Genomic DNA, 44788 nt, shown 5'->3' with positions numbered 1-44788 from the left:
CACCATCCTCAACGCCATCATCCGAACCGGAAAGCCATGGGACGCAAAACCCGCTTGACGACCAACACAGTCGCTCAATCGCCGGGCGCCGGCTCCGCCGGCTTGGCTTCGCGGCACTGGCCGAGGGCCGCGTTCGCGGCCTCGGCCGGCTGAACGCCGGCCGCAGGTCGCGCTCCCCGACAGCGCGCTCACTCCCCGATGCTCAGCAGCGCCCCCCTTTCCCGCGCCGCCTGGAACTGCCGCAGGAACAGCGCGACGGCGCCCGCCAGCCAGACCAGGTTCAGCCCGAAAGCCGCGGCCAGGTGGCCCCAGGCGATGGTGCCCTCCAGCAGCACGCCGCGCATGCCCTCGAACACATGCGCCGCCGGCACCATCAGCGCGATGGGCTGCAGCCAGCCCGGCAGGACGGAAACGGGGTAGAACACCGCCGCGAAGGGCGTCAGGCCGAACAGCACGGACCAGGCCAGCGGCTCCGCCCCCGCGCCATGCCGCAGGATCAGCGCCGTGACGCCGAGTGCCACGGCCCAGCCCATCATCATCAGCCCCGCGAAGAACAGCACGATGACCGGCCCCAGCGTCCACAGCCCGAAGCCGTAGAGCACCCAGGCCAGCCCGACCGCCGGCAGCACCCCCGCCAGCATCCGCAGCATGCTCATCGCCACCAGCCCCGCCACCAGTTCCATCGGCCGCAAGGGGCTGACGAAGACATGGCCGAGGTTGCGGGACCACACCTCCTCCAGGAAGGAGATGGCGAAGCCCATCTGGCTGCGGATCGCGACCTCCCACAGCAGCACGCCGCCCAGCAGCACGCCCGCCGCGACGCTCGCCACGTTGTTCTGCACGCCCGCGAGGTAGGCGGTGACGAAGCCCCACACCACCATCTGCAGGACGGGCCAATAGGCCAGTTCCAGCAGCCGCGGCCAGGACCGGCGATAGAGGGCCAGGTGCCGGTACATCAGCCCCCAGATGCGGCGCGCCGACGATGCCCCGCTCATGCCGCGCGCTCCGCCGCGTTTCCGCGGTCACGGGCGATGTCCAGGAACACCTCCTCCAGATCGTCCCGCCCGTAGCGGTGCAGAAGGTCGGCCGGGCTGCCGCGATCCACCACGCGGCCTGCGCGCAGCATCAGCACCTCCGCGCAGAGCCGCTCCACCTCCGCCATGTTGTGGCTGGCCAGCAGGATCGCGCAGCCGCTCTCCGCCCGGTAGCGCTCCAGCCAGGACCGCACCCAGTCGCCGGTATCGGGGTCGAGGCTCGCGGTCGGCTCTTCCAGCAGCAGCAGATCCGGCCGGTTCACCAGCGACTTCGCGAGTGCCACCCGCGTCTTCTGCCCGGCCGACAGCTCCCCGGCCGGGCGCTTCAGCAGCTCCGTCAGCTGCAGCTGCTCCGCCAGCTCCTCGATCCGCGCGCGCGGCTTCGGCACGCCGTAGAGATGCGCATAGACCATCAGGTTCTCGGCCACCGACAGCCGGTGCGGCAGCGCGACATAGGGGGAGGAGAAGTTCATCCGCGCCAGCGCCGCGAAGCGGTCCGTCGCCATGTCGTGCCCCAGCGCCAGGATGCGGCCCTCGCTCGGCACCAGCAGGCCGAGCAGCATGGCGATGGTGGTGGTCTTGCCCGCGCCATTGCCGCCCAGCAGCCCCCAGGTGGCGCCGCGCGGCAGGGTGAAGGAGAGGTCCTGGACGGCCGCCTGGCCATCCGGCCGGTAGCGTTTGGTCAGCCCCTGCACCAGCAGGGCCGCATTCTGATCGGGAGGCATCCCACGGATATGCGCGGCCCGCCGCCGAGGGCAAGCGAACCCGCGATCACAGCCCGCGCCGGCGCTTCTCCACCAGCGGTCCCTGGAAGCGGCGGATGCCCACTTCCCATCCCCAGGCGATGGCGGCCGGGCGATCGACGCCCACCAGCACCACGCGCTCCGGCCCCTCCCCTTCCGCCAGCACGCTGGCCAGGGCGGGCGGCACCGTCATCGGCAATTCGGGTGACCAGCGCAGCCGCAGCAGGTCCAGCCCCAGCCGCGCCAGCGGCAGCACCGCCAGCAGCCCCGCCGTCGCGTCATCCAGCGCCGTCACATAGCCGCGCGCCCGCGCCAGGTCCCGCGCCGCCACGAACCCCGCCGGATCGGCCAGGATGTCGGCGGCGCGGAACCCCAGCGTGATCTCCTTCCGCCGCCCGGCCGGCAGGCCGGCATCGAAGCGGTCGAAGGCGGGGGTCGAGAGCGTCCCGGGCGTGACGGGCAGGCCGACCGGCTTCCAGGCCAGCTGCGCCGCGGGGCGGCCGATCTCGGCCAGCATCCGCGCTTCCGCCAGCCGCGCCAGGCGCCGCTTCAGCGCGGCGGAAGCCCCGCTATCCGCGCCGCCCAGCGCCAGGTCGGACAGGGCCGGCCAGGCGATGCGGCGGTCCTCCCACAGCGGCTCCGCCAGCGCGCCGTCGGGGTCCATGCGGCACACCGTCTGGCAGAAGGTCACGGGCTCCAGATCCGCCCGCGCCAAGGCGCGCTCCGCCGCCGCCACCTGGGCGGAGGTGACGGGCGGCCGCGCCGGGCCCGGATCGGGCTCCTCCGGCGCGGGATCCAACCCGAGGCTCTCCGCCGCCGTCGCCAGCAGCTGCGCCGCCGCCTCCGGCAGCCGCATGCTCCGCACCGCATCCTGCGCCGCGGCTTCCAGCGTCCTCGCCAGGGCGAGCCGCGTCGTCTCCAGGGCGAGGGCCGGCGGCGGAGCCACCGCCACCACATCGCCATTCGGCAGGTCAAAGACCCGGGTGCGGGCGCCGGAGAGCGCCGGCCCCAGCGCATCCCGCAGCAGCCGCTGGTGGTGCGGCCGCCGCATGGCCGGCGACAACCCGGCCATGCGGAGGTGCAGCACGTCCCGCGACGCATTCGCCGCCACCGTCTCCCGCACGAAGGCCGCGAGGTCCGCCGCCGCGCGGATGGTGGAGGGCCGGCGGTCGGTGTCGATCCCGCTCACGCCGGCAGCCTCAGGGCCGCGGCCAGGGCCGGCGTCGGCTCGATCCGCGTCACGCCGAGGCTGCGCGCCCAGGCCAGCGCATCGGCATCCCGGACCCCCGCCAGGGTCAGCCGTGCCGGATCGACCCGCCGCAGCGCCGCGTAGCAGGACGGCGCCAGCACGGCCTCGCTCCACTGCAGGCGCAGCCAGTCGGCCGGCAGGGCATCGGGCGCCATCAGGCCCAGCATCTCCGCCGTCAGCCCGTCCAGTTCCATCGACCAGCCCAGGCCGGCCAGCACCTCCCGCCGCGCGGCCAGGGCCCTGGGGTCCGCGGCCTCCTCCGCCGCCACGGCGGCGACCAGCATGGACCCGCCCCGCGCGCCGCCATCCCGCCCGGTCAGCGCGGCCGGGGGCACGGGCAGGTGCAGCGGGCCGGGCAGCCGGTCCCCGATCAGCGTGCCGCGCTGGGCGGGATCGCCCACGGCGCGCAGCAGCCGCCCGGCGATGGCGCGGGAAGCATACTCCACCAGGTCCCGGTCCTGCCCCAGCACGCCCATCCGGCGCGCCAGCGCATCCCGCGCGACGTCGAGTCGCAGGAAGGCGGGCTTCGCGCCACCCGGCTCCAGCCGGTAGCCAAGGTGGCGGGAGACCAGCCCCTCCAGCGGCACGCGCGGCAGCCAGTCGTCCAGCCCCGCCAGATCCGGCCCGGCACCGGCGGCGATCGGCTCCGCCAGGGTGTCGCGCCCTGCGGCATAGTCCAGCAGGGCCGGTGCATCCCGTTCCAGGGACCAGATGCCGGTGGCCGGCGCGCCCAGCAGCCGGTCCAGCAGCGCCCGCAGCCGTTCCGCCCGCGCCGCCTCCGCCCCCACCAGCAGCAGATCGTCCCCCGGCCCGTCCAGCACCGTGCCGCCGGCCGCCAGCGCGCCTTCCTGCAGCAGGGCGCGGGCCACCCGGCGGCGATGCGCCGGCAGGTCCCTCACCCGCAGCACCACGCGTCCCGCCGCCGCCCGCAGCGCGTCGCGCATCACCACCGCCAGGGGCGGCGCCGAGGGCGACACGAGGGCCGTGACCTGCGGCACGCCCCCCGCCAGCGCCACCACGGGGGGTGCCGCCGTCACCGGATCGCGGAACGTTGAGGCTTCGGGCATGATTGATGGCACCGCCGGGGGCCAGAGGGGGAGCCGGAGGGCGACGCGCGCCCGCCTTCGCGCTAGGTTCCTCCCGGCATGCTTACGGAATTCTTAGCGCCCGCCCGGCTCCCCCCCGGGCAGCGCATCTACGCGATCGGCGACGCGCATGGCTGCGTGGCGCGGCTGGAGACGCTGCACGACCGGATCGTGGACCATCTGCTGGACCATCCGGCCGAACAGGCGACGCTCATCCACCTCGGCGACTATGTCGATCGCGGCCCGGACAGCGCGGCGGTGATCGACCTGCTGCTGGGCCCGCCGCCGCTGCACGGGCTGCGCGTGGTGAACCTGATGGGCAACCACGAACAGATGATGCTGGCCGCCCTCTCCCCCACCGCGCCGGACCAGGTCGTCTCCTTCTGGCTCGACAATGGCGGCGGCGCGACGCTGGAAAGCTATGGCCTGCACCCGGAGGATGGCCCGACCTTCGAGTCCATCCCGGACGAGCATTTGGCCTTCCTGCGGGGCTGCCGGACCAGCCATGCCGCCGGCGGCTACTTCTTCGCCCATGCCGGAATCCGGCCGGACGTGCCGCTCGATGCCCAGGACATCATGGACCTGACCTGGATCCGGGAGCCCTTCCTGTCCTGGCGCGGCCCCATCCCCGCGGTGGTGGTCCATGGCCACACCCCCTCCAAGACGCCGGAGGTGCGGGCGCATCGCATCGGCATCGATACCGGCGCCGTCTTCGGCGGCGACCTGACCTGCGCGGTGCTGGAGGATGACCGGATCGGCTTCCTGATGGCGTGAAAGCGGGCAGGAACCGCCCCCTTTATTGCCCACCCGCGCGGGCGTGCCTTGCGCCCGGTGGCGCGATTGGAGTAGGGCCCATGTATGCAAGGCCCCGCGCCCGCCGACCTGCCAACCCCCGAGATCCCCGTCGGTGACCTGACCGAGGCGGTGCGCCAGCTCAAGCGCGCCTCCGTCCTCGTCGTCGGCGACGCCATGCTCGACCGCTATGTCTACGGCCAGGTCCAGCGCGTCAGCCCCGAGGCGCCGGTCGCGGTGCTGGCAGTGGAGCGGGAGCTCGCCATGCCCGGCGGTGCCGGCAACGTGGTCCGCAACCTCACGGCGCTGGGCGCCGCCGTCGCCTTCGTCTCCGTCGTCGGCGACGACCAGGCGGGCAGCGACCTCACGGGGCTCATCGGCGGCCAGCCCAATGTGGAGCCCTGGCTGCTGGTCCAGGGCGGCCGCGCCACCACCACCAAGACCCGCTTCATCGCCGCCGGCCAGCAGCTGCTGCGCGCGGACCATGAGATGGCCGGGCCGATCAACGAAAGGCTGGCGGACCGCATGGTGCGGATCGCCGCCGATGCGGTGGCCGCCACCACCGTCATGGTGCTGTCCGACTACCAGAAGGGCGTGCTGGCGGGCGATGTCGCGCAGCGCCTGATCACCGCCGCCCGCGCCGCCGGCCGCCGCGTGGTCGTGGACCCCAAGGGCCGCGACTATGCGCGCTATGCCGGTGCGGACATGGTCACGCCCAACCGCGCCGAACTGGCGCTGGCCACCGGCATGAAGGTGGACACGGAGGAGGCGATCGTCGCCGCCGCCCAGGCGCTGCGCGCCGCCCACGGCTTCGGCGCCGTGCTGGTGACGCGGAGCGAGGACGGCATGACGCTGGTGGATGGCCAGGGCGTCCGCCACTTCCCGGCCGAGGCGCCGGAAGTGCATGACGTCTCCGGCGCCGGCGACACCGTCGTCGCAGTGGTGGCCGCGGGCCTCGCCGCCGGCCTCGCCGCCCCCGTCGCGGCGCGGCTCGCCAACATCGCGGCCGGCATCGTGGTCGGCAAGGTCGGCACCGCCGTGGCGCGCGAAAGCGACCTGGCGGAGGCGCTGACGCCGGAACGCGGCGCGCTGCGCAAGGTGGTCTCCCGCGCCCAGGCGATCGAGCAGGTGGAACGCTGGCGCCGCCGCGGCTGGCGCATCGGCTTCACCAATGGCTGCTTCGACCTGCTGCATCCCGGCCATGTCCACCTGCTGGAACAGGCGCGGTCCTGGTGCGACCGGCTGGTCGTCGGCCTCAACGCCGATTCCAGCGTGAAGCGCCTGAAGGGCGAGACGCGGCCGATCCAGGGGGAGGCCGCGCGCGCGGCTGTCCTCGCTTCCGTCGCCTCGGTGGATCTGGTCAGCGTGTTCGAGGAGGACACGCCGATCGACCTGATCAAGCTGCTGCGACCGGACGTGCTGGTGAAGGGCGCGGACTACACGGTGGAGACTGTGGTGGGCGGCGACTTCGTGGCCGAATGGGGCGGCGTCGTCCGCCTGGCGCAGCTGCTGCCCGGCCAGAGCACCACGGCCACGGTCGCCCGCATCCGGGGCTGAGGCGCCGGTTTCGCTGGCCTTTCGGGCGATGTTCCGGTTATGATCCGGCCGCCACGGGGCCTTGCCTTGCCTTCCGGCGTTGCCGCAAGCCGCCGACGAGCACCGCGAAAACGCGACTAAAGGTGCATAAATCGGCTAATCGGCTTAAAGGCATTAGTGACTAAAAAGCCACATTTCCTGGCCCTCAATCGCCGATCCATCGCAACGGCCTCCCTCACTCCACCAGCAGCGCCGCCCGCAGCTCCGCCAGCCCCGCCGGGTCCTGCAACGCCGCCAGCCGCCCCGCCGCCGTCACGGCATAGCGCTGCAGCAGGGCGCGGCGGCGCGCCGGGGCCAGGGGATGGGCCGGCGCCTCCCGCACCAGCGCGGCCTCTCGCCCCTCCACCACCAGCAGGCCGACATCCTCCGGCAGCAGCTCCACCGGGAAGTCGAGGTCCACGGCGAAGTAGAGCAGGTCGCAATACGCCCGGTATTCCGGCCACTTGTTGTCACTGAGGAAATCCCGCGCGCAGGACTTCACCTCCACCACCGCGAAGCGCCCATCCGGCAGCAGCGCCAGGATGTCGGCGCGCCGCCCGTTCGGCAGCGGCATCTCCCGCACCGGCGCCCAGCCCCGCAGGCCGCAGAACAGGCTCGCGGCGCGGCACACTGAAACGGTTCGCTCGGGGACGGTCAGGACGATGGCCATGCCCTACGTTCGTCCTTCGTTCACGCAACAGTCAATCCGCTGGAAAAGAAAGGAACTGAAAAGGCTGCGGCGCGTGTTGCAAACCATGGTCGCAACACGTTTTGCCGTCGCCATCCACATCCTTCTTCTCCTCGCCACGGAGCCGGGCGGGCAGGCCACCAGCGGGCGCCTGGCCGAATCCGTCGGCACCAACCCGGTCGTCATCCGAAGGCTGGCCGGGCAACTCGCGCGCGCGGGACTGATCCGCATCCGCCGCGGCCCGGGGGGCGCCGAGCTCGCCCGTCCCGCGGCGGAGATCACCCTCGCCGATGTCTGGCAGGCCATGCGCCGCAACGGCCTGCCGCTGCTGCCGATCCATCGGGCCCCGAGCCGGGGCGATGCCGTCGGCCGCGCCACCCCCGCTTTGCTGCGGGATGTCTTCGACGCCGCCGAGACGGCGCTGGAGGAGCGGCTGTCCACCGTCACGGTGGAACAGCTGTGCCAGCGGCTGGAGGTGGCTCAGCCGACCTGATCGAGCCCCGCGCGCAGGGCTTCCACGCCGGGCGCGCGAGGATCGATCAGTCCGTGCCGCAGGAAGAAGTCGATCAGCACCAGGTTCACGTTGAACTTGATGCGGTCGCTCTCCCGCAGCACCTGCATGACGGCGGCGGCGGGCAGCAGCGCGAAGCGCTCGACCTCGTCGTCATGCGGCCGGGGGACGAAGCCCTCCGGCAGTTCCAGGTCGTAGCAATGCAGCACGTCCCGCCTCAGCCCCTCCGGCACCGCCATGATGTAGGAGACGCGGCCGACCGGCACCGCCGTCGCGGCCAGTTCGGGCGGGATGGAGGCTTCCTCCCCCGCCTCCTTCACCAGGCATTCCGCGGGGGAGAGCCCGGCCGGGATGCCGCCGGCCACCACATTGTCCATCTGCCCCGGCGCCACCGGCTTGGTCCGGGACCGCCACCCCACCCAGAGATGCAGCCCGTCCGCGCGCCGTACATAGCCGTTCACATGCACGCCCTGGGACATGGCGCCGAAGGCGGGCATGGCGCCGCGGTCGAGCCGCGCCAGCACCGGGCCATCGGGCGTGGCGCGGACGTCGAAATCCTCGTGCCGGATCGTCAGGTGGCCACGACCCGCCAGGCCCTTCACGGCGGTGGCCAGCGCCTCGCTGCGCGCGCCGGGCGCCCGCAGCCGCCCGGCCAGCGCCACGCCGCGTTCATCGAAGTGGAATTCCCGGGGGTAGAAGGCCAGCGCCCGCGCCAGCTCCGTGCCGACCCACCCCACCTGCTCCTCGCCGATCCGGAAGCGGATGAGGTGGGAGGGGGAGGCGATGTTGTTGCAGGCGGCGATGTGCCGCTCGAAGGGGGCGAGGTCGGTGGCGGGGGCGTCCATGCGCCTCCTTAGCGCGCGGCCCCGGCGCGATGCACTGCGCCCTACGCATGGCACCGCTACCCCCTTGAGTGTTTGCGGCCGCTGCGCCACGCCCCACTTGGAGCATCGAAGCCCCCCGGAGCCACCGAGTGCAGAAGAATATCGCCGGCGAGCGCAGCCATTTGCGCACGCTGATGGCCATGGCGCCCTATCTCTGGCCGCAGGGCGAGCCCGGGCTGCGCTTCCGCGTCGTGGCGAGCCTGGCGCTGCTGGTCTTCGCCAAGGCCGCCAACGTCCTGGTCCCCATCGCCTTCGCCCGTGCCGTCGATGCCCTGGCGCCGCAAGCCGGGGGGGCCGGCGCGGTGGCGGCGGTGCCGATCGCGCTGGTGCTCGGCTACGGGCTGATGCGCATCACCAGCAGCGGCTTCAACGAGTTGCGGGATGCGATCTTCGCCCGTGTGCAGGGCCGCGCGACGCGGCGGATCGCGCTGCAGGTCTTCCAGCATCTGCACGCGCTGTCGCTGCGCTTCCACCTCGATCGCCAGACCGGCGGCCTGTCCCGCGTGCTGGAACGCGGCACGCGCGGCATGACCTTCGTGCTCGACTTCCTGCTGTTCAACATCGTGCCCACGATTTTCGAGATCCTGCTGGTCTCGCTGATCCTCTGGGGCATGTTCGACGTCACCTTCACCGTCGTCATCCTCGGCACGGTCGGCGTCTACATCGCCTACACCCTGCTCTTCACGGAATGGCGGCTGCGCTTCCGCCGCGCGATGAACGAGACGGATACCGAGGCCAATACGCGGGCCATCGACAGCCTGCTGAACTACGAGACGGTCAAGTATTTCGGCAATGAGGGGCATGAGGCGCGGCGCTACGACGCCAGCCTGGAGCGCTACGAAAAGGCCTATGTGCGGTCCGAGGTCAGCCTCAACGGGCTCAATTTCGGCCAGCAGGCCATAATCGGGCTCGGCCTGACCATCGTCATGCTGATGGCGGCCGGGCGGGTGGCGCATGGCGGCATGAGCGTGGGCGACTTCGTGCTGGTCAACACCTACATGATCCAGCTCTTCCAGCCGCTGAACATCCTGGGTTTCGCCTATCGCGAGATCAAGCAGGGGCTGACGGACATGGAGGCCATGTTCCGCCTGATGCGGGAGGAGCGGGAGGTCGCCGACAAGCCCGGGGCGCCCGCCCTTGCCGTGACACAGGGAGAAATCCGGTTCGAGGATGTGCGGTTCGGCTACCGCCCCGACCGGCAGATCCTGAAGGGCGTCAGCTTCACCGTGCCGCCGGGCCGGACACTCGCCATCGTCGGCCCGACCGGCGCCGGCAAATCCACCATCAGCCGCCTGCTCTTCCGCTTCTACGACGCGACCAGCGGCCGCGTGGCGATCGACGGGCAGGATGTGCGGGACGTGACGCAGGACAGCGTCCGCCACGCCATCGGCGTGGTGCCGCAGGACACGGTGCTGTTCAACGACACCATCCGCTACAACATCGCCTATGGCCGCCCTGGCGCGACGCAGGAGGAGGTGGAGAACGCCGCCCGCCTGGCGCAGGTGCACGACTTCGTCCTCCGCCTGCCCGATGGCTACGACACCAAGGTCGGCGAGCGCGGGCTCAAGCTCTCGGGCGGCGAGAAGCAGCGCGTTGCCATTGCCCGCACCCTGCTGAAGGACCCCCGCCTGCTCATATTGGATGAGGCGACGAGCGCGCTCGACACGCGGACGGAGCAGGATATCCAGGCCGCTTTGCGCGACGCCGCGCGGGGCCGCACCACGCTGGTCATCGCGCATCGCCTGTCCACCGTGGTGGATGCGGATGAGATCCTGGTGCTGCAGGACGGCCATGTCGCGGAACGCGGGTCCCATGCCCAGCTGATCGCGGCCGATGGCCTCTACGCCGCCATGTGGCGCCGGCAGTCGGAGGCCGTGGCGGCGGCGGAAGCCGCGGCGGCCGCCCAGGCGGCGGCCCAGGCGGCAGCGGAGATCGCCGAGACCGCCTGACCCCCGAATACGGGCCGAGGGGTTTCCCTCGCCCCGCTCCCTGCCTATGTGATGACGACTTCAAGGAGGCCCGCCGCATGCAGTTCGACCCCCAGGGCGTGGCCCCGGAAGACCTCAGCCACGCCGGTTCGGTGGTGGACAAGGCCATCGAGTACATGATCGAGCAGGGGATCGCGCCGATCTCCATCGCCTCCGCCCTGCTGGGCGGCGCGCTCGGCATGCTGTCGCGCAGCATGGATGACCGGGCGGTGGCCGGCGTGCTGCGCAGCGCGCTGGCCTCCGTCGAATCGGGAGAGCTGGCGGAGATGCGCCGGGCGGCGGGGTCGCCGCCCCACGCCGCCAATCTCTAGTCGCGAATCTCCAGCTGCGGGCCTCCGCGCCCTTGACGCAACCGGGGCGATCCGCGATAGGAGCCCCCCTCCGGACCACACCGCGCTCGGCAGCCTGGCCAATTCGTCCCAGGTACCCGGGTGCGCGCTTATCGGGATAGAAGTCATGGCCCGCCGCTGCGGAATCACCGGCAAGGGCGTGCTGACGGGCAACAACGTCAGCCACGCCAACAACAAGACCCGGCGTCGCTTCCTGCCCAACCTGCAGGAAACGTCGTTCTTCTCCGATATCCTCGGCACGCCGGTGCGCATGCGCCTGTCCGTCAAGGGCATCCGGACGATCGAGCACAATGGCGGCTTCGACGCCTTCCTGCTCGGCACCCCCGATCGCGACCTGCCGGCGGAGGCCCTGGTGCTGAAGCGCCGCCTGTCGCGCGCGCAGGAAAAGAAGGCCGCCGCGGCCTGAAGGGCGAAGGCGTCCGGCTTGCCGGAGTGACCTGCTGAAGGCCGGGGCCATGCCCCGGCCTTTTTGTTTCCGCGCACGAGCCGCCTGGCCAATGCGGGTGCCGACGCGACCTCACGAAAGTGTCATCGGTGATTGTCGCTTCAGCCTGACACTTCGTGGCTTTTGGCCTTCTAGAGTTTACCCTTTGGCAACCAGCACCGCCCCACTGTCGCGGTGATGACGCCCGATTCACTCCTGATGATCGTCCTGCTGCTGGTCGCCGTGGCGATCGCCACGGCGCTGCGCGTCCGGATGGTCCTGATCGATGCCCGCAACCGGGTCGCGGCCTCCGAACGGCTGGCCGCCGCCCGCGGCCGCTGCCTGTCGCTCGCCGCGCAGGAATTGCGGGGCCCGGGCCTCGCGCTGATGGCCCAGGCGGCACAGCTGGCGCCGGCGTCGCGCCGCGATGGAGAGGAGACACCCCTGGAAGGCGTCGCCCAGCATCTGCTTCGCCTGGCCGATGACCTCGCCGATTTCGCCACCGAGCCCTCGCCCCGTGCGCTGCATGAGGCGCCGGCCCTGCTCGGCCCCGTGGTGGATGCCGCCGTCGCCTCGGTGGCGGCGCAGATCCGGCCGGGCCGCCGGCACTGGCAGATCGACCCCAACCTGCGCAGCCTGACGGTCAAGGCCGATCGCCGCGCGCTGGAAGGGGCGCTGGCCGCGCTGCTGCGCCGCGCCGCACGCCATTCCCGCGACGGCGACGTGGTGGCGCTCCGCCATGTGCTGGGCGCAGAGACGGTGGCGATCGTCGTGGAGGATGAGGGCGATGGCCTGCCGGCGCATGACATCGTGGCCGATGCCGCCGGGCCGTTGGCCGGCACGCGGGGCCTCGATCTCGGCCTGACGCTGGCCCGCTCCCTTGCCGCCGCGCATGGCGGCGACATCCGGCTGGAAAGCGCGCCCGGCATTGGCGCCCGCGCCTGGCTGACGCTGCCGCGCGAAAGGCTGCTCGAGGTCGTCTGATCAGAGCAGTTCGAAGACCAGCAGAAGGGTCCGCTGCAGTCGGTTCTCGTTGTCGTCGGAGATGATGGCCAGCAGCGTACGGCCATCCCGCCGCAGCACCGCCAGGCCCTCGTAATTGTCGCTGGGCAGGGGCGCCGCCAGGCGGAGCAGTTCCTCGCCCTGCAGCACCGCGCCGATGGCCGGGGCTGCCAGTTGCGCGGCCGGCACCCGGACCAGGCGACCGGAGAAACCGCCGAAGATGGAGAAGCTGCGTTCCAGCACCAGCAGCGCGCCATCCGGCAGGGCCGCCGCATCCACCGGCAGCAGGCCGCCGGGCCCGATCCGATAGGCGATGGGCTGCCAGGCGCCGGGCCGGCCGATCCAGGCCGCGGTGATGCTGGCATCGACGCCGGGCGGGAACTCCTCCGCGATCGCCACCAGCCGGCCATCGGGCAGCACGGCCAGCGATTCCAGCCCGGCATTGGCCGGCGCACGTTCGAGCCCGGGCGGCGCCGCCACATAGGTTCCGGGCGAGGACAGGGTGCGATAGGCGCGGAGACGATGCCAGCGCTCGAAGCCGACGAGCCAGCTGCCATCCGGCAGCCGTGCCAGCGATTCGGAATCGCCGGCATGGCCACGCTCCAGCGGCCGCCCCGCGCCATCGCGCAGCGGTCCCGTGCGGATCAGCGTCACAGAAGTCGGGCGAAGACCCGCATCCAGCGCCAGCCGCATCTCCGCGAAGCGGCCGAGGTCGGAGATCGCGGTCAGGGTGAGGTCATCGGCCAGATGGAGGGCTGACAGCCCGCCGAAGCCCAGCACGCGGCGATCGATCTCGAGCCCGCCCAGGACCCGGAGCGGCCCGCCCGCCGGCAGGGCTGGCAGGTCGAGCGGCCGGCTGAGCGCGCCGGCCTCCGCCCCCGGCATGCAGCCGGACAGGACCGCCGCGGCGGCGGTCAGCAGGCCGCGGCGGGTAGCCATGCCTGGGCTCAGGCCACCAGCGCGGAACGCTCCGACGCCGCCCGCTGCCAGGCCATGGCCGCATCCTCGTCGAAGAGCTCGGCGAGCTTCTTCATCATGGTGCCGCCCAGCTCCTCGGCATCCACGATGGTCACGGCGCGGCGGTAGTAGCGCGTCACGTCATGGCCGATGCCGATGGCGATCAGCTCCACCGCCTCCCGCCCCTCGATCTCCCCGATCACCTTGCGGAGGTGACGTTCGAGGTAGTTGCCGGGGTTCACCGACAGCGTGCTGTCATCGACCGGCGCGCCATCCGAGATCACCATCAGGATGCGGCGGTGTTCGCTGCGCTGGAGGAGCCGCTTGTAGGCCCATTCCAGCGCCTCGCCGTCGATGTTCTCCTTCAGCAGCCCCTCGCGCAGCATCAGGCCGAGGTTCTTGCGCGCGCGGCGCCAGGGGGCATCGGCGGCCTTGTAGACGACGTGGCGGAGGTCGTTCAGGCGGCCGGGGTTGCGCGGCTTGCCTTCCTGCACCCAGCGCTCGCGGCTCTGCCCGCCCTTCCAGGCGCGGGTGGTGAAGCCCAGGATCTCGGTCTTCACCGCGCAGCGTTCCAGCGTGCGCGCCAGGATGTCGCAGCACATGGCGGCGACGGTGATCGGGCGGCCGCGCATCGATCCCGAATTGTCGATCAGCAGCGTCACGACCGTGTCGCGGAAATCCGCCTCCCGCTCCCGCTTGTAGGAGAGGGAGAGCATCGGGTTCACCACCACGCGAGCCAGGCGTGCGACGTCGAGGATCCCCTCCTCCAGGTCGAACTCCCAGGCGCGCTGCTGCTGCGCCAGGAGGCGGCGCTGCAGCCGGTTCGCCAGCTTGGAGACGACGCCCTGGAGGTGCGACAGCTGCTGGTCGAGCTGCTGGCGCAGCCGCGTCAGCTCATCGGCGTCGCAGAGATCCTCCGCGTCCACCACCTCGTCGAAGCTGCGGTTGTAGGCGCGGTAGGTGGAGGCGTCGTCGGTCTGCGCGACCTCCTTCCGCTGCTGCGGGCCGCCCGGGCGGTCATCGCCCTCGGCGGCGGCGCCTTCCTCCTCGCCCTCCTCGGTCTCGTCCTCGGCGGCGTCGCCCTGCATGGTCTCGGGCTGGGCGCCGAGCATGCTTTCCGTGTCCTGGGCCTGGGCCTCGCCCTCCCCGGACTGATCCTGCTGGGAGGAGGTCTCGCCGCCCTCCCCTTCTTCCTCATCCTGCTCGGATTCAGCCTCGACCTCGGCCTCCGCCAGGTCGAGCGCGGCCAGCAGCTTGCGCGCGGCCTTGCCGAAGGCGTCCTGGTTGCCTTGGGCGGCCGCCATTTCCGTGAAGGCCGCCTCGCCCTTCTCGCCCAGCGAGTCGCGCCAGAGGTCGAGCACCCGGCGCGCCGCGGCCGGGACCGGTTCGCCGGAGAGGCGTTCGCGCGCGAGAAGGCCGAGCGCCGCGGGCAGCGGCAGCTGGTCCTTCCGCGTCATGCGGTCATAGCCCTCGGCCTCGCATTGCTCGGCCAGGCGGGCGCGGAGATTGGCGGCGACGCCGGCCATGTGCTGGCTGCCGACGACCTCGACGCGCACATCCTCCAGCGCGTCGAAGACCTCCCGCGCCTCCCGCCGCTGCGGCACGCGGGCGCTGTGCACGCCCTCGTCGTGGTGGCGGAGCTTCAGCGCGATGGCGTCGGCCGCGCCGCGGAGCTTCGCCATCTCGGACGGCGGCAGGGCGCGGGTCGGCAGCGGCAGGCGGGCGCGCTTGCCGGCGAGGCCCGAGGGCCCCGGCTGGTAGGCGACCTGCACCTCCGGCACCTGCGCGATGGCGCGCAGCACGCCGGCGGTGGCCCGCTTGAACTCTTCCTGCCGCGTCTGGTCCTTGGTGTTCGCCATGGGGCTGGATGTCACTTCACGCGCTGGGGGAGGCCGAAGGGCGGGGTCCAGCTAAGGGCCTCGTCCAGGCTCCAGGGGTTCTCGGCGGGCATGGCGGCGATCGCCATGCGGGTCTCGGCGGCGGCGGAGCGGCGGGCGCGTTCCCAGGCGCGCGGCAGCTTCTCCTCCACCGCGCGGCGAAGCGCGGCGGAATCAAGCATGTCCTGCAGCTCGTTCTGGGCGTTCACCACGCTGATCGCCCAGGAGGAGGTCGCCCGCTGCGGCTGCACGGTGAACTTGATCAGGTGCATCAAGAGACGTTCGACCTGTGACAGGGCTTCCCGGACATCCCGCTTGGCCATGCTGTCCAGGAACTCCGCGAGGGCGTCGCAATCGATGGCGGTCAGGCGCCGCGAGCGCAGCGCCTCCGCCTGGCCGAGCAGCCAGGCATGCTCATCGACATCCGGGTCCGCACCGAGGCCGAAGAGGCGACCATCCATCATGCCCTCCCTGGGCAGGCTACCCCGCCTTGCGGAGCAGGCTGCCGCTCGGCAGTTCCTCGTTGAAGCAGCGCTGGTAGTACTCGGCCACCGTGCCGCGCTCCGCCTCGTCGCACTTGTTGAGGAAGCTGAGGCGGAAGGCGAAGCCGACATCGCCGAAGATCTTGGCGTTCTCGGCCCAGGTGATGACGGTGCGGGGCGACATGACGGTGGAGATGTCGCCGGCGATGAAGCCCGCGCGCGTCAGGTCGGCCAGCGCCACCATGGCTTCCGTCTGGCGCTTCGCCTTCGGGTCCTTCTCGTCCAGGCCGAGCTTGGCCATGACGATCTGCGTCTCCTGCGCATGCGGCAGGTAGTTCAGCGTCGCCACGATGTTCCAGCGGTCCATCTGGCCCTGGTTGATCTGCTGCGTGCCGTGATAGAGGCCCGTCGTGTCGCCGAGGCCGACCGTGTTGGCCGTGGCGAAGAGGCGGAAGCCGCGATGCGGGCGGATGACCTTGTTCTGGTCGAGCAGCGTGAGCTTGCCCTCCACCTCCAGCACGCGCTGGATCACGAACATCACGTCCGGGCGGCCGGCATCATATTCGTCGAAGACCAGCGCGCAGGCGTGCTGCAGCGCCCAGGGGAGGATGCCTTCCCGGAACTCCGTGATCTGCTTGCCGTCCTTGAGGACGATGGCGTCCTTGCCGATCAGGTCGATGCGGCTGATGTGGCTGTCGAGGTTCACGCGTATGCAGGGCCAGTTCAGCCGCGCCGCCACCTGCTCGATATGCGTGGACTTGCCGGTGCCGTGGTAGCCCTGGACCATGACGCGGCGGTTGTGCGCGAAGCCGGCCAGGATCGCGAGCGTCGTCTCCCGGTCGAAGCGGTAGGAGGTATCGACCTCCGGCACATGCTCGGTGCGGAGCGAGAAGGCGGGCACCGTCAGGTCGCTGTCGATGCCGAAGACCTCGCGCACCTTCACGGTGGTGTCGGGCATATCGATGGCGGCGGTGGGGCGGCTCTCGGTAGGGGTGGCGACCTTGGTCATTTCCTGGTCCGGCTGTGGCATCGGGTTGATCCTAGGGCGATGGCGGCGGCGCGGCTACCCGTCAACCGGTCTTGGCAGCGGGGGTGGCGGGCGCGCGGCCAGGCAGGGCGCGGCGCAGCAGGCTGTAGGCGCGGCTGATATCCTTCAGCCTCTCCTCCCCCTGCCGGTCGCCACCATTGGCATCCGGGTGGTAGCGCTTGGCGAGTTCCTTGTAGCGGGCGCGCAGGGTGACCGCGTCGATGGGCCAGGCCAGGCCGAGAACGTCGAGCGCCGCGCGCAGTTCGGGCGGCGGTTCATCCGGCCGCGGCGCGCGCTGGCGGCGTTGGGCATGCAGCGGCGTGTCTTTCAGCATCCCGAGCGGGTCGCGGAACATCTCCGGATGGTCGAAGGGGTTGGCGCCGCCGAGGCGGCCGAGCGGCCAGGTCGGGCGCTGCCAGCCGGCATCGTTGCGGATGTTCGCCTCGATCTCCCCGGGCGCCATGCCTTTGTAGTAGTCCCAGGCACGGTTGTATTCGCGCACATGGTCCAGGCAGAACCAGCGGTAATCGTTCAGCGCGTTGCGGGCGCGGGGCGCGCGATAGGCGCCGGGTTCCGGGCAGCCCGGCGACTCACAGGGCCGCACGGGCGTTTCCGGTTCCGCCGTTGCCAACCCGATGCGGTCGCCTCGTCGCGCCATGCGGGTCTTATGGTCGTCGCATCCCGGTCACGCAAGGCAACCCGGGCATGCCTTGCGCGGGGCTTCCGCCGGCGGCAGGAAGCCCCACATGCAAGCCATGAACCCGCCAAACCGCGCCGCCCGCATCGAGGCCGCGATCCGGGGCGCCTTCGCCCCCACCGAGGTCATCGTGCAGGATGACAGCGCGCTGCATGCCGGGCATGCCGGCGCGCGGCCCGGGGGCGAGACCCACTACACGCTCCGCATCGTGGCGCCCGGCTTCGCGGGTCAGAGCCGCGTCACCCGGTCCCGCGCGGTGCATGAAGCGCTGGCCGCCGAGTTCGTCACCGGGCTGCATGCGCTGTCGCTGAAGCTGCTGACGCCGGAGGAAGCGGCGCGGGGCTGATACCAACGGCCCTTTCGCGTGACCGCTTCAGGCCCCCCTCAGACGCCGGGCGGAAACCTCCGGTTTCCTTGGCTTCGCCGCATAGGCGGCGGCGCCCATTCGGGCGCTCGGACCGGTCAAACGACCGGTCCGCTGGTATGAGGCGCGGAGCGCCTGTCGAAAGGCCGGATTGGCCCCAAGGCGGCGCCGCGGCTTTGCTGCGGCAACGCAGCGCAACCACCGGGAACGGGCGCCAGGCCGGGGTCCCCGCAAAGCCGCGAAGCGGTTTTGTGGGGAGTTCTACTCCTCCATCGCTGCGCGGTGCCGCAGCACCACGGGACTGTCCGGCGCATAGGCGAGGCAGGAGCCGATCGGCAGCTTGCGGGAGGAGGGCGGCACGGGCTCGCCCGCCGCCTTCGCGCGCTCCGCCGCCTCCCGCTCCCGCCGCCATTTCAGCGGGCCGATGGTCTGGTAGGCGACGGTCGCCATCTGGGCCAGCACTTCGCGCAGATGCGTGCAGCCGAGGCTGCCGCCCACCCTCTCCTTCACCGCCCGGTTGAAGCCGACGCCGACGGAGACGCCGGCCAGCGCGGCGAAGTTGGGCGCCGCGCCCGGGCAGACGGCATAGGGGGCGAAATCGGTGGAGGCCTCGCAGGACCGGATCACCATGTCCTCGCCCACCACCAGGCGGATCCACATGCCGTGCAGGGGCTCGCCCGGGGGGATGGCGCCGCGATCCATGTTCTCGAAGGCGTAGGTCTTGGTGTCCACCAGATGCGCCTCGATGTCGTAGAGGCCGTCGGTGCGCTGGAAACCCTGCATCTCGATGGTGCGGGTGTGGATCAGGCGGCGATCGGTCTCGGGCGCGGAGAGCGGCATGAGGGTTCCCGGCTGGCTATGGTGCAGTGCGGGAGAAGCCTAGACCCGTGGGCGCGGGGTGTCGCCTACTCCCCGCAGCCCTCGTCCCGCAGCAGCGTCTGCACCGCCAGCGGCGCCACATCGCTGGTGGTGAAGCAGTCGCCCGGTGCGCGCATCAGGATGAAGCGCATCGCCCCGTCCCGCGCCTTCTTGTCCTTGCGCATGCGGCCCATCAGCGCCTCCGCCGAGAAGCGGCGCTTGAGGTCGCCGATCCGGGCGGGCAGGCCGACCTCCTGCAGATGGGAGATCACGCGACCCGGCAGCTCCTGGCTGCAATGGCCGAGCCGGGCGGAGAGCGACGCGGCCAGGCCGAGGCCGACGGCCACCGCCTCCCCATGCAACAGCTCACCGCCATAGCCGCATTCGGCTTCGAGGGCGTGGCCGAAGGTATGGCCGAGGTTGAGCAGCGCGCGGCCGCCCTCCTCGCTCTCCTCCCGCTCATCGGCCGCGACCACGGCCGATTTCAGGCGGCAGGATTCCATCACGGCATGGGCCAGCGCGGTCGGGTCGCCGGCCACGGCGCGGGCGCCCTCCGCCTCGCACCAGGCCCAGAGTTCGCCCTGCAGCAGCCCATGCTTCGCCACCTCCGCATAGCCGGCGCGGAGTTCGCGGGGCGGGAGGGTGCCGAGCACGCCGGTATCGGCCAGCACCAGGCGGGGCTGGTGGAAGGCGCCGACCAGGTTCTTGCCGAGGCCGAGATTGATGCCGGTCTTGCCGCCCACCGAGCTGTCCACCTGGGCCAGCAGGGTGGTGGGGATCTGGATGAAGGTCAGGCCGCGCAGCGCGATGGCGGCCGCGAAGCCCGCGAGGTCACCCACCACGCCGCCACCCAGCGCCACCACTGCCGTCCGCCGATCCGCGCCTGCGGCCAGCGCCGCCTCCACCACGGATTGCAGCTGGGGGAAGGATTTGCTGGCCTCGCCCGGCGGCACGGTGATGGTGGAGACGATGCCGACGCCGGCCTCCGCCAGGCCGGCCGTCAGGGTGGGCAGGTGCAGCGCGGCCACCGTCTCATCGGTGATGACGACGACGCGGCGCGCCGGCAGGACCGGGGCGATCAGCGCGCCCGCGCGCGCCACCAGCCCCTCGCCCACCAATATGTCATAGGCGCGGTCGCCGAGCCGGACCGGCAGGCGGGAGGGATCGCGATGCGCGGCGATCGCCTCCATCACCTTGCGGGTGGTCGTCTCCGGCGGTTCATCGGTGCAGTCCACGATGACGGGGGCCTCGGCAAAGGTGGGGTGGCGCGCCGTCATCAGGCGCTCCAGCACCTCACGCGGGTCCTTGTTCAGGAAGAGGGGCCGGTGTTCCCGCCCCGCCACCCGCCGCAGCAGCGTCGGCAGGGAACAGCGCAGCCAGACCGCGACGGCGCCGGAGGAGGCCACCGCGGCGCGGGTGCGGGCATCGGTGAAGGCGCCGCCGCCGGTCGCCAGCACCAGAGGCGGGCCCGCCAGTAGGCGGGCGATGACCCGGCGCTCCCCGTCCCGGAAATGCGGCTCCCCGTATCGCGTGAAGATCTCCGTGATCGGCAGGCCGGCGGCGGCCTCGATCTCGGTATCCGCATCGATGAAGGGCAGGCCGAGCTTGGTCGCCAGGCGCCGGCCGATGGAGGATTTGCCGGCCCCGGGCATGCCGACCAGCACGATGCTGCGAGTGGCCATGGCGGGGGTGGGCGCGCGCACGGCGTCCTCCGCGCCGAAGGGCGCGGCGGAGGCCGGGGGGGCGCTGGCATCGGGGAGCGGCCAGGCCGGAAGGGCGGTGTTGCGTGACACGATGCGCAAGGCTAGCACAGCCCGGCCCGCGCGAGGATCCGCCCCACCGATGTTCCGCCACCCCATCCTGCTGCTGGTGATGCTGCTGTTCGGGGTGGTCGTGCTCGGGCTGCTGGCCATCGGCGCCTTCCCGCCCACCGTGACGCCGGAGCCGGTGGAGCGGACCGTCCCGGCGGAGCGCTTCGGCACGCGCTGACGGCCGCCCATGGCCTGGGATCGCCACGCCGAATCCTTCCTGGAGATGCTGGCCGCCGAACGCGGCGCGGCCCGCAACACCATCAGCGCCTATGCCGCGGACCTCGATGATTTCGGGGTGCATTGCCGGCAGCAGGGGGTGTCGCCGTCCGAAGCGGGCGTCGAGGTGGTGCGGTCCTACCTGCGCGGCCTGTCCGATGCCGGCCTGGCGGCGCGGACGGCGGCGCGGCGGCTCTCCGCACTCCGGCAGTATTTCCGATTCCTGGCGCGGGAGCAGGTCCGAAGCGACGACCCGACAGAGCTGCTCCAGGGGCCCCGCCTGCCTGCCAGCCTGCCCAAGGCGCTGAGCGAGGCGGAGGTGACGGCGCTGCTGGAGGGCGCCTCGGGGCTGCCAGGCGCGCGGGGCCATCTGGCCGTGGCGCTGGTCGAGCTTCTCTACAGCAGCGGGCTGCGCGTCAGCGAGTTGATCGCACTCCCCGCCAACGCACTGCGGCCCGGCCAGCCGCTGGTGGCAGTGACGGGCAAGGGCAACAAGGAAAGGCTGGTCCCGATCTCCAACCGGGCGCGGGAGGCCGCGCTGGCGACGATCCGGGAGCGGCCGAAGGGGGCAAAGCCCAGCCGCTGGCTCTTCCCCTCCCGCGCCGCGGGCGGGCACATCACGCGGCAGAATGTGGGGCTGGTCCTGAAGGATGCGGCGATCGCGGCGGGGATCGACCCGGAACGCGTCAGCCCCCACGTCCTGCGCCACAGCTTCGCGTCCCATCTGCTGGGGCATGGCGCGGATCTGCGCAGCCTGCAGATCCTGCTGGGCCACGCCGACATCGCCACGACGCAGATCTACACCAAGGTGCTGGAGGAGCGGCTGAAGCGCCTGGTGGAGGAGCATCACCCGCTGGCGTAAGCGATCTTCACTGAAGACGGTCCAGGGGCGTCTCGCCCCTGGCGTGGGGGTGAAGGGGGAGCAGCGCTCCCCCTTCCCGTCAGACGTTCAGCCCCTGGCTCGCCAGCGGCAGGCTCCGCACCCGCCGCCCCGTCGCGGCGAAGATCGCGTTGCAGACGGCCGGCGCCACGGGCGGCACGCCGGGTTCGCCGACGCCGCCCGTGCGCTCGCCGCTCCGGATGATGGTCACATCCACCGCGGGCGCCGATCCGATGCGGAGGATCGGGTAGGTGTCGAAGTTGCGCTGTTCCGCCGCGCCATCCTTCAGGGTGACGCCTTCCAGCGCCATGGAGGAGAGCCCCCAGATGACGCTGCCCTGCATCTGCGCCTCGACGCTGTCCGGGTTCACCACGTCCCCGCAATCGATGACGACGGAGACCTTGTGGACGCGCACCTCGTTGCCGGTGACGGAGACCTCCGCCACCTGCGCGACCAGGCTGTCATAGAGGTCGACGAAGGCGATGCCGCGGTGGCGGCCGGCGGGCGGCGCGGATTGCCAGCCGCCGCGCTGCGCGGCGGTGTCCAGCACGCGGAGCGCGCGGGCGTCCTTGGCCAGCAATTCGCGGCGCAGCGCATAGGGGTCCTTGCGTGTCGCGGCCGCGACCTCGTCCAGGAAGCTCTCCAGGAAGAAGCACATCTGCGACCCGCCGACGGAGCGCCAGAGCCAGACCTTCGGCGCGGCCTCCACCCGGTGCCATTCCGCGCGGAAGGCGCCGAAATCGTAGCGGCGGGTATCGGCGATGGATTGCAGGGCGAAGGGGTCGTTGCCGCGCAGCGGCCCGGCGAAGAGGGCGGGGCGGTAATCCCCCATCACGGACTGCCCCGCGGCGCGGATGGCGAGGCCCGTGACCTTGCCCTCCGCATCGACGGCCGCCCGCAGCTTCGCCGCGAAGGCGGGACGCCAATAGGATTGGGCGAACTCATCCTCCCGCGTCCAGATCAGCTTGACCGGGCGGTTGATCGCCTTCGCGACGGTGGTCGCCTGCTCCACCACTTCCGTGTGCAGGCGCCGGCCGAAGCCGCCGCCGGTCATCGGCGTGTGGATGACGACATTCTCCCGCGGCACGCCCGCGACGCGCGCGGCGTCCCGCGCGCACCAATCCTGGTGCTGGGTGGAGGCCCAGACCTCCACCTTGTCACCCTGAATGTGGACGGTGGCGTTCTCCGTCTCCATCGGCGCATGCGCGAGGAAGGGAACCTCATAGGTCGCCTCCACCACGCGGGCGGCGCCGGAGAGCGCGGCGTCCACGTCGCCATCGTTGCGCGGGCGGGTGGCGGGGCCGCCTTCGAGGCCGGCGCGCAGGCGGCGGGAGAGCTCCGCGCTGTCCAGGTTCTGCTCCGGCGTCGGCTTGAAGCGGATGGTGATGCGCTTCGCGCCCTCCATCGCGGCCCAGCTGTTCTCCGCCACCACCGCGACGCCGTTCTTCAGCGCGACGACGTCGATGATGCCGCGGATGGCGCTGATGGAGGCGCGGTCGAAGCCATCGAGTTCCGCACCGAACACCGGCGAGAGCCGCGCCACCGCATAGGCCATGTTCGGCAGGCGGATGTCATGGCCATAGATGGCGCTGCCATTGGTCTTGGCCGGGATGTCCATGCGCGGTGCGGCACGGCCCGTGACACGGCGCTCCGCCGCGGGCTTGATCCGCGGCGTCTCCGCCAGCGGCAGGCGCGATGCAGCCTCGACCAGCTCGGCATAGGGGACCGAACGGTTGCTGGCGGCATGGGTGACGCGGCCCTCGGCAGTGGAGAGCGTATCCGCGGCGACGCCGAGCCGCTCGGCCGCGGCCTGCACCAGCGCGCCGCGGGCCTGGGCGCAGGCGCGGCGGATGCGGTCATGCCAGAAGCGGATGCCGAAGCTGGCGCCGGAATACATCTCGTTCACGGGCTGCAGGCGGAGCGCCGGTTCCGGCTGGCCGGCCACCACCGTCACCTGCGCCAGCGGCACGTCGAGTTCATCCGCCACGATCATGGCGTGGGAGGTATGCGTGCCCTGCCCCATCTCCGTGACCGGGGAGGCGAAGGTGACGCGGCCATCGGGCGCGATGCGGAGGAAGGCCGTCACCTGCCCCACCCCGCCATTCGGGCTGTTGGCGGCGGCGGCGGTGATGACGGGGGGCGGCGCCTGCTGCGCGGAAGCGGGGGCGAGGGGCACCACCAGCGCGGCGGCGCCGGTGGCGAGAAGCGTGCGGCGTTCGATCATGCCATCCATGGTCAGTGCTCCCCCTCAGGCCTTGGCGGCCGCGTCATGGATGGCGGCGCGGATGCGGGGATAGGTGCCGCAGCGGCAGATGTTGCCGGCCATGGCGGCATCGATGTCGGCGTCCGAGGGGCGGCGGTTCTCCGCCAGCAGCGCGGCGGCGGACATGATCTGGCCGGACTGGCAGAAGCCGCATTGCGGCACCTGCGCCGCCACCCAGGCTTGCTGCAGCGGGTGCTGTCCCTCGGGGTGCAAGCCCTCGATCGTGGTGATGCGGCGGCCGGCCAGGTCGCCGATGCGCGTCTGGCAGGACCGCGTCGGCGCGCCATCCACATGCACGGTGCAGGCACCGCATTGCGCGATGCCGCAGCCATACTTCGTGCCGGTGAGACCCAGCATGTCGCGCAGCGCCCAGAGCAGCGGCATGTCCGGGTCGGCATCCACCCGACGCGCCTGCCCATTGACCATCAGGTCGATCATTCCCGTCCGCTCCCCGTCTTTCTTGCCTGGCCCGGTGTCCCCGGTGACCTCATCCTGCCGCCAGATGGCCGGTGGATGACTCCCGCGACATTCCATGACCAAAACCGGCGCGGGCGGCAAGCGCAAAGCGCAGCGGAGAAGCCGGGCTAGATCCGGCCGACGAGGTCCCCGAAGCCCCAGACCAGCGTGCCCAGGATCAGCAGCGCGAAGCCGGCCTTCTCCATCACCTGGCGGTCGAGGTCACGCTGCAGGCGCTTGAAGCTCTCGAGCCGCGCCGTGCGCTCCGCACCATCCACGCGTTCCATGTCCTGCAGCAGCGCCATCAGATCGGCGCGCGCGATCAGCACCTTCCGGCTGGCCAGCACCAGGCCGAGAGCGGTGATGACGGCGCCGGACCGCGCGAACCACATCCAGTCCGTCGTGGCGATGCTCAGCCAGATGCCCGCGGCCATGGAGGCGATGGTGGCGGCCGTGAAGCCGCGCACCACGCGCCGCAGCGCGCGGGATCCCTGTTCCGGCGGCGACGCCATCAGGCCTTGTGGACCCGCAGCGGTCCGAAGCTCTGCGCCACCGGCATCAGCTGCATCGTGTTGATGTTCACGCGGGCGGGGCGGGAGACGGCCCAGTGCACGGCATCGGCGATGTCGTCGGGCGTCAGCGGATCCGTCCCCGCATAGGGGGCGGCGGCCTTGGCGGCATCGCCCTTGAAGCGCACCGCGCTGAACTCCGTGCCGCCGACCAGGCCCGGCTCGATCTCCGTCACGCGGATCTGCGTGCCGAAGAGGTCGGCGCGCAGGTTGTGGCTGAACTGGCGGACGAAGGCCTTGGTGGCGCCATAGACATTGCCGCCGGGATAGGGCCATTCGCCGGCGGTCGAGCCGATGTTGACGATGTGCCCGCGATCCCGCGTCACCATCCCAGGCAGCACGGCGCGGGTGACGTACATCAGCCCCTTGCAGTTGGTGTCCACCATCGCGTCCCAATCGTCGAGGTCCGCGCCCTGCGCGGGGTCGAGCCCGGCGGCGAGGCCCGCATTGTTCACGACGACATCGATGGCGCGGAAGCTGCCGGGCAGCGCCTCGATCTCCGCCAGCACGGCCTTGCGGTCCCGCACGTCGAGCGGCACGGAATGGCAGCGCGCCGGGCCCAGTTCCTCCACCAGCGCGGCCAGGCGGTCACCGCGCCGGCCGGTGGCGACGACGCGCCAGCCATCGGCCGCGAAGCGCCGCGCGATCGAAAGGCCGAAGCCCGCGGTCGCGCCGGTGACGAGGATGATGCGCTCGGTCATGGCCGGCCCCTCCTGGTTGAGAGGCCGCATGTCGCCCCGGATCAGCCGACGCGCAAGAGCGCCGGCCCCTCCACCCGCAGCCATTCCACCGCATCCTCGCGATGCGGCGTCAGCTTCTCGACATGCGCCCAGAAGCGGGCGGAGTGGTTGAGCTCCCGCAGATGCGCGACCTCATGCGCCACCACGTAGTCCAGCACCCAATCCGGCGCCATCACCAGGCGCCAGGAGAAGGCGAGCGTGCCGTCCGGCGCGCAGCTGCCCCAGCGGCTGCGCGTATCCTTGAGCCGCAGCGCGCGCGGCTTCACGCCCAGCGCCTCCGCATGCGGGCCGATGAGGGATCGGATGCGGCGGCGCGCCTCCGCCCGCATGAAGTCGCCGACGCGGCGGCGGAGGAAGGCGGGATCGCCGGCCACGACGATGTCGCGTCCCTCGAGGAAGGCCCCGCCGCGTGCCGCGGGATCGTGGCGGATGCGATGTGGCGCACCGCCCAGCAGCACGGTGGCGTCGGGTTCGAAGGGCACGGCGGGGGCCAGCGCGGCAAGCCGTTCCATCGCCCAGTCGCCGTGTTCGCGCAGCAGCGCGAGGCCCGCGCGGCGCCCCTTGCCCGGCGGCAGGATGACGACGACGGCGCCCTGCTTCGGGCAGATGCGCATGGAGACGCGGCGCGCGCGCGAGGAGGATTGCCAGCGCACCAGGCATCGCGCCGGCGGCGCCAGATGGCCCTTCGCGGCGGGCAGCGTGATCAGTTCCGATTCGGGGAGCATCGACCCACCATGGCGCGAAGGCACCGTGCGATTCAACCGCTTGACATCCGATGTCCTGACGCCGTGTTAACCGGCATGCCCCAACGCCTTTCCATCGCGCTCGCGCTCCTAGCCCTCGGCGCCAGCTGGGGGCTGACGCCGGCGATGGCGAAACTGGCGATGGCACAAGGGATGATGCCGCTTGGCGTCGCGACCATCGCGGCGGTGATCAGCGCCGTGGTGCTGCTGGGCGTCTGCGCGCGACGCCGCGACATGCCGCGATGGTCACGGCCGCATCTGGTCCACTACGTCAGCGGCGGCTTCATCGGGCTTGCCTGCGCCAACCTCTTCGCCTTCACCGGGCTGATGCGCGCGCCGGCGGGGTTGTTCGCGCTGCTCGTGCCGCTGTCGGGGCTGCTCAGCACGCTGTTCTTCGCACTGGCGGGGATCGAGCGTGCGACGCCGCGCATCCTGCTGGGCGCGGCGCTCTGCGTCGCGGGCGTGGCGCTGGCCATGGCGCCGGGGGCCGCGCTGCCCGATCCCGCGCTGCTGCCCTGGGCCGCGCTGATGGTGCTGACGCCGGTCTGCTACGCGCTGTCGAACCTGCTGTCGGTGAAGCTCGCCGTGCCGGGCAGCACGCCGCTGGCGCAGGCCGCGGGCACGCTGGTGGGGGCGGCGGGATCGGTGCTGGTGATGGCGCTGCTGCTCGGCCATCTCGGCCCGCCGCCGAGCCTCGGCATCGCGTTGCTGCTGCTGGCGCAGGGCGTGATCACCGCCGCCGCCTACCTGCTCTATTTCCGCCTGCTGGTCAGCGCGGGCGGCATGGTGACCAGCCAGGTCTCCTACCTGATCACCCTGGCGGGGCTGGCCTACGGTTTCCTGCTGTTCGGGGAGGTGCCGGGCTGGCTCACTCTGCCAGCCGCGGCGCTCATCTTCTCAGGGCTCGCCCTGGTGACGCTTGCCCGAGCGCGATGACGTTCGGCGGCGTCGCCGTAACGTCTGAATCGCGCGATCTGCAAAGGCGAGGCCGGCATGCCGAGGCATGCCGGCCGAAGCGTCAGCCGGTGTAGGCCTTGAGTTCCACTTCAACGAAGGACAGCGGCGCGGTCCCGGCATTGACCACGTTGTGCTCCACGCCGAAGGCGCGGGCATAGCTTACGCCGGCCTTGAGCTCCGCCGTCGCGGTCTGGCCGCCCGGCAGTTCCAGCAGCAGCGTGCCGTCGGTGACCGGCGTCACGACATAGGACATGCCGTGGCGATGCCAGCCGGTCTCCGCGCCGGGATCGAAATCCCAGCGCGTCACCTTCACCTTGTCGTCGTCGATCTGGACGGTGCCCGTGGCCGGCGCGCGGCAGGAGAGCGGCGTGCTCATTCGGCCGCGGCCTTCATGCCCATACCCGCCAGCGGCAGCGCGCCGGCGGCCTGCATCGCATCCCACGCCTTCTGGCCTTCATCGCCCTGGAGCGGCAGGTGCGGCGGGCGGATCACGCGCCAGCCATCATGGCCGGTGCTGCGGGCGATGATTTCCCGGAGGCCGGGGATCAGGGCGACGGCGGTCGCGGCCTTGCGCGTCGCGTCCAGCACGGCCTGCGCCGCATCGGCTTCCGGCCCCGTGCGCTTCTGGTAGACGATCTGGCCGAAGCGGGCGTTGACGTTGGCGGCGGCGGTGATGCAGCCCGCACCACCCTCGGCCAGGATCTTCTGCACGAAGTTGTCGGCGCCCGAATAGACCTCGAACCCGTCCTTGGCGAAGTTGTCGATCATCGCCTTCATGTTGGCGTAGTCGCCCGAGGAATCCTTCACGCCCTTGATGACGCCGGGGAAGGCCTTCAGCAGGCGGCCGATCAGGTCGAGGCTGAAGGGCACCGCGCTCTGCTGCGGGAAGTGGTAGAGGTAGATGGCGATGCCGCCACCGACGCGGTTCACGACTTCGCTGAAATAGGCGAAGAGGCCGTCATCGCTCGGCGCCTTGTAGTAGAAGGGCGGCAGCACCAGCACGCCGCGGCAGCCCTGCGCCTTGGCATGCTTCGTGAGTTCGACGGTATCCATCAGGCTGGCGCAGCCCGTGCCGGGCATCAGGCGCGTCGCGGGCACGCCGCGGGCCACGATGCCCTCCAGGATCATCTTGCGCTCATCGAAGCCGAAGCTGTTCGCCTCGCCCGTCGTGCCGAGGATGCCGAGGCCGTTGCAGCCATTGGCCAGCAGCCACTTGCAATGCGCGGCATAGGTGTCGAGGTCCGGCGAGAGGTCCGGGTTCATCGCCGTGAGGGCCGCGGCATTGATGCCGCCGAAAAGCGCGTCCTTCATGATCTCCGGGTCCTTCCCTTCAGAGTTCGGTATCCGATCCCCGCCGAACGGGCGGGATCGGCTTCGCCGCCTTGGGCACGCGGCCCGGCCAGGCGACGACATGGTCCTCGAGTGCGCCAGCATCGCGTTCCGCCACGATGCGGCCACGGATGGAGACGCCCGCCTTGTGCACCGTCTCCGCATCGCCGGAGACCAGCGGGTGCCACCAGGGCAGGTCGCGCCCTTCCGCCAGCAGGCGATAGGCGCAGGTCGGTGGCAGCCAGTCGATCGCCGCGACCTTGGCCGGGGTGAGTTTCACGCAGTCCGGCACACGGGATTTGCGATTGGCGTAGTCGGTGCAGCGGCCCGTCTGGCCATCCAGCAGCCGGCAGCCGACATGGGTCCAGAGGAGGGCTTCCGTCTCCTCCTCCCGCAGCTTGTGCAGGCAGCAGCGGCCGCAGCCATCGCAGAGGCTTTCCCATTCGGCGCGTGTCATCGCGCCGAGGGTCTTCCTGCGCCAGAAGGGATCGGAGGCCGCCATCGCGGGCACCCTAGCCGCTGCGCCCGCGCATGCAAGGGCGATGCTTGACCGCACGCCCGCGGCGCGGGCAGGTCTCCCCTGCGATGACGCCGGACAACCCCTGGACCACGCCGCCGGAACGCCCCGGCGCCTGGCCGCCGCCCTTCTTCCGCAAGCGCTTCGCGCTGGCGCTGCTGGGCTGCGTGCTCGTGCTCGGCCTCGCCGTGCTGGACAAGGTGGTGACCTGGCAGCGCACGGACACCGCGATCGCGACGGTGGTGCCGCTGCGCAAGCCGGATGGAGAGCCGATCCGGCGGGGCGAGGATGTGCCGTCCTGGCTGATTCTTCCCTTCGTCACGCTGCGCTTCGAGACGCGGGATGGGCAGGTCGTGGAGGCGGAGAACGCATCGCTGCGGCAATGGCCCTCGGAGGGTTCACGGATTCCGATCCGCTACGATCCACGCGCGCCATCGCGCAGCGTGGTGCAGGGATCGGATTGGGACCTGGTGGTGGAGGCGCTGCTGATCGCGGGCCTCGCCTGGATCCTGCTGCCGCCACTCTGGCGGGCCATGTGGGGCGGGCGGCTCCGCTTCTGGCCGCTCTGGCCCTGGCGATGATCGTGGCGTCGCGCCGCGCCTTCCTGGCCGGGCTCGGCGCGATGGCGCTGCCCGGCCCTGTACAGCCTGCCTGGGCGCAGCCCGCGCCGGTCGCCATCGGCGCCATCCGCTGGGATGCCTGGTACGCGCCGGGGTCGGTGCCGACCATGGCGGTGGAACGGGCCCTCACCCCCGCCCCCTGGCGCCACCGCGCACCCTTCTTCGCGGAGGTGCCGGCCGATGGCGGCCCCATCCGCATGCCGCCGCCCGACCAGGCGGTGATGGACCGGCAGATCGCGCTGGCCGCCTCGGCCGGGATCGATTTCTGGGCCTTCGTCAGCTACCCCGCCGCTTCCTCCATGAGCGAGGGTTTCCGGCTGTATCGGGCCAGCGCCGCGCGGCACCGGGTGAAGTTCGCCCTGCTCTGCGAGGCCGTGCGCTGGGGAAGCCGCGATGCGCCGGGGGAGGCGCTGGCCACCCATCCCGCCCTGCTGGCGGACGCGGATTGCCAGCGCGTCGGCGGCCGCCCGCTCTACTTCCTGGGCTTCCTCTCCGACGACCTGATCACGCAGGCCTGGGGCGGCATCGCGGGACTGCGTGCCGCGGTGGACGGCTTCCGGCAGCGGGCGCGGCAGGCCGGCGCGGGCGATCCCTTCATCGTGCTGATGACACCGGTGCCCGACCAGGCATGGCGCTGGGTGCCGCTGCTCGGCCTCGATGGCGTCTCCGCCTATGCCTGGCAGGCCGGCGCGAGGGCGGCGCCCTATGCAGCATTGGCGCAGACGGCGGAGCGTGGCTGGGCGGCGCAGGCCGCGCTCGGCATCCCCGTGGTGCCGACGGCGATGACAGGCTGGGACCGGCGGCCGCGAGTCCAGAATCCCGTACCGTGGGAGGGCTGGCAACGCCCCGGCGAAGCGATGGACCGCCACTACGCCGCGCCGACGCCGGAGGAGTTGGCGGCGCATCTGCGCCGCGCCATCGCCTTCGCGGGGTCGCAGGCCCCGCGCACGGCGCTCATCTACGCCTGGAACGAGAATGACGAAGGCGGCTGGCTGGAGCCGACGCACCCCTTCGACGATGCGCGGCTTCGCGCGCTGCGGGGCGCGGCCTGCCGGCCGCTTCCCTCCGATCGCTGCGTCAGGCTTCCGGCTTCGTGACCGTTTGGGAATGGCGGCGGCTGAGGGTTCGCCAGGGATTTTTCGGCCTGGGAAGGCGCTGGGCGCCGCCGATGCTGGTTGCATCGGCAAGCCCTGCAACGCACTCAGGGCGGAAAAGAACGGCGAAACCGACCCGCCGCTGTTCTCAAACGGTCACGCGGGCTCGTCGCGGAAATAGGGCTCGACGGTGCCCTTCAGCTTCAGCGTCAGCGGCATGCCGCGGCGGTCCACCGCCTTGCCGACGGACACCCGCACCCAGCCCTCGCTGACGCAGTATTCCTCGACATTCGTCTTCTCGGTGCCGTTGAAGCGGATGCCGACGCCGCGGGCCAGCAGCGCCTCCTGGTAGTAGGGGCTTCGCGGATCGACGGAGAGGCGGTCGGGCAGGGTGTCGCTCATGCGGCTGCACTAACCCCGCAGGCCGCCGATGCCAAGGGTTCAGGCTCGGGGTGTTCAGGCGAGGTCGCGCAGCGTCGCCAGGAAACGTTCCGCCGCCAGCTCCGGCGGCCAGGGGCGCCAGGGCTCCCCCCCGTGGATCGCGGCCAGCGGGTCCGCCTGCATCACCGCGGCGCGGATGCCGAGCGTGGCGCGCACCTCCGCGGCCGACCAGCCCGCGACATGCACAGCCTCCGCCGCCGCCATGGCGATGTCGAGCTTCTTGTGGAGCTTCTTCTGTTCGGCCTCCCAGGCGGGCAGCGCGTAGCGGGTGGCGATCACCGCCGACAGACGCTCCTGCAGCGCGAGGAAACCCGGGCCGAGGAAGGGCTTGAGGGGGGAGATGCAGTCGAAATTCGTCAGCCCCTCCTCGGCGTCATGCAGCAATTCGCGCCGCGCCTCCGCGCGGGTGGGCGCGGGCCTGGCCGCGCGGCGCAGCGCCAGGACGGCGAGGGAGTGCTGCGCGACGGAGAGCGGCGCGCCGGGCCAGACGGAATGCCCGCCCCAGCGGAAGGTGCGGGACAGGCCGATGGCCAGATCCTCATCCGTCCAGTCGAAGGGGGTGGGCGCCAGCAGGTTGAGCCGCCGGCCCGAGGGCAGCCGCACCCAGGCCCGAGCCTCCTTCGCCGCTTTCGCCATCTGCCGGGCCCCCTTCACACCGCGTCTTCATAGCGGGGTTGCCCTCCGCGCCAAGCCGGGCGATGAAAACGGAAGGGAAACCTTTGTCACGGGACCGGCATGAAATTCCTGCACGCGGCCGATATCCACCTGGACAGCCCGCTCGCCGGCCTGATGGCGCGGGCGGAGCCGCTGCGGGACGACCTCCGCGCCTGCACCCGCCGTGCCTTCGCCGCCATGATCGACCTGGCGATCGCGGAAGACGTCGCCTTCGTCATCATCGCGGGCGACCTCTATGACGGGGACTGGAAGGATTTCTCGACGGGGCTCTTCTTCGCGGAGCAGATGAAGCGCCTGGCGCCGCGGCCCTGCTTCCTGCTGCGCGGCAACCATGATGCGCAGTCGCTGATCACGAAGCGCCTGCCCGCGCCGCCGAATGTCCGCGAGTTTTCCTCCCGCCGCTGCGAGACGTTCAGGCTCCCCGAACTCGGCGTCGCGCTGCATGGCCATTCCTTCCCGGACCGCGCGGTGCCGGAGGACCTCTCGAAGGATTATCCCGACCCCGTGCCGGGCCTGCTCAACATCGGCGTGCTGCACACCTCCGGCGACGATCCAGGGGAGCACGCGACCTATGCCCCCTGCACGCCGCAGGCGTTGCGGGACAAGGGCTATGACTACTGGGCGCTCGGCCACATCCATCTGCGCCAGGTGCTGCATGAACGGCCCTGGATCGTCTTTCCCGGCAACCTCCAGGGGCGGCACGCGCGGGAGACGGGCGCCAAGGGCTGCACCCTGGTCACCGTGGAGGATGGCGCCATCACGGCCGTGGAGCATCGCAGCGTCGATTGCCTGCGCTGGGTGTCGCTGAGCGTCGATGCCAGCGGCGCCGACGAGGCGACGCTGATCGCGCGCACCGGCGCCGCGGTGTCGGCGGCATTGGCCGCGGCGGAAGGGCGGGCGCTGCTGGCACGCGTGACGATCGCCGGGGAGACGCCGCTGCACGCCCTGCTTCCCGACCGCCATGACGACATCGCCGCCTGGTGCGCCTCCGCCGCGATCGAGGCCGAGGGCAGCCTGTGGCTGGAGAAGATCAAGCTGCAGACGCGCCCGCCCCGCACGATGGATGCCGGGGCGCTCGCACCGCTCCGCGCGGCCTTCCTGACGGCGCTGGAGGATGAGGCGCTGCGCCGCGAGCTGCTGGAGGAGCTTGGCTCGGTGCGGGCCAGGGTGCCGGCACCGGGCCGCGCGACGCTCGATTGGCCGGATGACGTTCTGAAGCTGGCGCGACTGGCGGATGAGGCCTGGGACGCGGTGGAAGCCGCCATCGCGCAGGAACGCGGCTGATGCGCCTCCTCACGCTCGACCTGCTGCGCTACGGGCACCTGACCGATGTGCGGCTCGACTTCCCGGAGCATGCCGCGCTGCATGTCGTGCTGGGGGCGAACGAGGCGGGGAAATCCACCGCGCTGTCCGCCATCGGCGATGCGCTCTACGGCTTCCCCCACAACAGCGCCCACGCCTTCCTGCACGAGACAGGCAAGCTCCGCCTCGGCATCACCGTGATGGGGCGGGACGGCACGCGGGCCAGCTTCCTCCGCCGCAAGGGCAGGCAGAACACGCTGATGGCGCCGGATGAGACGCCATTGCCGGAGGCCGCGCTGGAGCGCTTCCTCGGCGGCGTGGGGCGGGAGCGGTTCCGCGACACCTTCGGCCTGGATGGCGCGGGCTTGCGCGAACACGGGCGGGCGCTGGCGGAAGGCGGCGGCGGCGCCGGCGAGGGGTTGCTGGCCGGCATGGGCGTCCCGCGGCTGCAGCAGGCCCTCGCCCGGCTGGACCGCCAGGCGGATGAGCTGCACGGCACCCGCCACCGCAGCCGACGCCTGCCCGCCGCCGCCGATGCCTTCGCTGCCGCGCAGCGCGCCCTGGATGCCGCGACCATCCGCCCCGCCGAGTGGCAGGAGGCGCGGGAGGCGGTGCGGCGCGCGGAGGCGGACCTCGCCGGGATCATCGCGGAGGAGGCGACGCTGAAGCGGGAGGAGCTTCGGCTTCGCCGCGCCCGCGCCGTGGCGCCGCTGCTCCGCCGCCTGGCGGAGGAGGTGGCGGAGTTGGCGCCCCTGGCCGAGGCCCCTGCCCTGCCCGCCGATGCGGCGGAGACCCTGGCCCGCCTGACCGCCGCGCTGCGCAAGGCGGCGGAGGACGAAGCGCGGGAGGATGCGGCGGCGCGGCGCCTGGCGGATCAGCTCGCGGCACTGCCCCGCGACGCCGCCGTGCTGGCGCGGCAGGACGCGATCGATGCGCTGGCGATGGCACGCGCGACGGCACTCGGCGCGCAGGGCGACCTGCCCGGGGTGCGGCAGGCGGCGGCGGAACAGGCGCAGCGCATGGCCGCCGCGGCGGAACGCCTCGGGCTCGACCTGCCGCCGGGGCGGGCACGGGAGGCATTGCCGCGCGCCGCGGAGCGCGAGGCCGCGCAGCGCCTGCTGCGCAGCCGCACCACGCTGCTGGCCCGGCTGGAAGGCGCGACCACGGCGCTGCGCGGGGCGGAACGGCGCCATGAACAGGCGCGGCAGGCGCTGCTGGCCTCCCCCCCGCCGGCGCCCGCCGCCGCGCTGCGCCGCGCCATCGATGCCGTCCGCGCCGAAGGGCCGATGGACAGGGAGGTCGCCCGCCTGGCGCGGGAAGCCGCGGAGGCGGAGAGGCGGGCCGCGGCGGCGCTGGCGGCGCTGGACCTCTGGACGGGGGATGCGGCCGCGCTCGCCGCCTGCCGCCTGCCCCTGCCGGCCACGGCGGAGGAAGCCGCGCGGGCCATGGCGGCCGCCACGCAGGCGGCGGAGGAAGCCGGCCGGGCGCTGGAGAGCGCGGCGGCGGAGATGGCGGCGCTGGAGGAGGCGCTGGCCCGCATCGCGCGCGGGGAGACGGTGCCCACCCCCGCCGCCATCGCCGAAAGCCGCGCCCGCCGCGATGCCGCCTGGCGGTTGATCCGCCGCCAGCTTGAAGGCGGCGCGGCCCCGGCGCCGGGGGAATGGACGACCCTTCCCGCCGGCGCCCCGGCCGAGGTGTTCGAGGCCCTGCGCGACGCCGCCGACCGGCTCGCCGATGCCCGCGCCGACGATGCGGGGCGCGTCACCGAGTACGCGACGCAGCAGGCGCGCCTTGCCTTGCTGCGGGACCGCCATCCGGCGCTGTCCGCCGCCGCGGCGGCGGCGTGGGAGGGTGCGGCGGCGGCAGCGCAGGCCTGGCAGGACCTCTGGGCGCCCGCCGGCATCACCCCCGCCTCCCCGCCCGCCATGCTGCAATGGCGCGAGGCGCGGGCGAAGGTGCTGGACCTCATGGAGCGCGCCGCCGCGCTGCGCCAGCAGCGGGAGGAGGCCGCGGCGCGCCGCGATGCCGCCCGCGCCGCGCTGCTGCCCCTGCTGCCCACTCCGCCCGCCGCGCCGGAACTGGCGCCGCTGCTGGCGGAGGCCACGGAAGCCTGCGCGGCGGCGGAGGCGGCGGAGGCCGCGCATCGCGAAAGGGCGGAGGCGCTGCGCCTGGCCGCCGAGCGATTGGAGGAAGCCCGCGCCGCACGCGACCAGGCCGCGTCGGCGCTGGCCGATTCCGACGGCGCCTGGCAGCCCGCATTGCTGGCGCTCGGCCTGCCCGCGACGGCGGGGGTGGAGGCGGTGGAGGCGGCGCTGGCCGCCTGGGGCGCGGTGGCGGAAGCCGCGACCGCCTGGCAGTCCAACGCCACGCGAATCGAGGCGATGGAGGCCTCGGTGGCCAGCTTCGGGCGGGAGACACTGGCGCTCGCGGCGGCGCTCGGGGAAGCGGTGGGGGATGGGCAGGCCTTTCCCCTGTCCGCCCAGCTGACGCGGCGGCTCGCGGCGGCGCGCCAGGCGGAGGCCTCGGCGGAGGGGCTTCAGGTCCAGATCCGGGAAAGGACGGCGGCGGCGGAAGCGGCAAGGGCCGCGGCGCGGCGGGCGGAGGCGGCACTCGGCGGGCTGCACGCCCTGGCCGGCACGGATGGCCTGCCCGCGCTGGAGGAGGCGGTGCGCCAGGCGGCGCGGCGCGGCGCCTTGGCAGAGAGCGTGGCGGCGCTCCGAGCCTCCCTGCATGTGCAGGGCGAGGGCCTGCCCGAGGCCCAGCTGCGGGAGGAGGTGGAGGGCTTCGACCCCGACCAGGCCGCGCTGCGGCTGGAAGCGATCGAGCGGCGACAGGCGGAGCTTGGCCATCGCCGCACGGAACTCGGCGCCGAACAGCAGGCCGCGCGGGCGCGGCTCTCGGCGCTGGAGGCGGGGCGGGACGCGGCGGCGCATGCGCAGGACATGCAGCAGCACCTGGCGGACGCGCAGGAAGCCGCGGAGCGCTACGCCCGGCTCCACCTGGCGCGGCGCCTGCTGAAGGCGGGGATCGAGCGGCTGCGCCAGGACCAGCAGGGCCCGATGCTGCGCGCCGCCACCCATCACTTCGCCCTGCTGACCGCCGGGCGCTACACCCGGCTGGCGGCCGAGGAGCAGGATGACGGCCGCACCCTGCTGCAGGCCGTGCGCGCGGATGGCAGCGCCTGCCCGATCGACCAGCTGAGCGAGGGGACGCGGGACCAGCTCTACCTGGCGCTGCGGGTCGCGGCGATCGAGGCGCATGCGGCCGCGGCGGAGCCCCTGCCCTTCATCGCGGATGATCTGCTGGCGACCTTCGACGATGGGCGCGCGGCGTCCGCCATCACGCTGCTGCGCCAGCTGGGGCAGGTGACGCAGGTGATCCTGTTCACGCACCACGCGCATCTGGCGGCGCTGGCGGCGCGGCAGCCAGGGGTGGCGGTGCTTGAACTGCCGGCGGTACCGGTGCCCGCGCTGGCGGCGCGCCCCGCCGCCTGAGTGCGCCCTTTTGGCGGGCGGGGTCCGCGCCCTATGCTGCGGGGAACGAGGAAGGAAGCCCCATGGACGCCCGCACCCTGCCCCCCACCATCCGCCTGGCCGCCGATGACAGCGTGGTGATCGCCCGCATCGGCCTGCCGCCCGGCACGCCGGTGGAGGGCGGCATCGCAGTGCGCGGCGAGAAGCGCGTGCCGCCGGGCCACAAGGTGGCCGTGCGCGCCCATGCGGTGGGGGAGCCGATCCGGCGCTACGGCCAGATCATCGGCTTCGCGACGGAGGTGATCCAGCCCGGGGACTGGGTGCACACCCACAACTGCGCCATGGGCGACTTCGCCAAGGACTATGCCTGGGGCGTCGATGCGAAGCCGACCGGGCTGATCACGCCCGCCGCCACCTTCCAGGGCTTCCGCCGCGCCGATGGCCGGGCGGCGACGCGCAACTACATCGGCATCGTCACCTCCGTGAACTGCTCCGCCCATGTGGCGGAGCTGATCGCCGATGCCTTCAAGAAGAACCCCTTCACCGGCACCGATCCCCTGGCCGAATTCCCGAATGTGGACGGGGTGGTGGCGCTGACCCACAAGACGGGCTGCGGCATGACGATGGGCGAGCCGCTGAAGCTGCTGCGCCGGACGCTGGCGGGCTTCGCGCGCCATGTGAATTTCAGCCACGTCATCGCCATCGGCCTCGGCTGCGAGGTCAACCAGCTCGGCGGCATGCTGGAGGAGCAGCGCCTTGCCGGGCGCCTGCGGAACATGGATATCCAGGAGATGGGCGGCACGCGGAAGACCGTGGAGGCCGGCATCGCCTTCGTCCGCGAAGTCCTGGCCGAATCCAATCAGGCGGTGCGGGAGACGATCCCGGCCAGCGAATTGACGCTCGCCCTGCAATGCGGGGGGTCGGACGGCTATTCCGGCATCACCGCCAACCCGGCGCTCGGCGTGGCGAGCGACCTGCTGGTGCGGCATGGCGGCACCGTGATCCTGTCCGAGACGCCGGAGACCTATGGCGCGGAGCATCTGCTGACACGCCGCGCCGTCTCCCGCGACGTGGGCGAGAAGCTGGTCGAGCTGATGCGGTGGTGGGAGGCCTATACGGAGCGCGAGGGCGCCGAGATGAACGCCAACCCCTCCCCCGGCAACAAGGCGGGCGGGCTGACGACCATCCTGGAGAAGTCGCTCGGCGCCATGGCCAAGGCGGGCAGCACCAATCTGGTCGAGGTCTATCGTTACGCGGAGCCCGTGACCGCGAAGGGCTTCGTCTTCATGGACACGCCGGGCTACGACCCGGTGGCGGCGACGGGCCAGGTGGCGGGCGGGGCCAACATGGTCTGCTTCACCACCGGCCGCGGCAGCGTCTTCGGCTGCAAGCCCGCGCCCTCCATCAAGCTCGCGACCAATTCCGCGATGTATGAGCGGATGTCGGAGGACATGGACATCAATTGCGGCGGCATCGTCACGGGGGAGGAGAGCGTGGCCGAATGCGGCCAGCGCATCTTCGAGTTGATCCTGCGGGTGGCGAGCGGGGAGCGGACGAAGAGCGAGGCGTATGATTTCGGGGGGGCGGAGTTCGCCCCCTGGACACTGGGCGCGACGATGTGAGCGCGCCGGACTACAGACCGGAGTTCCTGGCGGCGCTCGACCTGCTGGCGAAGGCCTCCGCCCTGATGCTGGCGGAAGGCCGGTCACCGCCCGTGCTGGTCGGTGGCGCTGTGGTGGAGTTCGACACGCTTGGCGCCATCACCTCCGGCGACCTCGACCTGGTCTCCGCAGATGATCTGGCGCTGGACCGGGCGCTGAAGACGGTCGGCTTCCGGCGGGAGGACCGGCCAGGACGGCGGCTTGGGGGCTACTTCCACCCGGACATCCCGATCGCCGTCGATTGCGTCTCCTCCCGCTACTATGACGGACTCGGCGACCGAAAGCGCATCCGGTTCATCGGCATGCCCTCCGGTGACGTCCTGATGGCGCCGATCGAGGAGATCATCATCGATCGCTACGGACAGTGGGAGGCTTCCGACCGGCGGGACGCGGAACTGGCGGACCAGTTGCGAGCCCTGATGGCGCTTGCCGTCGGGCTTGACGAAACCTACGTGAAGCGGCGCATTCTGCAGGATATCGGCACCGAGCCAGATTTTGGCGCCCTTGCCACTCCCAGCCCCAGGAAAGGGGAGACGCCTTGAACCGCATCACCCCTGCCGAGCGCCGGGCGCAGATCCTGCAGAAACTCGCCGAAGGCGTCGTCATCCCGCCCGCGGAGGCGATGATGAATTCCGGCCGGCGCCGCACGCCGGAGAAGCGGGAGATGCTGAAGCGCCTGCAGGAACTGGCGGACGAACGCGGCCAGAAGCCCTGGCCGGCGAAGTTCTGAACTGCCCGGGCGGCACCCCGATGGCCAGACCCGGGACCGCCGCGCCATGAACCGCTTCACCTTCCACAACCGCGCGCCCCACCCCGCGCTGCGCGGCCTGGTCAGCGGCCTCTGGCATTACGACGAGCAGCGCGGCGCCCCCCTGCGGCGGCGGGAGATGCCCTGCGCGGAGGCAGTGCTGCTGGTCAATCTCGGCCCGGCGATCGGCGTCGCCTGGCCCGATCCGGCGCGGGAGACGCGCTTCGACACCGCCACGGGCTTCCTCGCCCGCCCCCACCCCGCCCCGGCGCGCAGCTTCATGGCCGGGCAGCAGCGCGGCGTGCAGGTGATGCTGACGCCGCTCGGCGCGGAACGGCTGCTGCGCGATGACCTCGATGCGCTGCCCGCCGAGTTCCTGGGCCTCCACGAGGCGCTCGGCCGCACCACGCTGGGCGACCAGCTGGCCGGGATCCGCGACCCGGAAGCCTGCCTCGACGTGATGGAGGGCTTTCTTCTGCAGCGCCTGGCCGAGCCGGGCCCGCCCGCCGACCCCATCGCCCGGGCCTGGCAGCGGATCGAGGCGACGGGCGGGCGCATCCCCATCGCCTCGCTGGCGGCGGAGCTGGGGTGGAGCCGCCAGACCTTCGCCCGCCATTTCCGCCGGCGCACCGGCCTGGCGCCGAAGATGACCGCGCGGCTCAAGCGCTTCGGCACCGTCATCGCCCGCCTGCCGGCGGAGGGCGCGCCGGACTGGGCCGGCCTGGCGGCGGAAGCCGGCTATGCCGACCAGGCGCACCTGATCCATGACGTGAAGGCATTCACCGGCCTCTCGCCGGCCGCGCTGCTCGACCGGCGGCTGCGGGATGGCCTCGGCTTCGCGGAATAGCCCCTACCATTTCTCCAATCCCGCCGGCCGCCGCGCCGCTACCCTCGCCTTCCCTTCAGACGGAGATGGCTATGGTCCCCGACGGCACGCTCTGCCCCTGCCTCCGCTACCGTGATGCACCCGCGGCGCTCGACTGGCTGGAACGCGCCTTCGGCTTCCGGCGCGGCCTGGTGGTGCCGGATGGCGCGGGCGGCATCGCCCATGCCGAGCTGCATCTCGGCGGCACGGGGCTCGTCATGCTGGGCTCCGTCCGCGCGGATGGGTTCGGGCGCGATCCAGCCGCGCTGGGTGGCGTCAGCGGGTCCATCTATGTGCGCTGCGGGGATGCCGATGCGGCGCATGACCGCGCCGTGGCGGCGGGCGCCGTCATCGTCCGGCCGCTGGAGACGACGGATTACGGGTCGCGCGACTTCTCGGTGCGCGATCCCGAAGGCCATGTCTGGGCCTTCGGGAGCTACTGGCCGGAGGGCAGCTGACCGACCGGCGCGTGGTTGATGGCGCTGAGCGTCGCGTTGATGCTGCGGTATTCCGCGACCATCTCATGCACGCCGCGCTTCGCGAGGCGCAGGCGATGCGCCTCGACATAGGTCTCCGCCAGCGCGCGGCTGGAGAAGAGGTAGACGCCACCGGCGCGGCCCGCCTGCCGGTCCTCCGTCCAGATCTTCCAGAGGAAGCCGGGCGCGCGGCCGATCTCCTCCGCCATCGGCTTCAGCGCCTCCGTCCGTTCGGCGCTGAAGTCGTGGTTCGCGAAGTCCACGAAGATGACGACGGGACCGTCAGCCATGGCCGTGGCCTCAGGGCGCCGGCGGGGCCGCCGGCGCGTTGAGGTCGAGGAACTTCAGCGGCCGCCAGCCGGAGACGTTGTTCGCCTCGAAGCTCAGCTTCCAGGAACGGCCATTCACGCTGTCCACCAGGACCACGAACATCCCCGTGCCCACCGGGCAGGCGACGACCTGGTAACGCCCGTTCTCGCTGCTGTCGGCCATGCTCTCAATTCCTCTCTTGATGAATCACTCGTAGGCGACGGTGCGCTGCGTCTGCTCGCCCAGGCCCTGGATGGACAGCGTCATGGTCTGGCCCGCCTTCAGGAACATCGGCGGCTTCTTGCCGAGGCCGACGCCGGGCGGCGTGCCGGTGGAGATGACGTCGCCGGGATGCAGCGTGATGAAGTGGGAGACGTAGTGCACGAGGTGACGGACGCCGAAGATCATGGTCCGCGTCGAGCCGTCCTGCATCCGCACGCCGTCCACATCCAGCGTCATCGCCAGATCCTGCGGATCGGCCACCTCGTCCTTCGTGACCAGCCAGGGGCCGAGCGGGCCGAAGGTGTCGCAGCCCTTGCCCTTGTCCCAGGACCCGCCGCGCTCGATCTGCCATTCGCGCTCGGAGACGTCGTTGCAGACGGCGTAGCCGGCGACGTGGTTCATCGCCTCATCCTCCGACACGCACTTGGCGGTGGTGCCGATGATGATGGCGAGCTCGACCTCCCAGTCGGTCTTCACCGAGTTCTTCGGGATCATCACGTCGTCATTCGGGCCGCAGAGCGCGCCGAGCGACTTGAGGAAGACGATCGGCTCCTTCGGGATGGCCGCGCCCGTTTCCGCCGCATGGTCGGCGTAGTTCAGCCCGATGCAGACGAAGTTCTTCATGCCCGAGACCGGCGGGCCGAGGCGCGGATTGCCGGAGACCGCCGGCAGGCTGGCGGGGTCGAGGGCCGCGATCTGCGCCAGCCCGGCGGGCGAGAGCGCCACGCCCGCGAGGTCCGGCACCACGCCGGAGAGGTCGCGGATGGTGCCCGAGGCATCGAGCAGGCCGGGCTTTTCCTGGCCGGGGGGGCCATAGCGGAGGAGCTTCATGGGGGGACGCCTATAGAGAAAGATTGCGGGGGCGCGAAGAGGCTACCGACAACTCGCGCGAAGGTTCACAAAGTCCAGCCACCATCGATGACGATGGCCTGGCCGGTCACGAAGGCGCTCTCATCGCTCGCGAGGTAGGTGGCGAGCGCCGCCATCTCCTCCGCCGTCGCCAGCCTGCCCATGGCCTGGCGGGCCACGAAGGCCGCGCGGGCGGCATCGAGCCCGCCGGCCGCCGCGGCATTGGCGGCGATGCGGTCGCCGAGGCTCGGCGTATCCACCGTGCCGGGGCAGATCGCGTTGCAGCGGATTCCCTGCGTCACGTACTCCGTCGCGATGGACTTGGTCAGGCCGATCACCGCGGCCTTGGTGGTGCCGTAGAGGAAGCGGTTCGGCGCCCCTTTGATGGAGGAGCAGGCCGAGGACATGTTGACGATGGTGCCGCGCTTGCGCTCCAGCATCCCCGGCAGCACCGCCTTCACCATCCGCCACATGGAGCGGACGTTGAGGTCGAAGGCGAAGTCCCATTCCTCATCGGTCGCGGTCAGCACCGTGTTCTGGTGCACGAAGCCCGCGCAGTTGAACAGGATGTCGACCGGCCCGACCGCATCCACCGTCGCCGTGATGGCGGCGGGATCGAGCACGTCGAGCGCCCGGGTCGTGAGCCCGGGCGCCACGAGATCCGCGAGCTTCGCGGCATCGCGGTCGGTCGCGATCACCGTCGCACCCTCGGCGGCATAGGCGAGGGCGGTGGCGCGCCCGATCCCCTGCGCTGCCGCCGTCACCAGGCAGGTCTTGCCTGCCAGCCTTCCAGCCATCCCCGTCGCTCCTCAGTGATTGTGCCGGCTTTCGCCGCGCGTCTCGAGGATGTTGAGGAAGAGCGTCGCAGGCTCCAGGCAGCCGCCCGTGCCGAGCTGGCCGACCATGCTGCGGTAGATCTCCTCCCACGGCGTCTTGTGCAGCAGCTCCGGCGCCTTCCAGGCCGCGCGGCGGGCTTCCATTTCCTCCGCCGGGATCAGCACATCGACGCGTCGCGCCTTGAGGTCGATGCGGATGGGATCGCCATGCTTCAGCAGCGCGAGCCCGCCGCCCACGGCCGCTTCCGGCGTGACGTTGAGGATGGACGGGCTGCCGGAGGTGCCGGACTGACGCCCATCGCCCATGGTCGGCAGCGCCATGATGCCCTTCTTGATGAGGCTGGCGGGGGGCTGCATGTTCACCACCTCCGCGGCGCCCGGATAGCCCACGGCGCCGCAGTTCCGCACCACCAGCACCGTCTTCTCATCGATCCCGAGGTCGGGGTCCTCGATGCGGGCGTGGTAGTCCTCCGGCCCCTCGAAGACCGCGACCTTGCCTTCGAAGACGTCGGGCGTCTCGGACAGGAAGCGCTCGCGGAACGCCTTGTCGATGACGCTGATTTTCATCACCGCGCTGTCGAAGAGGTTGCCCGTCAGCACGATGAAGCCGGCATGCTCCTTCATCGGGTGGGACAGCGGGCGGATCACCTCGCGGTCAGGCTCGCCGACATCGGCCAGGTTCTCGGCCACGGTCTTGCCCGTCGCGGTCATCACGTCGCCATGCAGCAGCCCGGCGTTCAGCAGTTCCTTCATCACCGCCGGTACGCCGCCGGCGCGGTAGAAGGCCTCGCCCAGGAAGCGGCCGGCGGGCTGGCAATCCACCAGCAGCGGGATCTCCGCGCCGACGCGCTGCCAGTCCGCCAGGTCATGCTCCACGCCCATGTGGCGGGCGATGGCGATCATGTGGATCGGGCAGTTGCTGGATGCGCCGATGGCGGAGGCCACCATCACCGCATTCTCGAAGGCCTTCTTGGTCATGATGTCGGAGGGGCGGAGATTGGCCTTCACCATCTCCACCGCGCGCACGCCGGTCATGTAGGCCATCTGCGCGCGCTGCCGGTAGGGGCCCGGGATGGCGGCGCTGCCCGTCAGCGTCATGCCGACCGCTTCCGCGAGGCTGTTCATCGACAGCGCCGTGCCCATCGTCGAGCAGTGGCCGACCGAGGTGGAGGACGCCGCCACCATCTCGATGAAGCCCTCATAGTCGATCTCGCCCGCGGCCAGGCGCTTCCGCGCCTCCCACACGATGGTGCCGGACCCTGCCAGGCGGCCGTGCCACCAGCCATCCAGCATCGGCCCGCCCGGCAGCGCGACGGCCGGGATGTTCATGGTGGCCGCGCCCATCAGCATGGCGGGCGTCGTCTTGTCGCAGCCCGTGGTCAGCACGACGCCGTCGATCGGGTAGCCGTGCAGGATTTCCACCAGCGACAGGTATTGCAGGTTCCGGTCCAGCGAGGCCGTCGGGCGCTTCAGCGTCTCCTGGATCGGGTGGACCGGGAATTCCAGCGGCACGCCGCCCGCATCCCGGATGCCCGCCTTCACCCGCTCCGCCAGGGCGATGTGGTGGCGGTTGCAGGGGCTGATGTCGGACCCCGTCTGCGCGATGCCGATCATCGGCCGGCCGGACTGCAATTCCGCCCGCGTCATGCCGAAATTCAGCTGACGCTCGATGTAGAGCGAGGTCATCCCCGGGTCCTGGGGATCGTCGAACCAGCGCTGGCTGCGCAGCTTGAACGGCTTCTTGGTCTGGTCGTGGTCGTCCATGGCCGGGTCCCTCCTGCGGTTCGACCGCCTTGGTGAGGAGTGAGGGGCCCGGCCGCGAATGTGTCAACGTCGCGGGGCGCGGCGAGGTGCCGTGGGAAGGTCCGGCGCGGCCCGACGATGCGCGCCGCGACCGTTCCACGATCCCCGCTACTGGATGTTGATGTCGGTCAGCTGGCAGGTGTTCTGCCGCATCCATTCCTGCGAACGGCCATTGGCATAGACCACCTTGATGTCGTTCACGCATTGCCCGTTGGGCAGGCGGATGGTCAGGCTCTGGCCGGGGGACAGCACATTGGCGCCGAGCCGATCGCTGCCCCAGCCGCCTTCGTTGGAGGAGGAGACATAGACCTCGTTGATCACGCCCTGGGTCCGGTTGTTCAGCCGG

Annotated in this window: 49 protein-coding genes (1 of these 49 cut by a window edge); 20 read left to right on the top strand and 29 right to left on the bottom strand. The window is 71.8% G+C overall.

All coding sequences use genetic code 11. From position 1 onward, the window contains the following. Nucleotides 1-188 precede the first annotated feature (188 nt). The 4 genes from G3576_RS26620 to G3576_RS26605 are packed head-to-tail and all read right to left on the bottom strand — an operon-like array spanning nucleotide 189 to nucleotide 4093. Nucleotides 189-995 (bottom strand): ABC transporter permease, encoded by an 807-nt coding sequence (locus G3576_RS26620; RefSeq protein WP_164697527.1) that lies wholly within the window; start codon nucleotides 993-995, stop codon nucleotides 189-191. Further along, nucleotides 992-1759 (bottom strand): ABC transporter ATP-binding protein, encoded by a 768-nt coding sequence (locus tag G3576_RS26615; protein WP_164697526.1) that lies wholly within the window; start codon nucleotides 1757-1759, stop codon nucleotides 992-994. The genes G3576_RS26620 and G3576_RS26615 overlap by 4 nt, the downstream gene beginning before the upstream one ends. Nucleotides 1760-1805: 46 nt before the next feature. Continuing rightward, entirely contained in the window at nucleotides 1806-2966 is a 1161-nt protein-coding gene (locus G3576_RS26610) for a hypothetical protein (protein ID WP_164697525.1), read from the bottom strand. After that, complete coding sequence (locus tag G3576_RS26605) at nucleotides 2963-4093, bottom strand: hypothetical protein (RefSeq protein ID WP_164697524.1); 1131 nt, start codon at nucleotides 4091-4093, stop codon at nucleotides 2963-2965. The genes G3576_RS26610 and G3576_RS26605 overlap by 4 nt, the downstream gene beginning before the upstream one ends. A gap of 78 nt (nucleotides 4094-4171) precedes the next feature. Here G3576_RS26605 and G3576_RS26600 point away from each other — a divergent pair, with 78 nt between their 5' ends. Together G3576_RS26600 and rfaE1 are read left to right on the top strand one after the other, a co-directional pair. After that, nucleotides 4172-4885: a metallophosphoesterase family protein gene (locus G3576_RS26600; protein WP_164697523.1), complete on the top strand. Its 714-nt coding sequence runs from the start codon at nucleotides 4172-4174 to the stop codon at nucleotides 4883-4885. Nucleotides 4886-4969: 84 nt separating this feature from the next. Continuing rightward, on the top strand, nucleotides 4970-6460 hold the full coding sequence (gene rfaE1, locus G3576_RS26595; protein WP_164697522.1) for a D-glycero-beta-D-manno-heptose-7-phosphate kinase: 1491 nt from the start codon (nucleotides 4970-4972) through the stop codon (nucleotides 6458-6460). A 214-nt stretch (nucleotides 6461-6674) separates the two neighbouring features. Here rfaE1 and G3576_RS26590 read toward each other — a convergent pair whose 3' ends face one another. Beyond that, nucleotides 6675-7148 carry an MmcB family DNA repair protein gene (locus G3576_RS26590; protein WP_164697521.1) on the bottom strand — a complete coding sequence of 158 codons (474 nt, stop codon included), beginning with the start codon at nucleotides 7146-7148 and terminating at the stop codon, nucleotides 6675-6677. A gap of 85 nt (nucleotides 7149-7233) precedes the next feature. On the opposite strand from G3576_RS26590, the gene G3576_RS26585 reads away from it, so the two are divergent. Next, nucleotides 7234-7659 carry an Rrf2 family transcriptional regulator gene (locus G3576_RS26585; protein ID WP_164697520.1) on the top strand — a complete coding sequence of 142 codons (426 nt, stop codon included), beginning with the start codon at nucleotides 7234-7236 and terminating at the stop codon, nucleotides 7657-7659. On the opposite strand, the gene G3576_RS26580 is transcribed toward G3576_RS26585, so the two are convergent. Further along, complete coding sequence (locus G3576_RS26580; RefSeq protein WP_164697519.1) at nucleotides 7647-8522, bottom strand: NUDIX hydrolase; 876 nt, start codon at nucleotides 8520-8522, stop codon at nucleotides 7647-7649. The genes G3576_RS26585 and G3576_RS26580 overlap by 13 nt on opposite strands. A 173-nt stretch (nucleotides 8523-8695) precedes the next feature. On the opposite strand from G3576_RS26580, the gene G3576_RS26575 reads away from it, so the two are divergent. From G3576_RS26575 to G3576_RS26560, 4 genes are all read left to right on the top strand, one after another. Continuing rightward, complete coding sequence (locus tag G3576_RS26575; protein WP_164697532.1) at nucleotides 8696-10510, top strand: ABCB family ABC transporter ATP-binding protein/permease; 1815 nt, start codon at nucleotides 8696-8698, stop codon at nucleotides 10508-10510. A gap of 77 nt (nucleotides 10511-10587) precedes the next feature. Continuing rightward, nucleotides 10588-10860 (top strand): hypothetical protein, encoded by a 273-nt coding sequence (locus G3576_RS26570; protein WP_164697518.1) that lies wholly within the window; start codon nucleotides 10588-10590, stop codon nucleotides 10858-10860. Between the two features lie 145 nt (nucleotides 10861-11005). Further along, nucleotides 11006-11305, top strand: a complete 300-nt coding sequence (rpmB, locus tag G3576_RS26565) for a 50S ribosomal protein L28 (RefSeq protein WP_164697517.1) — start codon at nucleotides 11006-11008, stop codon at nucleotides 11303-11305. A 237-nt stretch (nucleotides 11306-11542) separates the two neighbouring features. After that, a complete protein-coding gene (locus G3576_RS26560) occupies nucleotides 11543-12307 on the top strand; it encodes an ATP-binding protein (protein WP_164697516.1) in 765 nt (254 codons plus the stop codon). Here G3576_RS26560 and G3576_RS26555 read toward each other — a convergent pair whose 3' ends face one another. From G3576_RS26555 to G3576_RS26535, 5 genes are all read right to left on the bottom strand, one after another. Next, complete coding sequence (locus tag G3576_RS26555) at nucleotides 12308-13264, bottom strand: esterase-like activity of phytase family protein (RefSeq protein ID WP_164697515.1); 957 nt, start codon at nucleotides 13262-13264, stop codon at nucleotides 12308-12310. It abuts the gene before it with no gap. Nucleotides 13265-13272: 8 nt separating this feature from the next. Next, complete coding sequence (gene cobT / locus G3576_RS26550; protein WP_164697514.1) at nucleotides 13273-15141, bottom strand: cobaltochelatase subunit CobT; 1869 nt, start codon at nucleotides 15139-15141, stop codon at nucleotides 13273-13275. Between the two features lie 11 nt (nucleotides 15142-15152). Continuing rightward, entirely contained in the window at nucleotides 15153-15620 is a 468-nt protein-coding gene (locus tag G3576_RS26545) for a DUF29 domain-containing protein (RefSeq protein WP_164697513.1), read from the bottom strand. A 19-nt stretch (nucleotides 15621-15639) separates the two neighbouring features. Then, complete coding sequence (cobS, locus tag G3576_RS26540; protein WP_164697531.1) at nucleotides 15640-16650, bottom strand: cobaltochelatase subunit CobS; 1011 nt, start codon at nucleotides 16648-16650, stop codon at nucleotides 15640-15642. A gap of 61 nt (nucleotides 16651-16711) precedes the next feature. Continuing rightward, on the bottom strand, nucleotides 16712-17272 hold the full coding sequence (locus G3576_RS26535; protein WP_407926137.1) for a J domain-containing protein: 561 nt from the start codon (nucleotides 17270-17272) through the stop codon (nucleotides 16712-16714). A 142-nt stretch (nucleotides 17273-17414) separates the two neighbouring features. On the opposite strand from G3576_RS26535, the gene G3576_RS26530 reads away from it, so the two are divergent. Next, the gene (locus G3576_RS26530) at nucleotides 17415-17711 is read left to right on the top strand and encodes a BolA family protein (protein ID WP_164697511.1); all 297 of its coding nucleotides are present in this window, start codon (nucleotides 17415-17417) and stop codon (nucleotides 17709-17711) included. A 279-nt stretch (nucleotides 17712-17990) separates the two neighbouring features. Here G3576_RS26530 and G3576_RS26525 read toward each other — a convergent pair whose 3' ends face one another. Next, a complete protein-coding gene (locus G3576_RS26525) occupies nucleotides 17991-18569 on the bottom strand; it encodes a DUF2889 domain-containing protein (RefSeq protein ID WP_164697510.1) in 579 nt (192 codons plus the stop codon). Nucleotides 18570-18634: 65 nt separating this feature from the next. Continuing rightward, nucleotides 18635-20380 carry a 3-dehydroquinate synthase gene (gene aroB / locus G3576_RS26520; RefSeq protein ID WP_328729888.1) on the bottom strand — a complete coding sequence of 582 codons (1746 nt, stop codon included), beginning with the start codon at nucleotides 20378-20380 and terminating at the stop codon, nucleotides 18635-18637. A gap of 49 nt (nucleotides 20381-20429) precedes the next feature. Here aroB and G3576_RS26515 point away from each other — a divergent pair, with 49 nt between their 5' ends. Then, a complete protein-coding gene (locus G3576_RS26515; protein ID WP_164697509.1) occupies nucleotides 20430-20576 on the top strand; it encodes a hypothetical protein in 147 nt (48 codons plus the stop codon). Between the two features lie 9 nt (nucleotides 20577-20585). Next, entirely contained in the window at nucleotides 20586-21476 is an 891-nt protein-coding gene (locus tag G3576_RS26510; protein WP_164697508.1) for a site-specific tyrosine recombinase XerD, read from the top strand. Between the two features lie 79 nt (nucleotides 21477-21555). Here G3576_RS26510 and G3576_RS26505 read toward each other — a convergent pair whose 3' ends face one another. The 5 genes from G3576_RS26505 to G3576_RS26485 form a co-directional block, all read right to left on the bottom strand. Beyond that, nucleotides 21556-23727: a xanthine dehydrogenase family protein molybdopterin-binding subunit gene (locus G3576_RS26505; RefSeq protein ID WP_164697507.1), complete on the bottom strand. Its 2172-nt coding sequence runs from the start codon at nucleotides 23725-23727 to the stop codon at nucleotides 21556-21558. Between the two features lie 15 nt (nucleotides 23728-23742). Next, on the bottom strand, nucleotides 23743-24195 hold the full coding sequence (locus G3576_RS26500) for a (2Fe-2S)-binding protein (protein ID WP_164697506.1): 453 nt from the start codon (nucleotides 24193-24195) through the stop codon (nucleotides 23743-23745). Between the two features lie 146 nt (nucleotides 24196-24341). Continuing rightward, the gene (locus G3576_RS26495; protein ID WP_164697505.1) at nucleotides 24342-24725 is read right to left on the bottom strand and encodes a hypothetical protein; all 384 of its coding nucleotides are present in this window, start codon (nucleotides 24723-24725) and stop codon (nucleotides 24342-24344) included. Then, nucleotides 24725-25483: an SDR family NAD(P)-dependent oxidoreductase gene (locus G3576_RS26490; protein ID WP_164697504.1), complete on the bottom strand. Its 759-nt coding sequence runs from the start codon at nucleotides 25481-25483 to the stop codon at nucleotides 24725-24727. The genes G3576_RS26495 and G3576_RS26490 overlap by 1 nt, the downstream gene beginning before the upstream one ends. Nucleotides 25484-25524: 41 nt before the next feature. After that, complete coding sequence (locus G3576_RS26485) at nucleotides 25525-26247, bottom strand: M48 family metallopeptidase (protein WP_164697503.1); 723 nt, start codon at nucleotides 26245-26247, stop codon at nucleotides 25525-25527. Between the two features lie 75 nt (nucleotides 26248-26322). Between G3576_RS26485 and G3576_RS26480 the strand changes: the two genes are divergently transcribed. Then, entirely contained in the window at nucleotides 26323-27201 is an 879-nt protein-coding gene (locus tag G3576_RS26480; RefSeq protein WP_164697502.1) for a DMT family transporter, read from the top strand. 82 nt (nucleotides 27202-27283) lie between these two features. Here G3576_RS26480 and G3576_RS26475 read toward each other — a convergent pair whose 3' ends face one another. The 3 genes from G3576_RS26475 to G3576_RS26465 are packed head-to-tail and all read right to left on the bottom strand — an operon-like array spanning nucleotide 27284 to nucleotide 29053. Further along, on the bottom strand, nucleotides 27284-27598 hold the full coding sequence (locus tag G3576_RS26475) for a cupin domain-containing protein (RefSeq protein ID WP_164697501.1): 315 nt from the start codon (nucleotides 27596-27598) through the stop codon (nucleotides 27284-27286). Further along, entirely contained in the window at nucleotides 27595-28533 is a 939-nt protein-coding gene (locus tag G3576_RS26470; RefSeq protein ID WP_164697500.1) for a dihydrodipicolinate synthase family protein, read from the bottom strand. Before G3576_RS26470 ends, G3576_RS26475 begins: the two co-directional genes overlap by 4 nt. 19 nt (nucleotides 28534-28552) lie before the next feature. Continuing rightward, nucleotides 28553-29053, bottom strand: a complete 501-nt coding sequence (locus tag G3576_RS26465) for a YcgN family cysteine cluster protein (RefSeq protein ID WP_164697499.1) — start codon at nucleotides 29051-29053, stop codon at nucleotides 28553-28555. Nucleotides 29054-29097: 44 nt separating this feature from the next. Here G3576_RS26465 and G3576_RS26460 point away from each other — a divergent pair, with 44 nt between their 5' ends. Together G3576_RS26460 and G3576_RS26455 are read left to right on the top strand one after the other, a co-directional pair. Continuing rightward, complete coding sequence (locus G3576_RS26460) at nucleotides 29098-29649, top strand: DUF3592 domain-containing protein (protein ID WP_164697498.1); 552 nt, start codon at nucleotides 29098-29100, stop codon at nucleotides 29647-29649. A gap of 2 nt (nucleotides 29650-29651) precedes the next feature. Further along, nucleotides 29652-30785, top strand: a complete 1134-nt coding sequence (locus G3576_RS26455; protein WP_164697497.1) for a glycoside hydrolase family 71/99 protein — start codon at nucleotides 29652-29654, stop codon at nucleotides 30783-30785. 153 nt (nucleotides 30786-30938) lie between these two features. Here G3576_RS26455 and G3576_RS26450 read toward each other — a convergent pair whose 3' ends face one another. Together G3576_RS26450 and G3576_RS26445 are read right to left on the bottom strand one after the other, a co-directional pair. After that, nucleotides 30939-31184 (bottom strand): DUF3297 family protein, encoded by a 246-nt coding sequence (locus G3576_RS26450; protein ID WP_164697496.1) that lies wholly within the window; start codon nucleotides 31182-31184, stop codon nucleotides 30939-30941. Nucleotides 31185-31238: 54 nt separating this feature from the next. Continuing rightward, nucleotides 31239-31859 carry a phosphohydrolase gene (locus G3576_RS26445; RefSeq protein ID WP_164697495.1) on the bottom strand — a complete coding sequence of 207 codons (621 nt, stop codon included), beginning with the start codon at nucleotides 31857-31859 and terminating at the stop codon, nucleotides 31239-31241. A gap of 99 nt (nucleotides 31860-31958) precedes the next feature. Between G3576_RS26445 and G3576_RS26440 the strand changes: the two genes are divergently transcribed. From G3576_RS26440 to G3576_RS26410, 7 genes are all read left to right on the top strand, one after another. Continuing rightward, complete coding sequence (locus G3576_RS26440) at nucleotides 31959-33182, top strand: metallophosphoesterase family protein (protein ID WP_164697494.1); 1224 nt, start codon at nucleotides 31959-31961, stop codon at nucleotides 33180-33182. After that, nucleotides 33182-36694, top strand: a complete 3513-nt coding sequence (locus G3576_RS26435) for an AAA family ATPase (RefSeq protein ID WP_164697493.1) — start codon at nucleotides 33182-33184, stop codon at nucleotides 36692-36694. Before G3576_RS26440 ends, G3576_RS26435 begins: the two co-directional genes overlap by 1 nt. Before the next feature lie 62 nt (nucleotides 36695-36756). Continuing rightward, a complete protein-coding gene (locus G3576_RS26430; protein WP_164697492.1) occupies nucleotides 36757-38295 on the top strand; it encodes a UxaA family hydrolase in 1539 nt (512 codons plus the stop codon). Continuing rightward, nucleotides 38292-38876 (top strand): hypothetical protein, encoded by a 585-nt coding sequence (locus G3576_RS26425; protein ID WP_164697491.1) that lies wholly within the window; start codon nucleotides 38292-38294, stop codon nucleotides 38874-38876. The genes G3576_RS26430 and G3576_RS26425 overlap by 4 nt, the downstream gene beginning before the upstream one ends. Further along, complete coding sequence (locus G3576_RS26420; protein WP_164697490.1) at nucleotides 38873-39064, top strand: hypothetical protein; 192 nt, start codon at nucleotides 38873-38875, stop codon at nucleotides 39062-39064. The genes G3576_RS26425 and G3576_RS26420 overlap by 4 nt, the downstream gene beginning before the upstream one ends. Before the next feature lie 46 nt (nucleotides 39065-39110). Continuing rightward, nucleotides 39111-39929 carry an AraC family transcriptional regulator gene (locus tag G3576_RS26415; protein ID WP_164697489.1) on the top strand — a complete coding sequence of 273 codons (819 nt, stop codon included), beginning with the start codon at nucleotides 39111-39113 and terminating at the stop codon, nucleotides 39927-39929. A 71-nt stretch (nucleotides 39930-40000) separates the two neighbouring features. After that, complete coding sequence (locus G3576_RS26410) at nucleotides 40001-40405, top strand: VOC family protein (protein ID WP_235952468.1); 405 nt, start codon at nucleotides 40001-40003, stop codon at nucleotides 40403-40405. On the opposite strand, the gene G3576_RS26405 is transcribed toward G3576_RS26410, so the two are convergent. The 6 genes from G3576_RS26405 to G3576_RS26380 all read right to left on the bottom strand — a co-directional run. Beyond that, on the bottom strand, nucleotides 40384-40713 hold the full coding sequence (locus tag G3576_RS26405) for a YdhR family protein (protein ID WP_164697487.1): 330 nt from the start codon (nucleotides 40711-40713) through the stop codon (nucleotides 40384-40386). The two genes, G3576_RS26410 and G3576_RS26405, sit on opposite strands and share 22 nt — an antisense overlap. Nucleotides 40714-40723: 10 nt before the next feature. Continuing rightward, nucleotides 40724-40915, bottom strand: coding sequence for a hypothetical protein (locus tag G3576_RS26400; RefSeq protein WP_092956649.1), 192 nt, complete (start codon nucleotides 40913-40915; stop codon nucleotides 40724-40726). A 24-nt stretch (nucleotides 40916-40939) separates the two neighbouring features. Next, entirely contained in the window at nucleotides 40940-41785 is an 846-nt protein-coding gene (locus G3576_RS26395; RefSeq protein ID WP_164697486.1) for a fumarylacetoacetate hydrolase family protein, read from the bottom strand. Between the two features lie 65 nt (nucleotides 41786-41850). Further along, the gene (locus G3576_RS26390) at nucleotides 41851-42600 is read right to left on the bottom strand and encodes an SDR family oxidoreductase (RefSeq protein ID WP_164697485.1); all 750 of its coding nucleotides are present in this window, start codon (nucleotides 42598-42600) and stop codon (nucleotides 41851-41853) included. Between the two features lie 12 nt (nucleotides 42601-42612). Further along, a complete protein-coding gene (locus G3576_RS26385) occupies nucleotides 42613-44403 on the bottom strand; it encodes an IlvD/Edd family dehydratase (protein ID WP_164697484.1) in 1791 nt (596 codons plus the stop codon). Between the two features lie 147 nt (nucleotides 44404-44550). Then, on the bottom strand, nucleotides 44551-44788 hold the 3' portion of the coding sequence (locus tag G3576_RS26380; protein WP_164697483.1) for a hypothetical protein. 89 nt of this gene lie beyond the right edge of the window; the window shows 238 of its 327 coding nt (coding positions 90-327); its start codon lies off the right edge, out of view; it ends in the stop codon at nucleotides 44551-44553.

Origin of the sequence: Falsiroseomonas algicola, assembly GCF_011040385.1 — a bacterium.
In the GTDB taxonomy this organism is placed as follows: Bacteria; Pseudomonadota; Alphaproteobacteria; order Acetobacterales; family Acetobacteraceae; genus Falsiroseomonas; species Falsiroseomonas algicola.
The sequence above is the reverse complement of the archived record's forward strand: the minus strand, read 5'-3'. Positions and strand labels throughout refer to the sequence as shown.

Bases quoted from the DNA above. Each gene is read 5' to 3' on its own strand.
- G3576_RS26515 (WP_164697509.1), top strand. From the start codon at position 20,430: ATGTTCCGCCACCCCATCCTGCTGCTGGTGATGCTGCTGTTCGGGGTG.
- G3576_RS26590 (WP_164697521.1), bottom strand. From the start codon at position 7,148: ATGGCCATCGTCCTGACCGTCCCCGAGCGAACCGTTTCAGTGTGCCGC.
- G3576_RS26390 (WP_164697485.1), bottom strand. From the start codon at position 42,600: ATGGCTGGAAGGCTGGCAGGCAAGACCTGCCTGGTGACGGCGGCAGCG.
- G3576_RS26525 (WP_164697510.1), bottom strand. From the start codon at position 18,569: ATGCCGCTCTCCGCGCCCGAGACCGATCGCCGCCTGATCCACACCCGC.
- G3576_RS26480 (WP_164697502.1), top strand. From the start codon at position 26,323: ATGCCCCAACGCCTTTCCATCGCGCTCGCGCTCCTAGCCCTCGGCGCC.
- rpmB (WP_164697517.1), top strand. From the start codon at position 11,006: ATGGCCCGCCGCTGCGGAATCACCGGCAAGGGCGTGCTGACGGGCAAC.
- G3576_RS26615 (WP_164697526.1), bottom strand. From the start codon at position 1,759: ATGCCTCCCGATCAGAATGCGGCCCTGCTGGTGCAGGGGCTGACCAAA.
- G3576_RS26410 (WP_235952468.1), top strand. From the start codon at position 40,001: ATGGTCCCCGACGGCACGCTCTGCCCCTGCCTCCGCTACCGTGATGCA.
- G3576_RS26485 (WP_164697503.1), bottom strand. From the start codon at position 26,247: ATGCTCCCCGAATCGGAACTGATCACGCTGCCCGCCGCGAAGGGCCAT.
- G3576_RS26600 (WP_164697523.1), top strand. From the start codon at position 4,172: ATGCTTACGGAATTCTTAGCGCCCGCCCGGCTCCCCCCCGGGCAGCGC.
- G3576_RS26555 (WP_164697515.1), bottom strand. From the start codon at position 13,264: ATGGCTACCCGCCGCGGCCTGCTGACCGCCGCCGCGGCGGTCCTGTCC.
- G3576_RS26505 (WP_164697507.1), bottom strand. From the start codon at position 23,727: ATGGATGGCATGATCGAACGCCGCACGCTTCTCGCCACCGGCGCCGCC.
- G3576_RS26465 (WP_164697499.1), bottom strand. From the start codon at position 29,053: ATGGCGGCCTCCGATCCCTTCTGGCGCAGGAAGACCCTCGGCGCGATG.
- G3576_RS26495 (WP_164697505.1), bottom strand. From the start codon at position 24,725: ATGGCGTCGCCGCCGGAACAGGGATCCCGCGCGCTGCGGCGCGTGGTG.
- G3576_RS26385 (WP_164697484.1), bottom strand. From the start codon at position 44,403: ATGGACGACCACGACCAGACCAAGAAGCCGTTCAAGCTGCGCAGCCAG.
- cobT (WP_164697514.1), bottom strand. From the start codon at position 15,141: ATGGCGAACACCAAGGACCAGACGCGGCAGGAAGAGTTCAAGCGGGCC.
- G3576_RS26435 (WP_164697493.1), top strand. From the start codon at position 33,182: ATGCGCCTCCTCACGCTCGACCTGCTGCGCTACGGGCACCTGACCGAT.
- G3576_RS26560 (WP_164697516.1), top strand. From the start codon at position 11,543: ATGATCGTCCTGCTGCTGGTCGCCGTGGCGATCGCCACGGCGCTGCGC.
- G3576_RS26530 (WP_164697511.1), top strand. From the start codon at position 17,415: ATGCAAGCCATGAACCCGCCAAACCGCGCCGCCCGCATCGAGGCCGCG.
- G3576_RS26605 (WP_164697524.1), bottom strand. From the start codon at position 4,093: ATGCCCGAAGCCTCAACGTTCCGCGATCCGGTGACGGCGGCACCCCCC.
- G3576_RS26445 (WP_164697495.1), bottom strand. From the start codon at position 31,859: ATGGCGAAAGCGGCGAAGGAGGCTCGGGCCTGGGTGCGGCTGCCCTCG.
- cobS (WP_164697531.1), bottom strand. From the start codon at position 16,650: ATGACCAAGGTCGCCACCCCTACCGAGAGCCGCCCCACCGCCGCCATC.
- G3576_RS26440 (WP_164697494.1), top strand. From the start codon at position 31,959: ATGAAATTCCTGCACGCGGCCGATATCCACCTGGACAGCCCGCTCGCC.
- G3576_RS26475 (WP_164697501.1), bottom strand. From the start codon at position 27,598: ATGAGCACGCCGCTCTCCTGCCGCGCGCCGGCCACGGGCACCGTCCAG.
- G3576_RS26570 (WP_164697518.1), top strand. From the start codon at position 10,588: ATGCAGTTCGACCCCCAGGGCGTGGCCCCGGAAGACCTCAGCCACGCC.
- G3576_RS26510 (WP_164697508.1), top strand. From the start codon at position 20,586: ATGGCCTGGGATCGCCACGCCGAATCCTTCCTGGAGATGCTGGCCGCC.
- G3576_RS26450 (WP_164697496.1), bottom strand. From the start codon at position 31,184: ATGAGCGACACCCTGCCCGACCGCCTCTCCGTCGATCCGCGAAGCCCC.
- G3576_RS26400 (WP_092956649.1), bottom strand. From the start codon at position 40,915: ATGGCCGACAGCAGCGAGAACGGGCGTTACCAGGTCGTCGCCTGCCCG.
- rfaE1 (WP_164697522.1), top strand. From the start codon at position 4,970: ATGCAAGGCCCCGCGCCCGCCGACCTGCCAACCCCCGAGATCCCCGTC.
- G3576_RS26490 (WP_164697504.1), bottom strand. From the start codon at position 25,483: ATGACCGAGCGCATCATCCTCGTCACCGGCGCGACCGCGGGCTTCGGC.
- G3576_RS26585 (WP_164697520.1), top strand. From the start codon at position 7,234: ATGGTCGCAACACGTTTTGCCGTCGCCATCCACATCCTTCTTCTCCTC.
- G3576_RS26430 (WP_164697492.1), top strand. From the start codon at position 36,757: ATGGACGCCCGCACCCTGCCCCCCACCATCCGCCTGGCCGCCGATGAC.
- G3576_RS26620 (WP_164697527.1), bottom strand. From the start codon at position 995: ATGAGCGGGGCATCGTCGGCGCGCCGCATCTGGGGGCTGATGTACCGG.
- G3576_RS26575 (WP_164697532.1), top strand. From the start codon at position 8,696: ATGGCCATGGCGCCCTATCTCTGGCCGCAGGGCGAGCCCGGGCTGCGC.
- G3576_RS26580 (WP_164697519.1), bottom strand. From the start codon at position 8,522: ATGGACGCCCCCGCCACCGACCTCGCCCCCTTCGAGCGGCACATCGCC.
- G3576_RS26470 (WP_164697500.1), bottom strand. From the start codon at position 28,533: ATGAAGGACGCGCTTTTCGGCGGCATCAATGCCGCGGCCCTCACGGCG.
- G3576_RS26415 (WP_164697489.1), top strand. From the start codon at position 39,111: ATGAACCGCTTCACCTTCCACAACCGCGCGCCCCACCCCGCGCTGCGC.
- G3576_RS26545 (WP_164697513.1), bottom strand. From the start codon at position 15,620: ATGGATGGTCGCCTCTTCGGCCTCGGTGCGGACCCGGATGTCGATGAG.
- G3576_RS26395 (WP_164697486.1), bottom strand. From the start codon at position 41,785: ATGAAGCTCCTCCGCTATGGCCCCCCCGGCCAGGAAAAGCCCGGCCTG.
- G3576_RS26405 (WP_164697487.1), bottom strand. From the start codon at position 40,713: ATGGCTGACGGTCCCGTCGTCATCTTCGTGGACTTCGCGAACCACGAC.
- G3576_RS26500 (WP_164697506.1), bottom strand. From the start codon at position 24,195: ATGATCGACCTGATGGTCAATGGGCAGGCGCGTCGGGTGGATGCCGAC.